This window comes from Dinoroseobacter sp. PD6 (assembly GCF_028807315.1).
Taxonomy (GTDB): domain Bacteria; phylum Pseudomonadota; class Alphaproteobacteria; order Rhodobacterales; family Rhodobacteraceae; genus Dinoroseobacter; species Dinoroseobacter shibae.
On the sequence record NZ_JARAMN010000015.1, the window covers coordinates 50,756 to 95,131 of the forward strand.

The 44,376-nt window shown below is 67.5% G+C and carries 50 protein-coding genes and 1 tRNA gene (1 of these 51 running past the window's edge); 29 read left to right on the forward strand and 22 right to left on the reverse strand.

Translation table 11 applies throughout. The features are described 5' to 3' along the window. Both rplS and trmD read right to left on the reverse strand, forming a co-directional pair. Positions 1-235, reverse strand: partial view of a 50S ribosomal protein L19 gene (gene rplS / locus PVW48_RS19165; RefSeq protein ID WP_012177020.1) — the 5' portion only. Its footprint begins 140 nt before the window's first position; 235 of the gene's 375 nt are visible here — the first part of the coding sequence; it begins with the start codon at positions 233-235; its stop codon lies off the left edge, out of view. Positions 236-495: 260 nt separating this feature from the next. Further along, positions 496-1,293: a tRNA (guanosine(37)-N1)-methyltransferase TrmD gene (gene trmD, locus PVW48_RS19170; protein ID WP_274582548.1), complete on the reverse strand. Its 798-nt coding sequence runs from the start codon at positions 1,291-1,293 to the stop codon at positions 496-498. Between the two features lie 90 nt (positions 1,294-1,383). Between trmD and PVW48_RS19175 the strand changes: the two genes are divergently transcribed. Further along, positions 1,384-2,373: a phosphotransferase gene (locus PVW48_RS19175; RefSeq protein WP_274582549.1), complete on the forward strand. Its 990-nt coding sequence runs from the start codon at positions 1,384-1,386 to the stop codon at positions 2,371-2,373. Positions 2,374-2,392: 19 nt separating this feature from the next. Here PVW48_RS19175 and rimM read toward each other — a convergent pair whose 3' ends face one another. From rimM to PVW48_RS19230, 11 genes are all read right to left on the reverse strand, one after another. Further along, on the reverse strand, positions 2,393-2,893 hold the full coding sequence (gene rimM / locus PVW48_RS19180) for a ribosome maturation factor RimM (protein ID WP_274582551.1): 501 nt from the start codon (positions 2,891-2,893) through the stop codon (positions 2,393-2,395). Next, positions 2,890-3,036: a hypothetical protein gene (locus PVW48_RS19185; RefSeq protein ID WP_012177024.1), complete on the reverse strand. Its 147-nt coding sequence runs from the start codon at positions 3,034-3,036 to the stop codon at positions 2,890-2,892. The genes rimM and PVW48_RS19185 overlap by 4 nt, the downstream gene beginning before the upstream one ends. Before the next feature lie 6 nt (positions 3,037-3,042). Further along, the gene (locus PVW48_RS19190) at positions 3,043-3,507 is read right to left on the reverse strand and encodes an EVE domain-containing protein (RefSeq protein ID WP_012177025.1); all 465 of its coding nucleotides are present in this window, start codon (positions 3,505-3,507) and stop codon (positions 3,043-3,045) included. Between the two features lies 1 nt (position 3,508). Further along, positions 3,509-4,138, reverse strand: a complete 630-nt coding sequence (bluB, locus tag PVW48_RS19195) for a 5,6-dimethylbenzimidazole synthase (protein ID WP_274582553.1) — start codon at positions 4,136-4,138, stop codon at positions 3,509-3,511. 28 nt (positions 4,139-4,166) lie between these two features. Then, positions 4,167-4,559 carry a 30S ribosomal protein S16 gene (gene rpsP / locus PVW48_RS19200; protein WP_274582554.1) on the reverse strand — a complete coding sequence of 131 codons (393 nt, stop codon included), beginning with the start codon at positions 4,557-4,559 and terminating at the stop codon, positions 4,167-4,169. 41 nt (positions 4,560-4,600) lie between these two features. Further along, on the reverse strand, positions 4,601-4,897 hold the full coding sequence (locus PVW48_RS19205) for a chorismate mutase (RefSeq protein ID WP_012177028.1): 297 nt from the start codon (positions 4,895-4,897) through the stop codon (positions 4,601-4,603). 120 nt (positions 4,898-5,017) lie between these two features. Beyond that, positions 5,018-5,623, reverse strand: coding sequence for a GNAT family N-acetyltransferase (locus PVW48_RS19210; protein WP_012177029.1), 606 nt, complete (start codon positions 5,621-5,623; stop codon positions 5,018-5,020). Next, positions 5,623-6,138 (reverse strand): GNAT family N-acetyltransferase, encoded by a 516-nt coding sequence (locus PVW48_RS19215; protein ID WP_274582556.1) that lies wholly within the window; start codon positions 6,136-6,138, stop codon positions 5,623-5,625. Before PVW48_RS19215 ends, PVW48_RS19210 begins: the two co-directional genes overlap by 1 nt. Then, a complete protein-coding gene (locus tag PVW48_RS19220) occupies positions 6,135-6,668 on the reverse strand; it encodes a GNAT family N-acetyltransferase (RefSeq protein ID WP_274582557.1) in 534 nt (177 codons plus the stop codon). Before PVW48_RS19220 ends, PVW48_RS19215 begins: the two co-directional genes overlap by 4 nt. Next, a complete protein-coding gene (ffh, locus tag PVW48_RS19225; RefSeq protein ID WP_012177032.1) occupies positions 6,668-8,182 on the reverse strand; it encodes a signal recognition particle protein in 1,515 nt (504 codons plus the stop codon). The genes PVW48_RS19220 and ffh overlap by 1 nt, the downstream gene beginning before the upstream one ends. Positions 8,183-8,553: 371 nt before the next feature. After that, positions 8,554-9,132: an FMN-dependent NADH-azoreductase gene (locus tag PVW48_RS19230; RefSeq protein WP_274582558.1), complete on the reverse strand. Its 579-nt coding sequence runs from the start codon at positions 9,130-9,132 to the stop codon at positions 8,554-8,556. Between the two features lie 141 nt (positions 9,133-9,273). On the opposite strand from PVW48_RS19230, the gene PVW48_RS19235 reads away from it, so the two are divergent. Next, positions 9,274-10,149, forward strand: coding sequence for a LysR family transcriptional regulator (locus PVW48_RS19235; RefSeq protein WP_274582600.1), 876 nt, complete (start codon positions 9,274-9,276; stop codon positions 10,147-10,149). An 80-nt stretch (positions 10,150-10,229) separates the two neighbouring features. Continuing rightward, positions 10,230-11,090 (forward strand): DMT family transporter, encoded by an 861-nt coding sequence (locus tag PVW48_RS19240; RefSeq protein ID WP_274582601.1) that lies wholly within the window; start codon positions 10,230-10,232, stop codon positions 11,088-11,090. A gap of 2 nt (positions 11,091-11,092) precedes the next feature. Here the strand turns inward: PVW48_RS19240 and PVW48_RS19245 are convergent, their stop codons facing one another. Then, positions 11,093-11,431: an ArsR/SmtB family transcription factor gene (locus tag PVW48_RS19245; RefSeq protein WP_012177036.1), complete on the reverse strand. Its 339-nt coding sequence runs from the start codon at positions 11,429-11,431 to the stop codon at positions 11,093-11,095. A gap of 154 nt (positions 11,432-11,585) precedes the next feature. Here PVW48_RS19245 and purH point away from each other — a divergent pair, with 154 nt between their 5' ends. From purH to PVW48_RS19280, 7 genes are all read left to right on the forward strand, one after another. After that, entirely contained in the window at positions 11,586-13,175 is a 1,590-nt protein-coding gene (gene purH / locus PVW48_RS19250; RefSeq protein ID WP_274582559.1) for a bifunctional phosphoribosylaminoimidazolecarboxamide formyltransferase/IMP cyclohydrolase, read from the forward strand. A 4-nt stretch (positions 13,176-13,179) separates the two neighbouring features. Next, positions 13,180-13,656, forward strand: coding sequence for a signal peptidase II (lspA, locus tag PVW48_RS19255; RefSeq protein ID WP_274582560.1), 477 nt, complete (start codon positions 13,180-13,182; stop codon positions 13,654-13,656). Positions 13,657-13,709: 53 nt separating this feature from the next. Then, positions 13,710-14,255, forward strand: a complete 546-nt coding sequence (locus PVW48_RS19260) for a DUF3035 domain-containing protein (RefSeq protein WP_012177039.1) — start codon at positions 13,710-13,712, stop codon at positions 14,253-14,255. A gap of 83 nt (positions 14,256-14,338) precedes the next feature. Next, the gene (locus tag PVW48_RS19265; RefSeq protein WP_274582561.1) at positions 14,339-15,700 is read left to right on the forward strand and encodes a M16 family metallopeptidase; all 1,362 of its coding nucleotides are present in this window, start codon (positions 14,339-14,341) and stop codon (positions 15,698-15,700) included. After that, positions 15,697-17,010, forward strand: a complete 1,314-nt coding sequence (locus PVW48_RS19270; protein WP_274582562.1) for a M16 family metallopeptidase — start codon at positions 15,697-15,699, stop codon at positions 17,008-17,010. The genes PVW48_RS19265 and PVW48_RS19270 overlap by 4 nt, the downstream gene beginning before the upstream one ends. A 39-nt stretch (positions 17,011-17,049) precedes the next feature. Then, on the forward strand, positions 17,050-18,915 hold the full coding sequence (gene mutL, locus PVW48_RS19275) for a DNA mismatch repair endonuclease MutL (RefSeq protein WP_274582563.1): 1,866 nt from the start codon (positions 17,050-17,052) through the stop codon (positions 18,913-18,915). Further along, positions 18,912-20,144 carry a DNA recombination protein RmuC gene (locus PVW48_RS19280; RefSeq protein WP_012177043.1) on the forward strand — a complete coding sequence of 411 codons (1,233 nt, stop codon included), beginning with the start codon at positions 18,912-18,914 and terminating at the stop codon, positions 20,142-20,144. The genes mutL and PVW48_RS19280 overlap by 4 nt, the downstream gene beginning before the upstream one ends. A gap of 25 nt (positions 20,145-20,169) precedes the next feature. Here the strand turns inward: PVW48_RS19280 and PVW48_RS19285 are convergent, their stop codons facing one another. Together PVW48_RS19285 and PVW48_RS19290 are read right to left on the reverse strand one after the other, a co-directional pair. Then, positions 20,170-20,841, reverse strand: coding sequence for a ChrR family anti-sigma-E factor (locus PVW48_RS19285; protein ID WP_274582564.1), 672 nt, complete (start codon positions 20,839-20,841; stop codon positions 20,170-20,172). 6 nt (positions 20,842-20,847) lie between these two features. Next, positions 20,848-21,393 carry a sigma-70 family RNA polymerase sigma factor gene (locus PVW48_RS19290; RefSeq protein WP_044028236.1) on the reverse strand — a complete coding sequence of 182 codons (546 nt, stop codon included), beginning with the start codon at positions 21,391-21,393 and terminating at the stop codon, positions 20,848-20,850. Positions 21,394-21,624: 231 nt separating this feature from the next. On the opposite strand from PVW48_RS19290, the gene PVW48_RS19295 reads away from it, so the two are divergent. From PVW48_RS19295 to PVW48_RS19340, 10 genes are all read left to right on the forward strand, one after another. Next, positions 21,625-22,929, forward strand: a complete 1,305-nt coding sequence (locus PVW48_RS19295) for an NAD(P)/FAD-dependent oxidoreductase (protein ID WP_274582565.1) — start codon at positions 21,625-21,627, stop codon at positions 22,927-22,929. Continuing rightward, positions 22,926-23,684, forward strand: coding sequence for a DUF1365 domain-containing protein (locus PVW48_RS19300; RefSeq protein ID WP_012177047.1), 759 nt, complete (start codon positions 22,926-22,928; stop codon positions 23,682-23,684). The genes PVW48_RS19295 and PVW48_RS19300 overlap by 4 nt, the downstream gene beginning before the upstream one ends. Then, complete coding sequence (locus PVW48_RS19305) at positions 23,681-24,940, forward strand: MFS transporter (protein ID WP_274582566.1); 1,260 nt, start codon at positions 23,681-23,683, stop codon at positions 24,938-24,940. The genes PVW48_RS19300 and PVW48_RS19305 overlap by 4 nt, the downstream gene beginning before the upstream one ends. Next, on the forward strand, positions 24,940-25,530 hold the full coding sequence (locus PVW48_RS19310) for a DUF3833 domain-containing protein (protein WP_274582567.1): 591 nt from the start codon (positions 24,940-24,942) through the stop codon (positions 25,528-25,530). The genes PVW48_RS19305 and PVW48_RS19310 overlap by 1 nt, the downstream gene beginning before the upstream one ends. A gap of 18 nt (positions 25,531-25,548) precedes the next feature. Continuing rightward, entirely contained in the window at positions 25,549-26,280 is a 732-nt protein-coding gene (locus tag PVW48_RS19315; RefSeq protein ID WP_274582568.1) for an SDR family NAD(P)-dependent oxidoreductase, read from the forward strand. Positions 26,281-26,380: 100 nt separating this feature from the next. Continuing rightward, positions 26,381-26,704, forward strand: coding sequence for a DUF3775 domain-containing protein (locus tag PVW48_RS19320; RefSeq protein WP_012177051.1), 324 nt, complete (start codon positions 26,381-26,383; stop codon positions 26,702-26,704). A gap of 144 nt (positions 26,705-26,848) precedes the next feature. Then, positions 26,849-28,819, forward strand: coding sequence for an AMP-binding protein (locus PVW48_RS19325; RefSeq protein WP_274582569.1), 1,971 nt, complete (start codon positions 26,849-26,851; stop codon positions 28,817-28,819). 58 nt (positions 28,820-28,877) lie between these two features. Beyond that, positions 28,878-29,132, forward strand: a complete 255-nt coding sequence (locus PVW48_RS19330; RefSeq protein ID WP_012177053.1) for a hypothetical protein — start codon at positions 28,878-28,880, stop codon at positions 29,130-29,132. Beyond that, positions 29,129-29,950 (forward strand): ABC transporter ATP-binding protein, encoded by an 822-nt coding sequence (locus PVW48_RS19335; protein WP_012177054.1) that lies wholly within the window; start codon positions 29,129-29,131, stop codon positions 29,948-29,950. The genes PVW48_RS19330 and PVW48_RS19335 overlap by 4 nt, the downstream gene beginning before the upstream one ends. A 143-nt stretch (positions 29,951-30,093) precedes the next feature. After that, a complete protein-coding gene (locus PVW48_RS19340) occupies positions 30,094-31,083 on the forward strand; it encodes a branched-chain amino acid ABC transporter permease (RefSeq protein WP_012177055.1) in 990 nt (329 codons plus the stop codon). Between the two features lie 16 nt (positions 31,084-31,099). Here PVW48_RS19340 and PVW48_RS19345 read toward each other — a convergent pair whose 3' ends face one another. Further along, on the reverse strand, positions 31,100-31,423 hold the full coding sequence (locus tag PVW48_RS19345) for a hypothetical protein (RefSeq protein ID WP_274582572.1): 324 nt from the start codon (positions 31,421-31,423) through the stop codon (positions 31,100-31,102). 242 nt (positions 31,424-31,665) lie between these two features. On the opposite strand from PVW48_RS19345, the gene PVW48_RS19350 reads away from it, so the two are divergent. The 6 genes from PVW48_RS19350 to PVW48_RS19375 all read left to right on the forward strand — a co-directional run bounded on the left by PVW48_RS19350 (position 31,666) and on the right by PVW48_RS19375 (position 37,312). Further along, entirely contained in the window at positions 31,666-31,920 is a 255-nt protein-coding gene (locus PVW48_RS19350) for a hypothetical protein (protein WP_012177057.1), read from the forward strand. Between the two features lie 132 nt (positions 31,921-32,052). Then, entirely contained in the window at positions 32,053-33,129 is a 1,077-nt protein-coding gene (locus PVW48_RS19355) for a branched-chain amino acid ABC transporter permease (protein ID WP_012177058.1), read from the forward strand. Between the two features lie 49 nt (positions 33,130-33,178). Further along, on the forward strand, positions 33,179-34,459 hold the full coding sequence (locus PVW48_RS19360; protein ID WP_012177059.1) for an ABC transporter substrate-binding protein: 1,281 nt from the start codon (positions 33,179-33,181) through the stop codon (positions 34,457-34,459). A gap of 62 nt (positions 34,460-34,521) precedes the next feature. After that, on the forward strand, positions 34,522-35,346 hold the full coding sequence (locus tag PVW48_RS19365; protein WP_274582573.1) for an ABC transporter ATP-binding protein: 825 nt from the start codon (positions 34,522-34,524) through the stop codon (positions 35,344-35,346). Between the two features lie 156 nt (positions 35,347-35,502). Then, positions 35,503-36,723, forward strand: a complete 1,221-nt coding sequence (locus PVW48_RS19370; protein ID WP_274582574.1) for a phenylacetate--CoA ligase family protein — start codon at positions 35,503-35,505, stop codon at positions 36,721-36,723. Between the two features lie 124 nt (positions 36,724-36,847). Continuing rightward, positions 36,848-37,312 carry a hypothetical protein gene (locus PVW48_RS19375; RefSeq protein WP_274582575.1) on the forward strand — a complete coding sequence of 155 codons (465 nt, stop codon included), beginning with the start codon at positions 36,848-36,850 and terminating at the stop codon, positions 37,310-37,312. Between the two features lie 121 nt (positions 37,313-37,433). On the opposite strand, the gene PVW48_RS19380 is transcribed toward PVW48_RS19375, so the two are convergent. After that, positions 37,434-37,856 carry a hypothetical protein gene (locus PVW48_RS19380; protein WP_274582576.1) on the reverse strand — a complete coding sequence of 141 codons (423 nt, stop codon included), beginning with the start codon at positions 37,854-37,856 and terminating at the stop codon, positions 37,434-37,436. 93 nt (positions 37,857-37,949) lie between these two features. Here PVW48_RS19380 and PVW48_RS19385 point away from each other — a divergent pair, with 93 nt between their 5' ends. Then, positions 37,950-39,203: a DNA polymerase IV gene (locus tag PVW48_RS19385; protein ID WP_274582577.1), complete on the forward strand. Its 1,254-nt coding sequence runs from the start codon at positions 37,950-37,952 to the stop codon at positions 39,201-39,203. Positions 39,204-39,389: 186 nt separating this feature from the next. On the opposite strand, the gene PVW48_RS19390 is transcribed toward PVW48_RS19385, so the two are convergent. Continuing rightward, complete coding sequence (locus PVW48_RS19390; RefSeq protein ID WP_012177065.1) at positions 39,390-40,253, reverse strand: N-formylglutamate amidohydrolase; 864 nt, start codon at positions 40,251-40,253, stop codon at positions 39,390-39,392. Between the two features lie 135 nt (positions 40,254-40,388). Here PVW48_RS19390 and PVW48_RS19395 point away from each other — a divergent pair. Together PVW48_RS19395 and ykgO are read left to right on the forward strand one after the other, a co-directional pair. Beyond that, positions 40,389-40,463, forward strand: a tRNA-Val gene (locus PVW48_RS19395). Positions 40,464-40,529: 66 nt separating this feature from the next. Beyond that, a complete protein-coding gene (ykgO, locus tag PVW48_RS19400; protein WP_012177066.1) occupies positions 40,530-40,655 on the forward strand; it encodes a type B 50S ribosomal protein L36 in 126 nt (41 codons plus the stop codon). A gap of 206 nt (positions 40,656-40,861) precedes the next feature. On the opposite strand, the gene PVW48_RS19405 is transcribed toward ykgO, so the two are convergent. From PVW48_RS19405 to PVW48_RS19415, 3 genes are all read right to left on the reverse strand, one after another. Further along, positions 40,862-41,647, reverse strand: coding sequence for an ATP-binding cassette domain-containing protein (locus tag PVW48_RS19405; RefSeq protein ID WP_012177067.1), 786 nt, complete (start codon positions 41,645-41,647; stop codon positions 40,862-40,864). After that, positions 41,644-42,717 (reverse strand): ABC transporter permease, encoded by a 1,074-nt coding sequence (locus tag PVW48_RS19410; protein ID WP_012177068.1) that lies wholly within the window; start codon positions 42,715-42,717, stop codon positions 41,644-41,646. The genes PVW48_RS19405 and PVW48_RS19410 overlap by 4 nt, the downstream gene beginning before the upstream one ends. Before the next feature lie 96 nt (positions 42,718-42,813). Further along, positions 42,814-43,827: a sugar ABC transporter substrate-binding protein gene (locus tag PVW48_RS19415; RefSeq protein ID WP_274582597.1), complete on the reverse strand. Its 1,014-nt coding sequence runs from the start codon at positions 43,825-43,827 to the stop codon at positions 42,814-42,816. Positions 43,828-44,376 lie beyond the last annotated feature (549 nt).

Here is a 44,376-nt window from a genome sequence, read left to right on the forward strand (position 1 = left end):
GGGGGAAGACCCGCTCCACGCCTTCGCCGAAGCTGATCTTGCGGACCGTGAAGGAGGCCGCGATTCCATCGCCGCCCTTGCGCGCGATGCAGACGCCTTCGTAATTCTGGACCCGGCTGCGGGTCCCTTCGGTCACCTTGTAGCCGACGCGGATGGTGTCGCCGGCCTTGAAGTCCGGAATGTCCTTGCCGAGTTCGGCAATCTGCTCGGCTTCGAGCTGTGCGATCAGGTTCATCTGATCTCTCCTGAGTTGCGCGTGGTTTGCCCACGGTGATGTCGCGATCCAAGAGCTCTGTGTCTTCACCGGGTCCGGATACACCGCCCGCCAGAGGATAGGGTCGTCTTTGTATGTTGCATCCGTCCCGCCGAGGGTCCGGCACCGAAGAAAGTGCCACGGCGATCAGGGTCCGGGGGGCGTGCCCTACCGAACTCGCGCCGTATAGGAGGGAATGGTCCCCGGATCAAGAGCCTTTCATGCGCCGTGCCACCCGCGGCTCAGGGCTTGCGCGCGGCCCAGAGGTCGGGGCGCCGCGCGCGGGTCAGGGCCTCCGCCTGCTCCCGGCGCCAGGCCTCGATCTGGCCGTGATGCCCGGACATCAGCACCTCGGGGATCGCGCGGCCCTTCCAGACCGCGGGCCGGGTGTATTGCGGATGCTCCAGCAGGCCCCGGGAGAAGCTCTCCTCCTCCGTCGAGGCCGCGTTGCCGAGAACCCCGGGCAGCAGCCGCACCGTGGCGTCGATCATGGCCTGTGCGGCCAGCTCGCCGCCGGTGAGCACGAAATCCCCCAGGCTGACCTCCTCGATCGGGTAGTGGTCGAGCACCCGCTGATCCACCCCCTCGAACCGCCCGCACAGCAGCGTCACTCCCTGTGTCCGCGACCAGGCCCGCGCTCGGGCTTGGGTAAAGGGCGCGCCCCGGGGGCTGAGATAGACGATGGGCCAGTCCTCCGGCGCCTCCGGCGTACCTGCGCGCGCGGCGTCGATCGCCCGGCCCAGCACATCCGGGCGCAGCACCATGCCCGCCCCGCCGCCTGCGGGCGTGTCGTCCACATTGCGGTGCTTGCCCACCCCGAAGCTGCGCAGATCCATCGCCTCCAGCGCCCAGAGCCCTTCGTCCAGCGCCTTGCCCGTCAGGCTCTCGCCCAGAACGCCCGGGAAGGCCTTGGGAAACAGCGTGAGCACCTTGGCGGTCCACGCCCCCTTCAGCCGGGGACGCGCCGCCATCAGATCCTGAGGCGTCAGCGTGGCCGAGATGGATTTCCGGCCGTGGGAGCGGTTGGGAGGCGTTGTCATGCGCTCGCGGTTTAATCATTGTTTAGCAACCTGCAAGGCAAATTGACCACGACACGGACCGCGAAGCCACAGGCAAGCACGGAGATTGCGATGACACCCGGCGATCGGATGATGGCCTCGGCCCTGGGCAGCTGGACCCGGCTGGCGCCCTTCGCCGGTCTCGATCCGGCGGCGTTCGAGGCCGAAGAGCTCTGGCGCCGGGAGGATCCGGGCCAGGTCCGGATCGTGCTGCGAATGCGCGGGGGGGCGGGGCAGGACCTGGTGTTCAAACGGGTATTTCAGCCGCAGGACAGGGGTCGCTGGGCCGAGGCCCTCGACGGGCAGCGGCGCGCGGTCCGGGCGCTGATGCGCGATCCGGTGCATGTGCCGCCCGCGATCCTGGCCGAGGATGCCGAGACCCTCTCGACCGTGCAGGACTTCGTGCCGGGCCGCACCCTGCAGGACCACATGCTGCTGCGGTTCGACAAACCGGGCGCGCGCGCACAGGTGTTGCAGCGGGCGGGCCGCTTTCTCGCCGCCTTTCACGGCGCGACGGCGGAGGGCGACAAACCCTTCAACCCCGCCACCATGCTGGACTATATCCGTGCCTTGGGCCGCCGGGCGCTGAGCGGGGATCTCACCCTCGCGGATCCGGATCTCTTTGCGGTGCTGGCCGAGGGGCTGGAGGCGGCGGCGCAGACCGCGGCCGGGCAGCCGGTCCGCGTCGCGGCCCAACACGGCGACCTGCATGCGCGCAACCTGATCGTGTCGGGCAACCGCGCGACCCTGATCGACTTCGCCCAGGACAAGAGCGCGCCGGTGCAATACGACATGGCGCGGCTGATCGTCGATCTGGGCGCGCGGTTTTCCGGCGATGCGGCGGTGGAGGCGACCTGCTGCCTGCCCGCGGCCGATCTGGTCGCGCTGTCGGACGGCTATGGCCGGGATCTGTCGCAGGATGCCTGTCTTGCGTTTTTGTGCCGCTGCCGGGTGCTGCAGGACTGGGCGGCCCTGCCGGCGGTGGCCTCCCGACGCTCCGCGTTTCAGCAGGAAAGGCTTCTGCAGTTGCAGAAAACCGCAACCTGCCTTGCGGTGGCCTGAGTGCCCGTAGGCTTTGGGCTCAGAACAGGCCTTCGGGCGGGTCGGCCACGATCCGGCCCGCGTCCAGGTCCACGGTGGGAACCACCGCCTGGGTAAAGGGCAGCAAGACGCTCCCCTTCAGGCCGGGTCCGCGCAGTTCCAGCAGGTCGCCCGCCCCGTGATTGTGTACCGCCGCCACCTTGCCCAGAAGGGTGCCGCCCGTGTCATGCACGGCCAGCCCGATCAGGTCGGCATGGTAGAACTCGTCATCGGGCAGACGCGGCAGCCGGTCCCGCGGCGCATAGAGCCGCGCGCCGCGCAGGGCGTCGGCGGCCTCCTTGTTGCTCACGCCGGTCAGCCGCCCCGACAGGCCGTTCTTGATCTGCCCGGTCAGGCGCAGGGTCGTCTCGCGCCCATCCTCGAAACTCAGGGGGTTGTAGCTGGCGATATCCTCGGGCACCGCGCAGAAGCTCTTGATCCGCAGCTCCCCGCGCACCCCGAAGGCCCCGGCCACCGCGCCGACACAGACCCGGTCGCTCATGGCGCGGCCACCCCGGTGCAGACGCCGCGCGCATCGGGCGCGCCCCCGGCGGAAAGGCAGCGTTCCTCGGCCAGCCGCCGTTCCAGCTGCATGCCGATATAGACGCTTGCGCCGAACACCAGGAGGATCACGGTCTTGCCCATCCCCGTTCAGGCCACCGCACGCAAACGGTCCGCGATGGCGAAGAAATCCGCCGCCCCGATCTCCATCTGCCCGCGCCGGAATGTCCGGCCCCAGTGGCGCGGCCGGGCCACGAAGTCGAGCGCGCCGAGCAGGGGCCGCACCGACACCTCGCCCACCGCGTCATAGGCGCATTTGCGCACCCAGGTCTGGCCCGACCCCCGGCCCGTGCCGAAGGTCCAGGACGGCCCGCCCGCGCAAAGCTGCGTCCAGTTCTGGGTCCAGGGCGTGTCGTCGATCACCTCGCCCACGGCGGTGAAGCATTCCAGTGCCGCGCCATCGGCGGTCTCGTGAGGTGAGTAATAGAGCACCCAATCCCCCGGCGCGAGCTTGCGCACGGCTGCGGCCTTGCCGCCCGAGAACAGGCAAACCCCGTTTGCAACAGCCGCTTGCACGCTGTCGCGCTCGGCCAATCCGATCCAGTACCGCGCCATGTCAGCGGACCTCCAGTTCCAATGCCTCCGCCCGGGCTTCCCAACCCAGACGCTCCAATTCCGGGGTGTCGGCCTCGTCCTCGGGCCAGCCGAGGCAGAAGTAACCGATCAGGTCCCATGTGGCCGGGACCGCGAGGTCCCGTGCCAGCCGGTCCGGGTCCAGAATGGAGACCCAGCCGAGCCCCAGCCCCTCGGCCCGCGCGGTCAGCCACATCATGGTGACCCCCGACACGACCGAGTACTGGCGCATTTGCGGCATGCTCGCCGCGCCCAGACCCGACCCCTTGGTCGGATCCGTGTCGCAATAGATCGCCAGCTGTACCGGGGCGGCGTCCATGCCCGACAGTTTCAGCCGCGCGTAATCCGCGGCCTTGTCGCCCGGCTGCCCCGCAAGGGCATCCGCGTTGGTCTCGGCGAAATTCGCCGCCGCCGCGGCGCGGGCCGCGGGGCTGTCGATCCGCAGCACGCGCCACGGCTCGGACAGGCCCACCGAGGGGGCCAGGCGCAGGCTGTCGAGGCAGCGCGCGAGCACCGCGTCGGGCACCGGATCGGTGCGGAAGCGGCGCACATCGCGCCGCCACCGCATCAATTCCGTCAGTTCCGCGCGAAACGCGGGCGTGAAGCTGCGCATGGGCTAACCCCTTGCCAAACCGTCCGAATTACTCGGCAGTGGCCTCTTCGGCGGGGGCCTCATCGGCGGGCGCTTCGGAGGCTTCCGCGGCCTTGGCGGCCTTTTCCTCGGCGCGGTCCTGGGCCTTCTTGCCCGGCACGGCCTTCTTGGGGTTGTTGCGCTCGGTCTTGGGCAGCACCTCGGCGGCCTCCAGCATCCGCGCCACGCGGTCGGTCGGCTTGGCGCCTTCGCCCAGCCAGTACTGCACGCGCTCCAGGTCCATCTTCACGCGGTCTTCGCTGTCCTTGGGCAGGAGCGGGTTGTAGGTGCCGAGCTTCTCGATGAAGCGCCCATCGCGGGGCATGCGGCTGTCGGCGGCCACGATACGGTAGAAGGGGCGTTTCTTGGAGCCGCCGCGGGCGAGCCGGATTTTCATTGCCATTGTCTTGTTCTCCTTGGCTTTTTTCTGATCTGAGCCGGGGCTCAGGATTGGTGTTGCTTATGGTGTTGGATGACTTCCTGAATGATGAAGTTCAGGAATTTCTTGGCGAAGTCGGGGTCGAGATCGGCCATTTCGGCCAGCTCCGACAGGCGTTTGATCTGGCTTTCTTCGCGGGTCGGGTCCGAGGGCGGCAGGGCGTGCTCGGCCTTCAGTCGGCCCACGGCCTGGGTGTGCTTGAACCGCTCGGCCAGCGTGAAGACGAGGATCGCGTCCAGCCGGTCGATGCTGTCGCGGTGCTCGGCCAGCACCTGGGCGGCGCGGGAAACGGCGTCGGTCATGGGCGTCCTCCGCAGCCCGAAAAACCGCCCAGAACCGGCGTCGGGCAAGTGTCGGGCAAGTGTCGGGCAAGTGTATGGCACCTGTCGGGCAAAACCGCCCGACCGCGGGTCCGGGTCCGGTCAGTCAAGGGCGTATCCTTTCGGTTTAAACAGCGGGTCGGCGTAATGGCCGATCTCCATCTCGATGCCGTGGGCGAGCTGGCTGCCGCGCAGGGCGGCGGGGGCCGGGTGGCGATAGACCACGTCGTCGCCGGTCACCGTTGCCGCCGCCTTGTCCTTGGCCGCGCCGAGCCGCTCGGCCAGCCGGATGCTGTCGAGATCCATCGGGTCGAGATAGCTGACCGCCCCGTCCCAGCCGCGCTGGTCGTAATAGTAGCGGCGGCAGGCATGGACCGCCTCCAGGGCGAAGCCGTGGCCGGATTTCTCGGGCCAGATGATCCAGGCGATCTCGCGCTCGGGCCATTTCGCGGGCTGCCAGCCGCCGGCCATGCCGTAGGTCTCGTCGGTCGCCTTGTCGTGGATCATCCACATGCCGAAGCCGCGGATCTCCCAATGGCCGATCTCGGCGGCGTAGAGCATCCAGGTCTCGTAGGCGTTCAGCGGCCCGCCCATGAAGCGCGACCGGTAGGAGGCGAAGGTTGCCTTGAAGTTCGGGTAATCCTCCGGCACGGGGCCACGCAGGGCCAGGCGCCGGGTTTCCAGCACGGGGATGTCGCGATGTCCCATCAGGCGGCCTCGTGCCAGAGGGCCGGGTCGTGGCGCCAGACATCGAGGCCCGGCTTGGGGGCCTTGGCGTCAGGGTCCGGATGCGCGCCGAGTTTCTCCGCCAGTTTGGCGGACGGGGCGTTTTCGGGTGCGATATAGCTGACGGCCGTGTCCCAGCCCAGGTGCCCGAAGGCATGGGTCAGGCAGGCGCGGGCGGCCTCGTCGGCATAGCCGCGGCCCTCGGCGCCGGGCCAGAGCAGCCAGCCGATCTCGGGCTCCGGCCAGTCGGCGGGGAACCACGGGCCCACGAGGCCGATGGGCGTCTCGGGCTCGGCCTGGGTCAGCAGGGTGAACATGCCGAAGCCGCGCATGGGCCAATGGGCCATCTCGACGCAGAAGGCGTACCAGGCCTGATCTTCGCTCAGCGGGCCATGGGCGTGGCGCGACCGGTCGGACATGTAGAAATCGCGGTAGCCGGGGAAGTCTCGCGCCGCGGGAGGGCGCAGGATCAGCCGGTCGGTGGTCAGGAGCGTCATGTGGCGAGCTCCTGTGCGGAGGGGTGACGCCAGATGGCCATCGGGCCGAACCGCTCATGGGTGTACATGCCGTCATGCCGGGCGCCCAGCCGTTCGGCCAGGGCGATGGAGCGCGCATTGGCCGGGTCGATCAGGCTGATCGCGGTGTCCCAGTCGAGCACGTCATAGGCGTAGTGGCGGGCGGTGCGGGCCGCCTCGGTCGCGATGCCCTGGCCTTGGGCTGCGGGAAGCAGGGTCCAGCCGATCTCCGGTTCCGGCCAGCCTTCAGGGCACCACAGACCCACGGTGCCGCAAAAGACGCCGGTGTCGCGCCGCGCCACCGCCCAGCGGCCATAGCCGCGCAGTTGCCAATGCCCCAGCTCCATCGCGACCATGCGCCAGACCTGTTCCCGCGTCATCGGGCCCCCGACGAAGCGCACGCCCTCGGTGGCGTAGAACGGCACGAGCGCGTCCACGTCCTCCAGCCCCAGGGGGCGCAGGATCAGCCGCTCGGTCGTGAGCGTGGGGATATGCAGGTCGGTGTCGCGCATCACTTCTTCTTGCCGAAGCCCGACAGGCCGGGGGGCAGGGCGCCGCCACCGAGGCCGGGCAGGCCGCCGCCGGGCATCTTGCCCATGGCCTTGGCGGCCTTTTCCAGGTCGGCGGGGTTCATGCCCGCGAGATCGCCGGGCATCCCCGGAGGCATGCCGCCCTTGCCGCCGCCGAGCATCCCGCCAAGGGATTTCATCATCCCCTTCTTGCCCATCTTGCCCATCTTCTTCATGGCATCGGACATCTGGCGGTGCATTTTCAGCAGCTTGTTGAGGTCGGAGACCTCCATCCCCGCGCCCTTGGCGATCCGCTTCTTGCGCGATGCCTGCAGGATCTGCGGGTTGGCGCGCTCCTTCTTGGTCATGGACTGGATCAGGGCGATCTGGCGGCGGATGACCTTGTCGTCGAACCCGGCCTCGTCGAGCTTGCCCTTCATCTTGGACATGCCGGGCATCATGCCCATCAGGCCTTCGACCCCGCCCATCTTTTCCATCTGTTCGAGCTGGCCGCGCAGGTCGTTCATGTTGAACTGACCCTTCTGGAAGCGCTTCATCATGCGCTCGGCCTGCTCGGCCTCGATGGTTTCCTGGGCCTTTTCCACGAGCGCCACGATGTCGCCCATCCCGAGGATGCGGCCGGCGACGCGGTCGGGCTCGAAGGTCTCCAGCGCATCCATCTTCTCGCCCAGGCCCACGAAGCGGATCGGGCGGCCGGTGACCGCGCGCATCGAGAGCGCCGCGCCGCCGCGCCCGTCGCCGTCCATCCGGGTCAGCACGACGCCGGTGATGCCGATGCGGTCGTCGAAGTTCTCGGCGGTGGTGACCGCGTCTTGGCCGGTGAGCCCGTCAACCACCAGCAGCGTCTCGCGCGGGTTTGCGACATCGCGGACGGCCTCGACCTGGGCCATGAGCTCTTCGTCGATGGACAGGCGCCCGGCGGTGTCGAGCATGTAGACGTCGTAGCCGCCCAGGGAGGCCTGGGTTTTCGCGCGCCTGGCGATGGCGACCGGGTCCTCGCCCTTGACGATGGGCAGGGTGTCGACGCCGATCTGGGCGCCGAGGATGGCGAGTTGTTCCATGGCCGCGGGGCGGTTGACGTCGAGCGAGGCCATCAGGATCTTCTTGCCGTCACGCTCCTTGAGGCGCTTGGCGATCTTGGCGGTGGTGGTGGTCTTGCCGCCGCCCTGCAGGCCGACCATCAGGATGGGCGCGGGCGGGTTGTCGATCTTCAGCGCACCGGGGTCTTCGTCGCCCTGCAGGACATGGACCAGCTCGTCATGGACGATCTTGACGACCTGCTGGCCGGGGGTGACGGATTTGGTGACGGCCTGGCCGGTGGCCTTTTCCTGGACCGCCTTGATGAAGTCGCGCGCCACAGGCAGGGAGACGTCGGCTTCCAGAAGGGCGACGCGGACCTCCCGCAGGGCGGTGGCGACATCGGCCTCGGAGAGCGCGCCCTGCTTGGTCAGCCGGTCGAAGACACCGGAGAGGCGGTCGGAGAGATTTTCGAACATCGCGGTCTTCCTTGTCGGTCTTGTCGGTCTCTCGGGTCTGGGCGGCCCAGGGCGGGGATCCCGATGCTCAAAGCGGAAAGGCACCCGTGGGCGCAACGCGCTGACGGGTGGCGATCCCTGCACAGGGGCAAAGGGACCGGAGGGCGCAGGCTCTCCGGGGGTTTGGCGGGCGTATGGCCTGTTGCGGGGCGGGAGTCAAGGCTGCCGGGCGCGGGCAAGCGGTTTCGAAACCGCTTGGGCCCCGGCCCGCAGCGTCGCGCCAGTGGCGGGCGCGGCGCGACGCCGGACCCAGGGGCCCGGTGTCCTTCGGTGGCCGCCCGGGTGCGACCAAGCGGTTTCGAAACCGCTTGGCCCGGTGGCGGGCGGGACGCTCAGGCGGCCAGGGCGTCGATGGCGGCGTCGGCCTTGGCGTGGCTGGCCTCCGCATCGACCATCAGCCGGTCGGCGGCGACGATTTCCACCTCGTGAATGCCGATGAAGCCCAGCACGTGGCGCAGGTAGTCCGTGGCGAAGTCGATCGCGCTGCCGACCTCGGTGCCGCCGGAGGCCACGGCCAGGATGGCGCGCTTGCCCTCCAGCAGCCCCACGGGGCCTTCGGGGGTATAGCGGAAGGTCACGCCCGCCCGCGCCACCTGGTCGATCCAGGCCTTCAGCGTCGAGGGGATGCCGAAGTTCCAGATCGGCAGGGTGATCAGGACCGTGTCGGCGGCCTGCAGTTCGGCCACGAGGCTATCGGACAACGCCAGCACAGCGCGCTGGTCTGCCGTGCGCTCGGCCTCGGGGGTGAAGTTCGCGCCGATCCAGTCGGCATCCACCGCCGCAAGCCCGGCGGTGATGTCCCGGGAGACGACCTGGGCCGCGCCGAGCCGGGCGAGGATGCGGTCGCCGAGCTGGCGGGAGACCGAGCTGGTGCTGCGGGGGGAGCTGTCGATGCGGAGAACGGAGGTCATGGGAGCGATCCTGTCTGTGTGTTGGGGGGGAGGGCGAAAACCGCGCCCGATATTCGGTGTGTGCACCAAGAATTGAGCATTGCGAAAACGAACACAATTCCGCATATTGAACAGGAACTGTGAGTAGGTGCACAAATGCCGATCGAAAATTGGGACGAGGTCCGCACGGCTTTCCAGGTGGCCCGTCTGGGCACGGTGAGTGGCGCGGCCGAGGTGCTGGGCGTTCATCATGCCACCGTGATCCGCCATATCGACAGCCTGGAAGGGCGGCTCGGGGTCAAGCTGTTTCAGCGCCACGCGCGGGGCTACACCGCGACCGATGCGGGCAAGGACCTGCTTCAGGTGGCGCAGGTCACCGCCGACCAGCTGGAACAGCTCTCGGGCCGCCTGCATGGGCACGGGGCGCAGGTGACGGGCGAGCTGGTCATCACTTCGCTGGAAATCCTGTCGCCCCTGATCGCGCCGGTGCTGGCCGAATTCCAGTGCGAGCACCGCGACGTGATGGTGAAACTGATCACCGACGCGCGGGTCTTCCGGCTGGAATACGGCGAGGCGCATGTGGCGATCCGGGCCGGGCGCAAGCCGGAGGATCCCGACAACATCGTCCAGCCGCTCTATATCCAGAAGATGGCCTTTTTCGGCACGCCGGAGTACCTCGATACCCACGGGCCGATCGAGATCGGCGGCGATTATGCCGGGCACCGGATCGTGGGCAGTACGCTCGACGAGCCGCGCGCGCCCTTCAACATCTGGATGCAGGAAAACATGCCCGCGGAGCGGGTCGTCTATCGCGCCTCGGACATCCGCGGGGCGGGGGACGCGGTGGTCGCGGGGGTGGGGGCCGGGTTGCTGCCGGTCTGGTGGGCGGACAAGTACCCCGGGGTCGTGCGTCTTTGCGATCCGATCGACGCCTGGTCGAGCCGGATCTGGCTGATCACCCATGTGGACCTGCACCGCACCGCCAAGGTGCAGAGCTTCACCACTGTCCTGAAGGCTGCCGCCAAGACATGGCCCTGAAGCCGCTCGCGGGGGAGCGGGCGACGGGGCTGAGGGCGCGTCTGCGCGCGCTGTCCGGTCCTGCCCAGGGGCACCTGGCGATGCTGCTGTTCTCGGCCCTGGTGGCGGGGTCTTTCGCCCTGGGCGGGCAGATCGCCAACGAGATCGCCCCCGCCGCCCTGAACGCGGTCCGGTTCGGGATCGCCGGCGGGGTCGTGGGGCTGGTCGCCTGGGCCACCGGCGGGCTGAGCCGCGACCTGCTGCGCGCGCCCTGGCGGTTCGCGCTGCTGGGCGGGGTCTTCGCGGTCTATTTCGTGCTCATGTTCGAGGGGCTGAAGACCGCCGATCCGGTCTCGACCGCCGCCGTTTTCACCCTGACACCGGTCATGGCGGCGGGGTTCGGCTGGATACTCATGCGGCAGGTGACGACCCCGCGCATGGCGTTCGCGCTGTCGGTGGGGGCGGCCGGGGCGCTCTGGGTGATCTTCGACGCCTCGCTGGCGGCCTTTCTGGCCTTCGATATCGGCCGGGGGGAGGCGATCTTCTTCGTGGGCTGCGTGGCCCATGCGCTTTATGCGCCCATGGCGCGGCTCCTGAACCGCGGCGAGAGCGCGGCGGGCTTCACCTTCGGCATGCTGGTGGGGGGCTGTGTGCTGCTGTTCGCCTATGGCTGGCGCGATGTGCAGGCGACGGACTGGGCCAGCCTGCGGCCGCTGGTCTGGATCACGCTGGGGTATCTGTCGGTGGGCGCGAGCGCGGCGACTTTCGTGCTGCTCCAGACGGCGACGTTGCGGCTGCCCTCGGCGAAGGTCATGGCCTATACCTATCTGGTGCCGAGCTGGGTCATCCTGTGGCAGATCGCGCTGGGCGCGGCGGTGCCGGACCCCTGGGTGCTGGTGGGGGTCGGGCTGACCTGTCTCGCGCTCGTGCTGCTTTTGAAGCCGGAGACGCCCGGGGGCTGATCCTAGTCCGGCTCCGGGCCTGCGGGCAGCTCGGCCTCGAGAAACCTCTCGAACGCGTCGAGATGGACCGCCTCGAACTGCCCGAAGCTCTGCATCCAGATCGAGGCATCGCGCAGGGCGTCCGGCTCCAGCTTGCACCATTTCACGCGGCCGCGCTTTTCCTGGCTGATCAGGCCCGCGCGGGTCAGGATGCCGAGATGTTTCGAGATCGCGGCCAGCGACATCGCAAAGGGCTCGGCCACGTCCGTCACCGCCATGTCGTCCTCCAGCAGCATGGTGAGGATCGCGCGGCGCGTGGGGTCCGCGAGGGCCGCGAACACGGTGTCGAGCTGGGATGTCATGGCCCGGTCCTAGCACGGCCCCGCGCGCTGGGACAGCGGGCCCGTGCGCCGGTGCGGCCCCGGTGTGGTCCCCGTCGCGTCCCAGTGTGGCCATTGCCCGGCACACGGGGTATAGGGCGCGCAAAATCGCTGCCTCCCTGTCGAAGGACCGACCATGACCGATCTCGTGCCCCTGCGCCGCGCGCTGCTTTCCGTATCCGACAAGACCGGGCTTGTGCCCCTGGGGCAGGCGCTGGCCGCGCGGGGGGTGGAGTTGCTGTCCACCGGGGGGACGGCGAAGGCCTTGCGCGAGGCCGGGCTGGACGTGGTGGACGTGGCGGAGGTCACGGGCTTTCCCGAGATGATGGACGGGCGGGTCAAGACCCTGCATCCCAAGGTCCATGGCGGGCTTCTGGCGCTGCGCGACAATGCGGCCCATGTCTCGGCGATGGAGCGGCACGGCATCGGGGCGATCGACCTTTTGGTGGTGAACCTCTACCCGTTCGAGGCGACCGTGGCGGCGGGCGCGGATTACGCGGCCTGCATCGAGAATATCGACATCGGCGGGCCGGCGATGATCCGGGCGGCGGCGAAGAATCACAGCTTCGTCACGGTGCTGACGGATGTGGAGGATTACGAGGCCCTGCTGGCGGAGCTGGAGGCGCGGGAGGGGGCCACCGGCTATCCGTTCCGGCAGAAGATGGCGCTCAATGCCTATGCGCGCACGGCGGCCTATGACGCGGCGGTGTCGGGCTGGATGACCGATGCGCTGGCCGAGGTGGCGCCGCGGCGGCGGGCGGTGGCGGGCACGCTGGCGCAGACCCTGCGTTATGGCGAGAACCCGCACCAGGGGGCGGCGTTCTACGTGGACGGCTCGGACCGGCCCGGGGTGGCGACGGCGGTGCAGCACCAGGGCAAGGAGCTGAGCTACAACAACATCAACGACACCGACGCGGCCTTCGAGCTGGTGGCGGAGTTCGCGCCCGAGGACGGGCCGGCCTGCGCGATCATCAAGCACGCCAATCCCTGCGGCGTGGCGCGGGGTGCCACCCTGGCGGAGGCCTATACCAAGGCGTTCCAATGCGACCAGACCTCGGCCTTCGGTGGAATCATCGCGTTGAACCGGCCACTGGACGGCCCGACGGCGGAGGCGATCGCGGGCATCTTCACCGAGGTGGTGATCGCCCCGGGGGCCGATGAGACGGCGCGCGCGGTCTTCGCCGCCAAGAAGAACCTGCGCCTGCTGACGACCGAGGGCCTGCCGGACCCCAAGGCCCCGGCGCTGACCGTGCGGCAGGTGTCGGGCGGCTACCTGGTGCAGGACAAGGACAACGGCAATATCGGCTGGGACGACCTGAAGGTGGTCACGAAGCGCGCGCCGAGCGAGGCGGAGATCGCGGACCTTCTGTTCGCGTGGAAGGTCGCCAAGCATGTGAAATCCAACGCCATCGTCTATGTCAACGACGGCGCCACCGTGGGTGTGGGCGCGGGCCAGATGAGCCGGGTGGACAGCGCCCGGATCGCCGCGCGCAAGTCCGCCGACATGGCCGAGGCGCTGGGCCTCGAGACGCCGCTGATCCAGGGCTCGGTCGTGGCGTCGGATGCGTTCTTTCCCTTCCCTGACGGGCTCTTGACGGCGGCCGAGGCCGGGGCCACGGCGGTGATCCAGCCGGGCGGGTCGATGCGCGATGTCGAGGTGATCGCGGCGGCCGACGCGGCCGGGCTGGCCATGGTCTTCACCGGCATGCGCCATTTCCGGCACTGAGCCCATGCGCGCGCTGGCCCTCTCGGCGGTTGTCGCCTTCGCCATCGACCAGCTCAGCAAGCTGGTCGTCGTGCATTGGCTGAACCTCAAGGAGATCCGGGCGATCGACGTGCTTCCGCCTGTCCTGAACTTCCGGATGGGGTGGAACCACGGGGTGAATTTCGGCCTGTTCGGCTCGGACAGCGAGGCGATGCGCTGGGCCCTGATCGTGCTGGCGCTGGCGATCTGCGCGGGCGTGGTGATCTGGGTGCGGCGCGAGGGCGGCGGGACGCGGGTGATGGTCAGCGCGGGCCTGCTGGTCGGTGGCGCGCTGGCCAATGTGCTCGACCGGGTGATCTACGGCGCGGTGGCGGATTTCCTCAACATGAGCTGCTGCGGCATCCGCAACCCGTTCACCTTCAACCTGGCGGATGTGGCGATTTTCGCCGGGGCGCTGGGGCTGGTGCTGTTCACCGGCAAGACGGAAAAAAACCCCTCGTGACCCCGGGGGCGAGATACGCTAAGTCGGGTACGCGACCGGGTAGGGAGATCGAGATGGACGCGACAGCCAAACGCCTGGGCACCGTGCTGCTGGCCTGCATCGTGCTCAGCGCCTGTGGCTCGGGCGATGAGGCGCCGGTGCTGATGAATGTGCGCTCGACCACCACCGGGCCGGACGAGTTCGCGATCCTGCCCAACAAGCCGCTGGAGATCCCGCAGAACCTGTCGTCGTTGCCCGCGCCCACGCCGGGGGCGGCCAACCGCACCGACCCCTCGCCCCGGGCCGATGCGATCGCGGCCCTGGGCGGGCGCCCGGACCGGGCCGCGCCCGGTGGCGACGTGCCGAGCAGCGACCGGGGCCTGCTGGCCTATGCCAACCGCTACGGCTTCGGCGGGGATATTCGCGCCACGCTGGCCGCCGAAGACCTGGAATTCCGGCAGCGCAACAACGGGCGGCTGCTGGAGCGGTGGTTCAGCGCGAATGTCTATTTCGATGCCTACGAGCCGCAATCGCTCGACCAGGATGCGGAGCTCGAACGCCTGCGCCGGGGCGGGGTGCGCAACGTCTCGGCCCCGCCCGCGCCCACCCCGGGGGGCTGACCGGGCGCTCACGTCCGCGCCACCATGCCTTGAACCTGGGCGTTCCGCACGTACCTTTAGGCCAACCAAGGATGGAGACGCGAATGACGCGATGGTTTTTTCCGCGCCTGGCCGCGGCCGGGCTGGCAGTATCCCTGTCGGTCGCTGCCCCGGCCCAAGCCGCCGAGGACGTGACGACCTACACGCTGGACAACGGGCTGGAGATCGTGGTGATCGAGGATCACCGGGCCGCCGCGGTGACCAACATGGTATGGTACCGCACCGGTGCCGCCGATGAGCCGCCGGGCAAGTCGGGCATCGCCCATTACCTCGAACACCTGCTGTTCAAGGGCACCGATGAGCTGGCGCCGGGGGAATTCTCGGCCACGGTGCAGGCCAATGGCGGGTCCGACAATGCGTTCACCTCCTGGGATTACACCGGATATTTCCAGCGCGTGGCCGCCGACCGGTTGGAGCTGATGATCAAGATGGAGGCCGACCGCATGGTCGACCTGGAGCTGAGCGAGGAGATCGTTCTGCCCGAGCGCGACGTGATCCTCGAAGAACGCAGCCAGCGCGTCGACAGCTCGCCGGGCTCGATCTTCGGCGAGCAGCGGCGCGCGGCGCAGTATCTCAACCATCCCTACGGCGTCCCGATCATCGGTTGGCGGCATGAGATGGAGCAGTTGAGCCGACAGGACGCGCTGGATTTCTACGAGACCTATTACGCGCCCAACAACGCCATCCTGATCGTGGCGGGCGACGTGCAGCCCGAGGAGGTCAAGCGGCTCGCGGAGCAGTATTTCGGCCCGATCCCGGCCAACCCGGACCTGCCCGCGCGCGTGCGTCCATTGGAGCCGCCGCAGGTGGCCGAACGGCGCATCGCCTATGCGGACCCGCGGGTGGCGCAGCCTTACGTGATCCGGACCTACCTGGCCCCGGAGCGGGACAGCGGCGCGCAGGAGACCGCCGCGGCGCTGACCCTGCTGGCAGAGCTTCTGGGTGGGTCGAGCGCCACGTCGTTTCTGGGCGAGAAGCTGGAATTCGAGGAAAGCCGCGCGGTCTATACCTCGGCCTTCTATTCCGGCGTGTCGCTGGATGACACGACCTTCGGGCTGATCGTGGTGCCCGCCGAGGATGTGAGCCTTGCGGAAGCCGAGGCCGATCTCGACCGGGTATTGGCGGAGTTCATGGCGTCCGAGATCGACGCCGAAGCGCTGGACCGGATCAAGATGCAGATCCGCGCGGCGGAGATCTATGGCCGCGACAGCGTGGGCGCACGGGCGCGGGAATACGGCACGGCGCTGACCTCGGGGCTGACCGTGGCGGACGTGCAGGCCTGGCCCGAGGTGCTGGCCGCGGTGACGGCCGAGGATATCAAGGCGGCCGCCGAGATGGTGTTCGACAAACGCAAGGCGGTGACCGGTTGGCTCATGCGCGACGGGGAAGAGGAGCTGATGCAATGAGCCGTATTCTGGGCGGGTTCGCCGCGCTGATCCTCTGGGCCGTTCCGGCCTGGGCGATCGTCGACATCCAGGAGGTGACCTCCCCCGGCGGGATCGAGGCCTGGCTGGTGGAGGATCATTCGATCCCCTTCACCGCGCTGGAGATCCGGTTCGAGGGAGGTGCCGCCCTGGACCCCGAGGGCAAGCGGGGAGCGGCCTATTTCATGAGCGGGCTGCTCGAAGAGGGCGCGGGGGCGTATGACGCGCGCGGCTACGCGGCCCGGACCGAGGCGCTGGCGGCGAGTTTCGAGTTCGACATCTCCGACGACAGCCTGTCGATCTCGGCGCGGTTTCTGACCGAGAACCGGGACGAGGCGCTGGAGCATCTGCGCCTGGCCATCCAGGAGCCGCGTTTCGACGACGACGCGATCGAGCGGGTGCGGGCGCAGATCCTGTCGGTCATCGCCTCGGACGCGCAGGACCCCAACGCCATCGTCGGCGTGCGGTTCGATGCGCTGGCCTTTCCCGACCACCCCTATGGCACACCCTACGAGGGCAGCGCCGAGAGTGTCGCGGGGCTGACCCGCGACGACCTGGTGGCGTCGCACCGCGCGATTCTCGCCCGCGACCGGATCCATGTCGGCGCGGCGGGCGATATCACCGCCGAGGAGTTGGGCGGTGTGCTCGACGCGCTTCTGGGCGCGTTGCCGGAGTCCGGCGCGCCCCTGCCCGAAGACACCGAGGTCGCGCTGACCGGTGGGGTGACGGTGGTTCCTTTCGCCTCGCCGCAATCGGTGGCGCGGTTCGGCCATGAGGGACTGGCGCGGGATGACCCGGACTTCTTCCCGGCCTTCATTCTCAACCAGATCGTCGGCGGGGGCGGGTTCAGCTCCCGCCTGATGCAGGAGGTGCGGGTGGAGCGGGGCCTGACCTATGGCATCGGCTCCTACCTGCTGCCGCTGGACGACGCGGCGCTCTATATCGGGCAGTTCAGCTCCGACAACACCCGCATCGCCGAGGCCATTGCGGTGATCCGCGAGCAGTGGGCCGATATCGCCGCGAACGGGGTGACCGCGGAGGAGCTGGACGAGGCGAAGGTCTACCTGACCGGGGCCTATCCGCTGCGTTTCGACGGGAACGGGCGGATCGCCAGCATCCTTGTCGGCATGCAGCAGGACGATCTGGGCATCGACTACATCCCCACGCGCAACGACAAGGTGCGCGCGGTGACCCTGGACGACATCACCCGCGTGGCGGCGCGGCTGCTGCGGCCGGAGGATCTGCGCTTCGTGGTGGTGGGGATGCCCGAGGGGCTCGAGGCCTCCAACTAGCCCTAGGCGACTCGGCGCGGTCATGCTACATCCGGTGGCATGTCCGCGCCCAACCCCAATATCATGCCCTCGCACCCGGATCTTGCGGCGCGCCCGGTGATCCGGCAGCTCGACGAGGCCGCGATCAACCGTATCGCCGCGGGCGAGGTGATCGAACGCCCCGCCTCCGCCGTCAAGGAGTTGGTGGAGAACGCGCTCGACGCCCAGGCCCGGCAGATCGAGATCGCCTATGCGGACGGGGGCAAGACCCTGCTGCGGGTGACCGATGACGGCATCGGGATCGCCGCCGGGGATCTGCCGCTGGCGCTGGCGCGGCATGCCACGTCCAAGATCGACGGCGCGGATCTTGTGAACATCCATACCTTCGGTTTCCGGGGCGAGGCGCTGCCGTCGCTCGGCGCGGTCGGGCGGCTGACCATCGCCTCGCGCGCGGCGGGTGCCGAGGCGGCAGAGGTGACGGTGGAGGGCGGGCGCATGGGCCCGGTCCGGCCCGCGGCCCTGAACCGCGGCACGGTCGTCACCTTGCGCGATCTGTTTTCCGCCACGCCCGCGCGGCTGAAATTCCTGCGCTCGGACCGGGCGGAGGTGCAGGCGATCGGCGAGGTCGTGCGCCGCCTCGCCATGGCCGAGCCTTCCGTGGGCTTCACCCTGCGCGATGTCTCCGGGGGCGGCGAGGGGCGGGTGACCTTCCGCGTGGCGCCGGAGCAGGGCGACCTGTTCGACGCGCTGCACCGGCGGCTGGGCCGGGTGCTGGGTTCGGAGTTCGCCGAGAATGCGCTGAGGATCGAGGGGGAGCGGGAGGGGCTGCGCCTGACCGGCTATGCGGCCCTGCCGACCTATTCGCGCGGCGCGGCGGTGGCGCAGTTTCTCTTCGTCAACGGGCGGCCCGTGCGCGACAAGCTGCTGGTGGGCGCGCTGCGCGGGGCTTATGCGGATTTTTTGAGCCGGGACCGGCATCCGGCGGCGGTGCTCTTTGTCGACTGCCCGCCGGAGCGGGTGGATGTGAACGTCCATCCCGCCAAATCCGAGGTGCGCTTCCGCGAGCCCGGGGTGGCGCGCGGGCTGATCGTCACCGCCCTGCGCCATGCGTTGGCCGAGGCCGGGCACCGGGCGTCGAGCACCGTGGCCGATGCCACCCTGGGCGCGTTCCGGGCGCCGGACGCGGCCGGGAGCGGCGCGCGGATCTACCAGATGGACCGACCGTCTTCGGCGGCCCTGGGGCGCAGCACCGCCTGGCAGGCCCCGGAGACCGCGGCGCAGGGCTTCGGATTTGCCGAGGCGCCGTCGGCCCGGGTGGAACCTGCCGAGACCGTCGAGGCCGTCGCGCGGCCCCTCGGGGCGGCGCGGGCGCAGCTGCATGAGAATTACATCGTGGCCCAGACCGAGACCGGCATGGTGCTGGTCGATCAGCACGCGGCCCATGAGCGGCTGGTCTATGAGCGGCTCAAGGCGCTGATGGCGGAGAACGGCGTGCCGTCCCAGGCCCTGCTGATCCCCGAGATCGTCGAGATGTCGGAGGCCGATGCGCGGACCCTGCTGGACCGGTCCGAAGAGCTGGCCGCGCTGGGCTTGCGGATCGAGCCCTTCGGGCCCGGTGCGGTGGCCGTGCGTGAGACACCGGCGCTGCTGGGGCCGGTGAAGGCCGAGGCGTTGTTGCGCGATATCCTGGACGAGCTTTCGGACCTGGGCCAGACCGATGCGCTGCAGGCGCGGATCGAGGCGATCCTGTCGCGCATGGCGTGCCACGGTTCGGTCCGGTCCGGGCGGCGCATGAGCGGGGAGGAGATGAACGCGCTTCTGCGCCAGATGGAGGCGACGCCCCATTCGGGCCAGTGCAACCACGGGCGGCCCACCTATGTGGAGCTGAAACTGGCTGACATAGAGCGGCTCTTCGGGCGCACATGATCGAGATCGCGGGCAGGGTCTGGAGCGAACAGGAACTGGTGCTGGCCGGGGCGGCGGCGCTGGGCATCGTGCTGCTGTCGATGCTGATCCTGCTGGTGGTGGCGGTGCGGGCCGCCGGACGCTCGGCCCGGGCGACCGAGCCGCTGGTGGTGCAGGTCGACACGTTGGGCCGCGCGGTCGAGGCGCTGGGCCAAGGGCAGCACGCGCTGTCGGGGGGGCTGAAATCGGTGTCGGACGCCCAGGCCACGGCGCAGATGCACATGGTCCAGACCATGGAGGCCCGCCTGGCCCATGTGCAGCAGCAAATGACCGAAACGCTCCATGCCAATGCGTTGAAATCCGCGAATGCCCTGTCGGAGATGCAGACGCGGATGAACGAGACCCTGTCGGGCAGTTCGGAGAAAACCACGAAATCCCTGACCCAGTTGCAGGAGCGGCTGGCCACGATCGACAAGGCCCAGACCAATATCGAGAAGCTGTCGGGCGATGTGCTGAGCCTGCAGGATATCCTGTCGAACAAGCAGACCCGCGGCGCGTTCGGGGAAATCCAGCTCCATGACATCGTGTCCAAGGCGTTGCCGGCGGATGCCTACGCGATGCAGGCGACGCTGAGCAACGGCAAGCGCGCGGATTGCCTGATCGGGCTGCCGAACCCGCCGGGCCCCATCGTCATCGACAGCAAGTTCCCGCTGGAGGCCTACGAGAAGCTGCGCGCTGCCGGCACCCCGGCGGAGCAGACGCTCGCCCTGCGGGAGATGAAGGCCGCGGTCCGGACCCATATCAAGGCGATTGCCGAGCGCTACATCATCGAAGGCGAGACCGCGGACGGGGCGCTGATGTTCCTGCCGTCCGAGGCGGTCTATGCGGAACTGCACGCCTCCCTGCCGGAGGTGGTGCGCGAGGGCTTCGCGGCAAGGGTCTGGATCGTGTCGCCCACCACCTGCATGGCGACGCTGAACACCATGCGCGCGGTGCTGAAGGATGCGCGGATGCGCGAGCAGGCGGGGGCGATCCGCAAGACCCTGGGAATGCTGCACCGGGATGTGGAGATCGTGCTGGAGCGGGTGGCGAAGCTCGACACCCATTTCAACCAGGCGCGTCAGGACCTCGACGGGATCACCACGGCGGCGGAACGCGCAGGCAAGCGCGCGGGGCGGCTGGAGAGCTTCGATTTCGACGAACAGAATGACGGACCGCAGCTGATTTCGGTGGCGGATCCGTCGCGCTGACCGCCCCGGTCGCGGGCCGGGCGTGTCAGATGCGCAGGAAGGGCTGCGCGATTTTCGGCAGGATGCTGCGGAATTTCAGCGGCGCGTCGGTCGCTGCGAGGCATATGCAGGCCTCCCCCGCCTCGGCCACCGGGGTATGTTCCACGTTCGGGTCGGCCACCTCGATGTCGCCCGGGCCGAACCGGTCGAACTCGTCCCGGAAGGCCCCTTGCAGCACCAGGGTCAGCTCGGTCCCGTGATGCCCGTGATCGGGCACTTCGGCCCCGGCCGGAATATAGAGCAGCCGCACGGACGCCTCCTTGGAGGTCGGCAGGATCGCCTGCCGCACCCCGAGACCCACGGAGCGCCAATTCACATCCTCCACATCGCCCTGCACGTATTCCGCAAGCGGGCTGGGAAAGACGGAGCTGCGCGGCGCGGCACCGTTGGTCATGGATTTGGGCAGCTTGATCGGCCCTTTGGGCGGCAGCGCCTGGATCGCGGCCAGACATTTGTCCAGCGCCTCGGGCGCCAGCTCGACCTCGGCGGTATCCTCGAGCAGCGCCCCGCCGACCGCGTCATGGGCGGCCAGGGCGGCGCGGCAGTCATCGCACATGGAGATATGGGTTGCGACCACGAGGCTGAACGCCTCGGGCAAGGTGCCCGCGGAATACGCCATCAGGAGTGCGTCGTTCAGGTGGTGCTTGATACCGGTCATGGCGTTCTACTGCTTCAATTCATGCCTCAGCTTGTCCAACGCTAACCTAAGTCGCGACTTGATCGTGCCAAGGGGTAAACCCGTTTGGGTTGCAATCTCGCTATGGGACATATCCCCGAAATAGCAACGTTCAACAAGTATACGTTGCTTCTCGGGCAACTGGATCAGTGCGGCCTGAAGTTTTTCGCTTTCTTGTTGAAGCATGAGGACATCGGCCTGGTCGGGCTCGGGTTCCGGACCCCAGGGAAGCTCCTCCGGTTCCGGGCGGCGTTCCTTGCGGAGCATGTCGATCCGGCGGTTCCGGGCGATGGTGAAGATCCAGGTGGCCACGCTCGCGCGGCTGGGATCGAACATATGCGCCTTCTGCCAGACCGTGGTCATGACGTCCTGCGCGCAATCCTCGGCCAGGGTGTCGGAGGCGCCGGACTTGATCAGGAAGGCCTTGATGCGCGGCGCGAAGTGCCGGAACAGGCGCGCGAATGCAGCCGTATCCTGCCGGTCGCGAATGGCCAGCATGACCGAGACCCATTCCATGTCGAGGGGCCGCTCCATCGTCGTCTTGTGCGCCAGTGCCACCCGGGTCCTTTCCTGACCGCTTCCGTCCCACCGACACACTTTAGAGAGCGATCCCCGGCTATGCACCAAAAATATCCGTGTGGACCGCAAGTTAAATCCCGCCGAAGGCTGGTCCTGACGGTTTTTTTGGCATCTTTGGGAGAAAGACAAATCCAACGCGCTTGTCAGTGCGTATGTCAACCAGACAGGACACGAGGGAACCAGTTCATGCCATTCGAGACGACAAGAGGGGCATCGCGGCGAGTCGCGGTGATCGGAGGGGGTATATCCGGGTTGGGCGCGGCCCATCTTTTGGCAAAGGATCACAGCGTCGTGGTGTTCGAGGCCGAGAGCCGGTTCGGAGGCCACGCGCGCACGGTCACGGCTGGGCGCTTCGGGGACCAGCCGGTGGATACGGGCTTCATCGTGTTCAACTATGCCAACTATCCCAACCTGACCAAACTCTTCGACGAACTCGACGTGCCGGTGAAGAAGTCGGACATGAGCTTTGCGGCCTCCATCGATGGCGGGCGGCTGGAATACGGGCTGCGCACGGTCGGAACACTGTTCGCACAGAAGCGTAACCTGTTCAGACCGGCCTATCTGCGGATGATCAAGGATATCGCCACCTTCAACCGCCGCGCGGTCGAGGTGGCCGACGACCCGGAGATCACCATCGGACAGTTCCTGGACAAGCTCGGCACCGGGCCGTGGTTCCGGGATTACTACATCACGCCGCTCTCGGGGGCGATCTGGTCGACGCCGGTGTCGAAGATCCTCGATTTCCCGGCCCGCGCCATGGTGCAGTTCTTCGAAAACCACGCCCTGCTGGGCGCCACCGGGCAGCACCAGTGGTACACGGTCGACGGCGGCTCCATCGAATATGTCTCGCGCCTGTCGCGTTCGCTGAACGAGGCCGGGGTGGAGATGCGCGCCCCGGCGAAGGTCACCGCGGTGCAGCGGATCGAGGACGGGGTGCTGGTCAAGGTCGAAGGCGGCGACTGGGAGCCGTTCGACGACGTGGTCTTCGCCGCCCATTCGGATCAGACCCTCGCCATGCTCGCCGACAGCTCCGAGGCAGAGCGCGCGGCGCTCGGCGCGGTGAAGTACCAGGCGAACGAGGCGATCCTGCACGGCGATGCCAGCACCATGCCGCAGCACCGCAACATCTGGGCCGCCTGGAACTATGTCGAAGAACGCGGCAAGACCGCCGACCGGATCGACCTGACCTACTGGATGAACAAGCTGCAATCGATCCCCAACGACGATCCGCTCTTCGTGACGCTCAACACCACCAGGCCGATCCGCGGCGCGCTGATCTATGACACGGTGACCTTCCACCACCCGGTCTACGACATGCCGGCGCAGCATGCGCGCGAGGCGCTGCGGTCCATGCAGGGGATGCGCAACACCTATTTCTGCGGCGCCTGGATGCGCAACGGCTTCCATGAGGACGGGTTCGCCAGTGCCGTGGACGCGGTCGCGGTCCTGAACGCGCGCAACCGGGCCCCGAACAAGGTGGCCGCGGCATGAGCGTGCTCGACCATATCGAGGCGCAGACCTTTCACGGGCGCCGGGGCGGTGTGGAGAACGATTTCCGCTATTCCATCGACTACCTGCTGATCGACCCGGAGGCGGAGCCGAAGACGCCGTTTTTCTTCTCGCGCAACCGGGCCAATCTCGCCTCCCTGCGGGACCGGGACCATGGCGGGGCACCGGGGCAGGGGACCGGGGCGAACTGGGTGCGCGACCTGCTGCATATTCAGGACCTGGAGGTCGCGGACGGCCAGATCCTGCTGCTGGCGCAGCCGCGTATCCTCGGCCATGTGTTCAACCCGGTCTCCTTCTGGCTGTGCCATGACATGGACGGGGCGCTGCGGGTGGTGATTGCCGAGGTCTCCAACACCTTCGGGGACCGGCATTGCTATCTCTGTCACCGCGACGACCTGGCGCCGATCACCCGCTCGGACATCCTGAGCGCGCAGAAGATCTTCCATGTCTCGCCGTTCCAGCCCGTCGAGGGCAGCTATACCTTCCGCTTCGACATGCGGCCCGACCGGGTCGGGGTCTGGATCGACTACACCACCGGCAACGAGGGGCTGATCGCCACGCTGACCGGAATGCGCAAGCCGATGACGAGCCTGGGCATCCTCAAGGCCTGCCTGCGGCGCCCGCTGGGCTCGCGCCGGGTGCTGGGGCTCATCCATTGGCAGGCGCTCAAGCTGTGGTGGAAAGGCGCGATCTATCGCAGTCGCCCGGAACCGCCGGTGGAGGACATCTCCAGGTGACTGATGCAGCCGCCACGGTGATCGCAGCGGACAAACCGCGCCTTCCGGGCTTTGCGGTCTTCGCGGCGATGATCGCGGCGGCGGGGTTGCCGATCTACATCCACGCACCGAAATTCTACGTGGACACCTACGGGGTGAGCCTTGCGGCGCTTGGCGGTGTTCTGTTCGTGCTGCGGATGCTGGATTTCGCGCAGGACCCCTTGCTGGGCTGGCTGTCGGAGCGCACGCGCAAGGCCCGCGCGGCGATGGTGACGGGGGCGGTGGCGCTGCTGGCCCTGTCGATGCTGGGGCTGTTCGCGGTCGCGCCGCCGATCGCGCCCCTGTGGTGGTTCGCCCTGACCCTGACCGGGCTCTTTTCGGCCTTCAGCTTCCTGACCATCAGCTTTTACGCCCAGGGCGTGCAGGCCGCCGACAGTCTCGGGCCCAAGGGGCACACGCGGCTCGCCAGTTGGCGGGAGACCGGCGCGCTGCTGGGCGTGTGCGTGGCGGCCGTGGCGCCGACGCTCCTGATGGGCACCCAGGCGCCCTTCACGGCCTTCGCGCTGGGCTTTGCCATCCTGTGCGGCGGGGCGCTTTGGGCCATGCGCGGACAGTGGAGTGCGGCCGCCCTGCCCAAGTCCCCCGAGAGCGGCTTTCGCATCGTGCTGCGCGACCCCACGGCGCGCTGGCTTCTGGTGCTGGCGCTGGTCAACGCGACCCCGGTGGCGGTCAGCTCCACCCTGTTTCTGTTCTTCGTCGAAAGCCGCCTGGACGCGCCGGGCATGGAAGGCCCGCTGCTGCTGCTGTTCTTTCTGGCCGCGGCGGCCTCCGCCCCGCTCTGGGGCAGGGCCGCGGCGCGGTTCGGGGCCAAGCGCAGCCTCTTGTCGGGCATGGTGCTGTCCATCGTGGCCTTCGCGGGCGCGGCCCTGCTGGGGGCGGGGGACACCGCGCTCTTTGCGCTGGTCTGCCTCGGTTCGGGGGCGGCACTGGGTGCGGATCTGACGCTGTTGCCCGCGATTTTCGCCCGCCGCATGGCCAGGATCGCGCCCACGGCGGCCGAAGGCTTCGGCCTGTGGTCGCTGGTGTCCAAGTTTACGCTGGCTTTTGCGGCGGTCGCTCTACTTCCGCTCCTAGAGACGACCGGATTTACGACAGGTCCCGATAACGACCCGCAAGCGCTGCGCATGCTGACCATTCTGTATGCGGTGGTGCCTTGTGTTCTGAAACTGGTGGCGATCACCCTTCTGACCGCCATCCGATTGGAGGAAGACGACTGATGGAACCCATCCTCTACACCCTCCTGGGCGTGCTCCTGACCCTCGCCCTGTTTGGCCTGTGGCGGGCCAAGTTCAGCTTTGCCGCCCAGCAGCCCGAGGATTATGCCGACCGCGGCCCGGATTTCGACATTCGCGAACAACTCAACGGCCCGATCCTGTGCGAGGGCGTGATCTACGGCCCCACGGGCCGCGTGACCTCGCGCTTCGTGGCGGATTTCGAGGCCAGCTGGGACGGTGACACGGGCGTTATGCGCGAGGAATTCCGCTATGACAGCGGCACGACGCAAACCCGCGAATGGCGCCTGACCCTAGACGGCGCCGGCCGGATCCGGGCCGAGGCCGATGACCTGGTGGGGGCCGGCAGCGGACGGCAGACCGGGGCGAGCGTCCTGCTCAACTACCGGATCAGGCTGACCGAGGACGCGGGCGGCCATGTGCTGGATGTGACCGACTGGATGTACCTGATGGAGAACGGCGCGATCATCAATCGCAGCCAGTTCCGCAAGTTCGGCCTGCCGGTCGCGGAACTGGTGGCGACCATGCGCAGGAAACCGGATGCCAAGCTCGCGCGTTTGGAAGCTGCGGAATAATCACGGAAAGGCAAGATCGTGCGGGAACTGACGGGAAAACGCTATTGGCTGGTCGGGGCAAGCGAGGGGCTCGGCCGGGCCCTGGCGGAGCATCTGAGCCGGATGGGCGTCGAACTGGTGCTTTCTGCACGGTCCGAGGACCGGCTGAAGGAACTGGCCGAGAGCCTGCCGGGCAAGGCCCATGCGGTGCCGGTGGATATCTCGGACACCGCCAGCGTGACCGCCGCCGCCGAGGCCGCGGGTCAGATCGACGGCATGGTCTTTCTCGCCGGGGTCTACTGGCCGCTGAAGGCGACCGAATGGGACGCCGAGAAGGTCGAGGCGATGTGCGACATCAACTTCACCGGGGCGGCGCGCTGCGTCGGTGCGGTGCTGCCGGGCATGGTGGCGCGGGATGCGGGCCATATCGTGCTGACCGGGTCGCTGTCGGGGTTTCGCGGCCTGCCGGGGGCGTCGGGATACGGTCCGTCCAAGGCGGGGGTGATGGCCATGGCCGAGGCCATGCATTGCGACCTGCGCAAGACCGGCGTCGATGTGCAGGTGGCCAACCCGGGCTTCATCCGGACCCGCCTGACCGAGAAGAACGATTTCAACATGCCCTTCCTGATGGAACCCGAGGACGCCGCCCGGGAGATGGTGGAACTGATGCTGACCGACAGCTTCAAGCGCAGCTTCCCTGCGGTCTTCGCCAGCTTCTTCCGGCTCAGCCAGTTCCTGCCCGACTGGGCCTATTACCGGATCTTCGCCTGAGACCGCCGCAGGGTGCGGCACGACCGTCCTGAACGCATCGCACCCTTGCCAGCGGGCGCAACCTAGGAAACACTCTCGTCAAGGTTGAAGGGAGGCCGCCATGCTCGACATCAGCAATGCGAAAATCGCCCAGGTCATCATGCTGTCTCGCGAGGGCAAGATGGCCGAGGGGCAACTGCACGGGTTCATCGCCAATCTCAATGAAGACGAACAGGCCTCCCTCGTGGCGGTGATGTGGATCGGGCGGGAGGATTTCGATCCCGAGGATCTGGCCGAGGCCAAGCGGACCGCGCTCGCCGAAGCCTCTGCGCCCACGGAGGAATACCTTTCCAATCAACCGCTTCTGGCGGACTACCTGGAAAGCGGTCTCGATGCCCTGGGGGTCGATGTGACCGAGGCAGAGGCCGACGTCATGCGCCGATGACCCCGGCCCGGCAGCGTCCTGTCACATTATATGAACGGTCGTTCAAAAAAAAGAATTGACCTGCTGCGCCAAGCCATCACACTATTGTCGAGACTCGCCGGATAGAGCGGGCAAACCGGGGGTCCGGTCAGGGAGGACAATCGTATGGTGGATGCGGCGTCGGTGCGCCGGCTCGAGACGTTTCCGCAATTGCTCGCACGCAATGCGCAGAAATTCGGCGACAAGCCTGCCTATCGCGAAAAAGAGTTCGGCATCTGGCAAAGCTGGACCTGGGCAGAAACCCAGTCCGAGATCGAGGCGCTGGCCTACGGGTTGCTCGAAATGGGCCTGGCCGAGGGCGACCACGTCGCGCTGCTGGGGCCGAACCGGCCGCATCTCTACTGGACGATGGTGGCGGTGCAGATGTGCGGCGCCGTGCCCGTGCCGCTCTATCACGACAGTGTCGGCGAAGAGATCGCCTATGTGCTGGACCATTGCGGCGCGCGCTTCGTGGTCGCCCAGGACCAGGAGCAGGTCGACAAGGTGATCGAGGTCAAGGACCGCCTGCCCACGCTGGAGGAAGTGATCTATCTCGACCCGCGGGGGATGCGGAAATACGACCACACCCACCTGCGCCTCTTCTCCGACGTGCAAACCATCGGGCGCGGCGCCCATGCGGCGCTGGAGAAGGAAATGGCGGCCCGGCTGGCGCGCCAGGACGGTCAGACCACTTGCGTGATGCTCTATACCTCGGGGACGACCGGGCGGCCCAAGGGCGTGGTGCTGTCCAATGACAACATCATCCTGACCTCGAAGAACTCCGGCGAGTTCGATCACCTGCGCCAGGATGACGACATCCTCGCCTACCTGCCGCTGGCCTGGGTTGGGGATTTCATCTTTTCCGTGGGCCAGGCCTACTGGACCGGGTTCTGCGTGAACTGCCCCGAGAGCGCCGAGACCATGATGACGGACCTGCGCGAGATCGGGCCGACCTATTACTTCGCGCCGCCGCGGATCTTCGAGACCCCGCTGACCACGGTGATGATCCGGATGGAGGATGCGGGCCGGATCAAGAAATGGCTCTTCGACACCTTCATGGCCCATGCCCGCAAGGTGGGCCCCAAGATCCTCGATGGCGAGCCCGTGGGGGCGATGGACAAGCTGACATATGCCCTGGGCAATATCCTGGTCTACGGGCCGCTGAAGAACACGCTGGGGCTGAGCCGGGTGCGCGTGGGGTATACCGCGGGCGAGGCGATCGGGCCGGAAATCTTCGATTTCTATCGCTCGCTGGGGATCAACCTCAAACAGCTCTACGGCCAGACCGAGGCGTCGGTCTTCATCACCCAGCAGAAGGATCACGAGGTGCGCGCCGACACGGTGGGCACGCCGACGCCGGGGGTGGAGTTGAAGATCGCCGAGAATGGCGAGGTCTTCTATCGCTCCCCGGGGGTGTTCGTGCGGTATTACAAGAACGACGAGAGCACCGCCTCGACCAAGGATGCCGAGGGCTGGGTGGCCACGGGGGATGCGGGCTTCATCGAGCCGGAGACCGGGCATCTGCGGATCATCGACCGGGCCAAGGATGTGGGCAAGCTGGCCGATGGGCGGCTCTTCGCGCCGAAATACGTTGAAAACAAGCTGAAATTCTTTCCCAACATCCTGGAGGCCGTGGTCTTCGGCGCGGATCGGGAGATGTGCTGCGCCTTCATCAATATCGACCTGACGGCGGTGGGCAACTGGGCGGAGCGCAACAACATCGCCTATGCCTCCTACCAGGAACTGGCGGGGCATCCGCAGGTTCTGGACACCATTCAGAAACACATCGCCGAGGTGAACGAGAGCGTGGCGCAGGACGAGATGCTGTCGGGCTGCCAGGTGCACCGGTTCCTGGTGCTGCACAAGGAGCTGGACGCGGATGATGGCGAGCTGACCCGGACCCGCAAGGTGCGCCGCCGGATCATCGAGGAGAAATATGCCGACTTGGTCACCGCGCTCTATGACGGCTCGCCCCGGGTCTCGACGGAGACGGAAGTGACCTACGAGGATGGGCGCAAGGGGTCGATCAAGGCGACGCTGGAGATCCGCGACGTGCGCGTGGTCGCGGCCGCGCCCCAGGCGGTGGCGGCGGAATGATCGCGCGGCGCTCAGCTGACGCTGTCGCCCCGCCCGCCATCCCGCGGGGGCTGCGCCCATGACCTTGATCGGCGTGCTTTTTTTCGGGCTGGGCTTCGCGGCGTCCTACGTGATCGGGCGGCGGATCGGGAAGTATGGCGACATCGCCCAGGGGCTGTCGATCGCGCTGTGCGGCGTGGGCGGATTGCTGTTCGGGATGCCGGCGGTTCTGCATGACGGGCTGTTGCTGACGCTGGTGGTTCTGGGCGCGTACGGGATGATCGGGGCGTTGCTGTTTCGCGCCGGGCGCAGGGCACGAAAGGAGCAGACATGAACGACATGTCCCATGAGGGCTACACCACCGAGGACGGCCGCAAGATCGGCGGTGTCCTGATGGAGATGCGCAATATTACCCTGAAATTCGGAGGGGTTACGGCGATCAAGGACATCTCCTTCGACATCCGCGAGGGCGAGATCAGGGCGATCATCGGGCCGAACGGGGCGGGCAAGTCCTCGATGCTGAACGTGATCTCGGGGTTCTACGTGCCGCAGGAGGGGCAGGTGATGTTTCGCGGGGCGCCGCGGCCGAAGATGAAGCCGTATCAGGTGGCGCGGCAGGGGATCGCGCGGACGTTTCAGAACATCGCGCTGTTCGAGGGGATGTCGGTTCTGGACAACATCATGACCGGGCGTCTGACCCATATGAAATCGAACATGCTCGACCAGGCGATCTGGTGGGGGAAAGCCCAGAAAGAAGAGACGGAAAACCGGGAAAAAGTGGAGAAAATCATCGACTTCCTGGAGATCCAGAACATCCGCAAGACGCCCGTGGGACGCCTGCCTTACGGGCTGAAGAAGCGGGTGGAGCTGGCGCGCGCGCTGGCCGCGGAGCCCAAGCTGTTGCTGCTGGACGAGCCGATGGCGGGGATGAATGTCGAGGAAAAAGAGGATATGTCCCGCTATATCCTTGATACCAATGACGAATTCGGCACCACCATCGCCCTGATCGAACACGATATGGGGGTGGTGATGGACCTCAGCGACCGGGTCGTGGTGATGGATTACGGCAAGAAGATCGGGGACGGCACGCCGGACGAGGTGCGCAACAACCAGGACGTGATCGACGCCTATCTGGGGGTGGCCCATGACTGAAAAAAGGGCGTCTTTCGGCGGTCGGATCGGCGTCGGCAAAACGTCGGGCAAGTGTCGGGCAAGTGTATGCCTCGTAAAACTGTCAGGAATTTCGGGCCCGCCGCCGCGCGGCACGGCCCACGGCCTTGGGGAGGGGCGCGACCATGCCTGATCAACTGCTCTTCGCGATGGAGGTCACGCTCAACGGGCTGATGGCGGGGGTGATGTATGCGCTCGTGGCCCTGGGCTTCGTGCTGATCTTCAAGGCCTCCGGCATCTTCAACTATGCCCAGGGGGTCATGGCGCTTTTCGCGGCGATGACGCTGGTGGGGATCCAGAACGGGCAGGTGCCCTTCGCCCATCTGATCAACGCGATCTTCGGCACCAATATCCACTATTTCGGCTGGCAGGTGCCGGCGCTGCTGGCGATCCTGCTGACGGTTTTCGTGATGATCGGCTTCGCCTGGGCGGTGAACCGCTTCGTGCTGCGCCACCTGGTGAACCAGGAGCCGATCATCCTGTTCATGGCGACCATCGGGCTGGCCTATTTCCTGGAAGGGACCGCGGACCTGATGTGGGGCGCGGAGATCAAGAAGCTGGATGTGGGCCTGCCCCAGGGGCTCAACGAGGCCATCGACGAGACCACCTTCAACCTGTTCGGCTACGGGTTCTTCATCGACAACCTGGATATCTCGGCGGCGATCATCGCCACGGTGCTGGTCTCGGGGCTGGTGATCTTCTCGCAATACACAAAACAGGGCCGCGCCCTGCGCGCGGTGGCCGACGATCACCAGGCGGCCCTGTCGGTAGGCATCAGCCTGAATTTCATCTGGGTGCTGGTTTGGTCCATCGCGGGCTTCGTGGCGCTGGTCGCAGGCATCATGTGGGGCGCGAAATCGGGGGTGCAATTCTCGCTGTCGCTGATCGCGCTGAAGGCTTTGCCGGTGCTGATGCTGGGCGGGTTCACCTCGATCCCCGGGGCGATCGTCGGCGGGCTGATCATCGGGATGGGCGAGCAGCTTTTCGAGTTTCTGATCGGGCAGCCCTACCTGGGCGGGGCCACGCAGAACTGGTTCGCCTATGTGCTGGCCCTGGTGTTCCTCGTCTTCCGGCCCCAGGGGCTGTTCGGCGAGAAGATCATCGAGAGGGTCTAGCGGTGCCCGGATTCCCTCAGAACAGGTCGGTAAACCAGTCCCAGAACCAGATCACGGGCAGGCAGAGCGCCAGCACGATCATGATCGGCATGGCCAGGGTGAGCGGCACGAACATGAATACCGCCGCCGCGAGGCCACAGAGGATCACCAACGTGAGCATGAGGTTGGAAAACAGCCCCGCCAGCAGCACCGGGTTGCGCCCGCGGCTCGGTGCGGGGTCGGCCCCGTCCCGTGCGGCCCCGCGCAACAGCGCGTCCTTGGCTAGCGCCGCATCGGCCTCGGTCAGGGTGCCGGCGGCGCGGCGGGCTTCGATGTCTTCGAGTTCTCTGGCAAGTGTCATGGCGCCTCTCTGCGGTGGTGTGCGCGCCACTCTCGCAAGGGGATGTGGCGAAACTGCGACCGGCGCGCGGCCTGCGCGCCGGGCCTTGCCGCGGCGCAGAACCATCTGGGCCGGGCCAAGTATTTGCCGCACCGCGGATATTCAGGCTGCGAGATACATATTGACGCAGCCCGAAAATGCGCTTTGTTATGCAGCAGACATGCGCGCCCGACAGGGCTGCGGCCCCCGTTTGGAGACGACCGATGATGAAAAAGTTCTGGGCAATCGCCTGCGTGATTGCGTTCACCGCCTTCTGGATCTTCGGATTCCTGGCCCTGGCTGCGATGCTCGGGGAGCGGCCCTTCGACTGGACCAGCACCATCATCGCGATGGTCGGGCTGGGTCTCGGGACCTATGCGCGGATGCAGATCAACGCCATGACCCACGATATCAAGAAGGGGCTGCATGTGCGGCCGACGCAGGGCGAGGACCCCTACGCGGAGCAGGTACACTCCTGACCGCGCCCCGCCGGGCGGCACAGGCCCGCGCAGACATGACCATTCGCATCACCGCCCGTGGGGCCCGTCGGGGCCGCGCGGGCGTTCGTTTTTTCGCGGGGGGCTGCCCCGCGCCCATGGGGAGAGCACATCATGTTCTATCGTGAGGCCGGGGACTTCAAGACGTCCTATGTCGCGGACAGCCAGACCTTCCCCATCGCGTTCGACCGGATGCGGTACTACCTGGTTCTGGCCGTGGCGGTCGGGATCATTCCCTTCGTGATCAACGATTACTGGGCCAGTGCCGTGATGGTGCCCTTCCTGATCTGGGCGATCGCGGCGATCGGTCTGAACATCCTGACCGGCTATTGCGGGCAGGTGAGCCTCGGCACGGGCGGGTTCATGGCCGTGGGGGCTTATGCCTGCTACAAGCTGATGACGGCGTTTCCGGACCTCAACATCGCGATCTGCGTGCTGCTGGGCGGGGTGATCACCGCTGCCGTGGGCGTTTTGTTCGGCCTGCCGTCCCTGCGGATCAAGGGGTTCTACCTGGCGGTGGCGACCCTGGCGGCGCAGTTCTTTCTGGTGTGGCTCTTCAACAAGGTGCCGTGGTTCTACAACTACTCGGCCTCGGGGCAGATCAACGCGCCGGAGCGGACGATGTTCGGCTACGCGATCACCGGGCCGAACGCGGATGCGGCCCCCAAATACCTGTTCTGCCTTGCGTTCCTGTTTGTGCTCGCCTGGCTGGCACGGAACCTGACGCGCGGGACCATCGGGCGCAGCTGGATGGCGATCCGGGACATGGATATCGCCGCCGAGATCATCGGGGTGAACCCGCTGAAGGCCAAGCTGACGGCGTTCGCGGTCAGTTCGTTCTTCGTGGGCGTGGCGGGCGCGCTGTTTTTCAGCGTCTACCTGGGTGCGGTCGAGGTCGGCGAGGCCTTCGGGATCAACCAGTCCTTCCTGGTGCTGTTCATGATCATCATCGGGGGGCTCGGTTCGATCTTCGGCAGCCTTGCGGGGGCGGCCTTCATCGTGCTGCTGCCGGTGCTGTTGAAGAACGTGATGGTGGGTTCGCTGGGTTGGGACACGGCGATTGCGGCGCATTTCGAGTTCGTGGTGCTGGGCGGGCTGATCATCTTCTTTCTGATCGTGGAGCCGCATGGATTGGCGCGGCTCTGGCAGTTGGCGAAGGAAAAACTGCGGCTGTGGCCGTTCCCGCATTGAGCGGGCGAGACAAGACAACGAGACGCGAGAACCAATGGGAGGAAATCGCATGAAGAAGACCCTGACGAGCATGGCCGTGGCCGCCACGATGGTGGCCGCACCCGTGATGGCGGACCTGGTGTACCCGTCCCTGTCCTATCGGACCGGGCCCTATGCGGCGGGCGGCATCCCGTTCGCCGATGGCTACGCGGATTACTTCACCCTACTGAACGAGCGCGATGGCGGGATCGGTGGCGTGATGACCCGCGTTCTGGAATGCGAGACCGGCTACAACACCCAGAAGGGGGTGGAGTGCTATGAGAGCACCAAGGGCGAGGGCTCGCTGGTCTATCAGCCGCTGTCCACGGGCATCACCTATCAGCTGATCCCCAAGGCCACCGCCGATGGCATCCCGCTGCACACCATGGGCTACGGGCGGACCTCTGCGGCCAATGGCACGGTGTTCAGCCACGTGTTCAACTACCCGGCGAACTACTGGGATGCGGCCTCGGTGGCGGTGAACCACCTTCTAGGCGAGTACGAGTCGCTGGAGGGCAAGACCATCGCGCTGCTCTACCACAACTCCGCGTATGGCAAGGAGCCGATCCGGACCCTCGAAGAGCTGAGCGCCAAGCACGGGTTCGAGCTGACCACCATCGCGGTGGATCACCCGGGCCAGGAGCAGAAATCCCAGTGGTTGCAGATCCGCCGGGAGCGGCCCGATTACGTGGTGATGTGGGGCTGGGGCGTGATGAACCAGGTCGCGGTTCAGGAAGCCGCCAATATCCGCTTCCCGATGGAGAACTTCATCGGCAACTGGTGGGCCGGGTCCGAGAACGACGTGATCCCCGCGGGCATGGCCGCCGATGGCTACAAGTCGCTGGCGATGCACAGCGTGGGCGATGATTTCCCGATTTACGAGGACCTCAAGACCCATGTCTTCGACAAGGGCCTCGCGGCCGGCGCCGGGGACCAGCATGGCACGGTGCTCTACAATCGCGGGCTCTATGCGGCGATGCTCGCGGCCGAGGCCACCCGCAAGGCACAGGAGATCCACGGGGTCGCGGACATCACCCCGGCGATGATGCGCGACGGCATGGAGGCCCTGGAAATCACCGAGGCCCGCATGGCCGAACTGGGCATGCCCGATTTCGGCCCGGCCTTCTCGGTCAGCTGCGAGGATCACGGCGGCTCCGGCGCGGCCAAGATCCAGCAATGGGATGCCGACACCCAGACCTGGACCGTGATCTCCGACTGGATCGCCCCCGATGCCGAGGTGATCAACGCGCTCGTGACCGCCGACAGCGAGGCTTTCGCCGCCGAAAACAACATCGAGACGCGGTGTAACTGATACCGAAACCCCGGCCCGGGGCGCGTTGCTCCGGGCCGGGATCGTCGCAAGGGAGAGAGCCCATGCTCGATGCAGGCCGGACCGAGGAAACGCTCCTCGAGGTCAACAATATCGAAGTGATCTACAATCACGTGATCCTGGTGCTCAAGGGCGTCAGCCTGACCGTGCCCAAGGGCGGGATCACCGCGCTGCTGGGCGGCAATGGCGCGGGCAAGACCACGACGCTGAAATCGATCTCGAACCTGCTGCATTCGGAGCGCGGCGAGGTCACCAAGGGCACCATCAGCTACCGCGGCGACCGGGTGCAGGACCTCAGCCCGTCGGACATGGTCAAGCGCGGGGTCATCCAGGTGATGGAAGGCCGCCACTGCTTCGAGCATCTGACGGTGGAGGAAAACCTGCTGACCGGCGCCTATACGCGGCGCGACGGACGCGGGGCGATCGCCGATGACCTGGAACTGGTCTACACCTATTTCCCGCGCCTCAAGGAGCGCCGCAAATCCCAGGCGGGCTACACCTCCGGCGGGGAGCAGCAGATGTGCGCCATCGGCCGGGCGCTGATGTCGCGCCCCGAGACTATCCTGCTGGACGAGCCGTCCATGGGGCTGGCGCCGCAGCTGGTGGAAGAGATCTTCACCATCGTGAAGAACCTCAACGAACGCGAAGGCGTGTCCTTCCTTCTGGCAGAGCAGAACACCAATGTCGCCCTGCGCTTTGCCCATCACGGCTATATCCTCGAATCCGGCCGGGTGGTCATGGAAGGCCCGGCGGCCGAATTGCGCGAGAACCCGGACGTGAAGGAATTCTACCTCGGCATGTCCGACGAGGGGCGCAAGAGCTTCCGCGACGTGCGCTCCTACCGCCGCCGCAAACGCTGGCTGAGCTGACCCGCCGCCCTTTCTTTTGTGCGAAAATACTCCGGGGGAGGCGCTTCGCGCCGGGGGCAGCGCCCCCACCGCCCGAAGGGCGCAGAACCCGACAACGCGCCGGAGGCGCTCCGCTTGAGTGCCCTCCGCGCCCCTGAACGAACAGGCAGGACCGATATGAGCCCCTCCCCCTATGACGCCCTGGAAACCCGCGATGCCGCGCAGCGCGCCGCCGATCTCGCCCGCGACCTGCCGGTGCAGATCGCCCGGGCGCAGGCCCTGCCGGGCTATGCCGACAGCCTGGCCGGGGTCGATCCGGCGGCGATCACCTCGGCCGCGGCGCTGACGGCCCTGCCGGTGCTGCGCAAATCCGCCCTGACCGACGCGCAGACACCCGATACCCCGCTGGGCGGGTTCGCCGGGCCGGTCACCGGGTTCTCCCACGTGTTCCAGTCGCCGGGCCCGATCTACGAGCCCGGCGGGATTGACGGGGACTGGTTCCGGCTGGGCCGGTTCCTCCATGCGGCGGGGATCGGGCGGGGCGACCTGGTGCAGAACTGCTTCGGCTATCACCTGACCCCGGCGGGCATCATGTTCGAGAGCGGCGCGCGCGCGGTCGGCGCCACGGTGCTGCCCGCGGGCACGGGCCAGACCGAGTTGCAGGTGCAGGCGGCGGCCCATCTGGGCGCCACCGCCTATGCGGGCACGCCCGACTACCTGAAGGTCATCATCGACAAGGCCGACGAGATGGGCGTGACCCTGGGCTTTGCCAAGGCGGCGGTGTCCGGTGGGGCGCTCTTTCCCAGCTTGCGGCAGGCCTATGCGGAGCGGGGCATCACCTGCCTGCAGGCCTATGCCACCGCCGATCTGGGCAATATCGCCTACGAATCCCCCGCGATGGAGGGGCTGATCGTCGACGAGGGGGTGATCGTCGAGATCGTGCGCCCGGGCACCGGCGATCCGCTGCCCGAGGGGGAGGTGGGGGAGGTGGTCGTCACCTCGCTCAACCCCGCCTATCCGCTGATCCGTTTCGCCACCGGGGACATGTCGGCGGTGCTGCCGGGGCAGAGCCCGTGCGGGCGCACCAACCAGCGCATCAAGGGCTGGATGGGGCGCGCGGATCAGACCACCAAGATCAAGGGCATGTTCGTCCGCCCCGAGCAGGTCGCGGCGCTCGTCGCCGCCCATGGGGAGGTGACCCGCGCCCGCGTGGTGGCGGGTCGGGACGGAGAGATGGACACGATGCGCGTACTGATCGAGACCCCGGGCGGCGACGTGGCGGCCTATGCCGCCTCGGTCGCGACGCACCTGAAACTCAAGGGCGCGGTCGAGGTGGTCGCCCCCGGCAGCCTGCCCAATGACGGGCTAGTGATCGAGGACACCCGCAGCTACGACTGACGGGAAACTCGGCGGCGGGCCGGGCAGGCTCACGGTGCCTTAACGGAAAGCTGACACCTCGGGTTCTAGACCGGAGGCAAGACGCGCTGGCCATTCTGCCAGTGCCTTGCCGAAGGAAGCATTCATGGCCGAGTCCCGCCCCGTCGTCATTCTCGCGACCCAAGCCGATCTGGCAGCCCTGGAAGAGGATCTGCAGCGCGGGCGCCGCCGCAAGCTGGCGGGTTTCAGCGTTCAGGTGCCGGGGCTTGCCCCGCACGACACCCTCGCGGTTCAGCGCGCGCTGGACGGCGCGTATCTGAGCCGTGCGGGCGCGGAGACGATGGCGGCCGCGGTGCTGGGCGCCGGGGCGGCGTTGGCTTGGGGGCTGGGCCCCGCGGGTCTGGGCGGGTCTGCCGCGGCCGTGGCCTTGTGTCTTGGCGGTGTGCTCGGGGCGGCGGCGGGCCGTCGGCTCGGCCTCTGGGCGGCGCGGCGTCGGATCGCGGGGGCGGTGGCCCGGTTGCGGCGGCACTTCACGACCGCCGGTATCGCCCCGATGCCAGTGGCTGTGCCCGCGCCGGAGGTGGCGGGGCCGCGCTGTGCTCTGTCCTAGGGACGGTTTCGATACGTGTTGCGCCGCCTGAGGAATCTCCCCCCTCGGTACAGGGGCGGCGCAACCCGGCAGCCCGGCTTTTCGTGATGGTGGGGTCGGTGCTGCGTGCGCTCCCGGTGGCTCAGGCCCCGGGGGCGCGTTTTTTCTGGCGCAGGTAGTGGCGCAGGCTGTCCTGCTGGGCGGCGATGGCGGTGGGGGCCTTGAGATAGCTTTCGATGCTGAGCATGAGCGCGTCGCGGGGTCCGCCATCGCGCGACAGCACCTCCCATTCCATCGGGCTGAGCCAGGCGGCGAAGAACCAGTCCGGGCGCGGATCGGGCGCGTCGGTCTCGGCCAGCCGCAGGATCGGCCAGTTCAGCCGGGTCACCGGCAGCGGGAAGCCGAGGGTCTGGCGCACCAGGCGCAGGGCGGTGTCGGCGGGACTTTCGCCGTCGGTCCGGTCGAGCTGGGGCAGGGTCCAGACCGGGCCTCCGGCGTCGGGGCGCGCCTTTGGCGGCAGACAGGTGACCGCCACCTTGTCCGCGTGGAGTGCAGCGAGCGTCACCCCTTGGAAATCCGTGTTTCGGTTCTGTTGTGGCAAGAAGAATCCGTTTAACCTGTACCTGTCACTATCCCCGCTTAGACGGTGTTCGTCCAGATGCCCAGCTTGTGCCGAGATTGCCAGGAACGTGCGTTGCAAGGGGCGCGTTGCGCCCGTTGCGGCAGCCCCCGGATCGTGGCCCATGCGGAACTGGACACGCTCACCATAGCACATATGGATTGCGACGCGTTCTTTGCCAGCGTCGAGAAGCGGGACAATCCCGCGCTTGCGGACCGGCCGGTGATCATCGGCGGCGGGCGGCGCGGGGTGGTGTCGACCGCGTGCTACGTGGCGCGGATCAAGGGGGTGCGCTCGGCGATGCCGATGTTCAAGGCGCTGGCGCTCTGCCCGGATGCGGTGGTGATCAAGCCGCGCTTCGAGGCCTATGTGGAGGCGAGCCGGGCGATCCGGGCGATGATGGACGCGCTGACGCCGGATGTGGAGCCGCTGTCCCTGGACGAGGCGTTCATGGATCTGGGCGGGACCGCGCGGCTGCACGGGGCGCCGCCGGCGGTGATGCTGGCGCGACTGGTCAAGCGGATGGAGGACGAGCTGGGTCTGACCGGGTCGATCGGGTTGTCGCACAACAAGTTCCTCGCGAAGATCGCCTCGGATCTCGACAAGCCGCGGGGGTTCGCGGTGATCGGCAAGGCGGAAACGCTGGACTTCCTGGCGGACAAGCCGGTGCGGATGATCTGGGGTGTGGGGGCGGCGGGGCAGGCCGCGCTGGAGGCGGCGGGCATCCGCACCTTCACGGACCTTGCGCGCTGGGAGCAGACGGATCTCGTGGCGCGGTTCGGGTCCATGGGCCTGCGGCTGTGGCACCTGGCGCGGGGCGAGGATGCGCGGGCGGTCTCCGGGCGCAGCCCGGTCAAGAGCATCTCGAACGAGACCACGTTTTCCGAGGATACCGCCGATCCGGACCTTCTGGAGGGGCATGTCTGGCGCATGGCCGAGAAGGTGGCGGGGCGGGCCAAGGCCCAGGGGCTGGCGGGGCGGGTCGTGGTGCTGAAGCTGAAGAAGTCCGATCACGGGCTGATCACCCGGCGCCATGCCCTGCGCGATGCCACCCAGATCGCGGACCGGGTGTTCCGCGAGGCCATGGCCCTGTTTCGCGCGGTGCCCGACGGGCAGAGCTACCGGCTGCTGGGGGTGGGGCTGAGCGACCTGGTGCCGGAGGATGGCGGGGACCTGTCCGGCGATCTGCTGGACCCGGGCGCGGTGCGGCGCGCGCAGGCGGAGCGGGCGACGGATGCGATCCGGGCCCGGTTCGGCGAGACGGCGATCTTGAAGGGCCGCGCGCTGCGCTGAGCGGGCAAAAATCTTGCGTAAGATTTTTGACAAGGATTTTCGAAAATCCTTGGGCGCTGGCGGCGGAGGGCTGCGCGAGACGGGCGGCCGCTGTCCCAGGCCCCCTGGGGGCTTTTGCGCGTCGGGGGCCATCGGGGCCAAGGATTTTCGAAAATCCTTGGGCGCGCGGGATGCGGGGTCGGTGCGTTATTCCGCGGCGAGCGGCATCTGCGAGGCGCGTCCGAAATCGGCCACTTCGGAGATCACCTGCTCCATCAGCCGCTGGAAGGCGCGGAATTGCGGCCCGCGGGAGATCGTTTCCTCGTCCATGTAGAGGGCGCGGTCGATCTCGATCTGGACGACATGCTGGTTGCGCGAGGGTCGCCCGTAATGCTGGGCGATGAAGGCCCCGGCGAAGGGCGCGTTGCGCGCCACGCGCAGCCCCGCATTCTTGAAGGCCGCTTCCACCTGGTCGACTATATGGGCCGCGGAGGCCGCGCCGAACCGATCCCCCAGCACCACGTCCGGGCGGGCCTCGGAATGCTGGTGCAGCGCGTCGATCGCCTCGTGCGGCATGGAGTGGCAATCCACCAGAATCGCCTGCCCGAAGGCGTTGCGGGTCACGTCCAGCATGCGCCGGAGCTGGTCATGGTAGGGGTGCCAATAGGCATCGAGCCGGGCCTTGGCCTCGTTCAGGTGCATCTTGCCGCGGTAGATCGCGCGCCCGTTGGCCACCACCCGGGGCACCACGCCGAGCCCGGAGCTGATCCGCGGGTTGTGGGTCACCCGGCGCAGCCCGCTGACCACCGCCGGGTCGAGCTCGTCGGCATTGCGGTTCAGGTCGATATAGGCCCGGGGCGCCGTGGCCGCGATGGTCTGCGCGCCGTAGCGCGGGGCGCAGGCGATCAGCTCGTCCACGAAGGCGTCCTCGGAGGAGCGGATCGTCTGGGTATCCAGCACCGTGCTGCGCAGGAAATCCTTCGAGTAGGCCCGCCCGGAATGGGGCGAGGCGAAAATCACCGAGGTGGTGCAGGGCTGGGGCAGCCCGAGGGTATACGCGGTGTGCATCATCGCGCATATGATAGCGCGATTGTCGGGCGGGCCAAAAGCCCTTGAACACCTTTGCGACTCCTTTTATAGCACCCCAACCGAGCGGCGCCCGGCCCACCGGCTTGTGGGGTGCGGGGGTCGTGCGGAACCATCATCGGGCGGTTAGCTCAGCGGTAGAGCACTTCGTTGACATCGAAGGGGTCACTGGTTCGATCCCAGTACCGCCCACCATGCCGGTTCGCCTTCGGGCAGGCCATCCACCTTGGCGCAGTGCGCGCCGCGATCAGGAGAAGACCCATGAAGGTCAAGAATTCGCTCCGCTCGCTCAAGCAGCGCCACCGCGATTGTCGCGTCGTGCGCCGCAAGGGTCGGGTCTATGTCATCAACAAGACCCAGCGCCGGTTCAAGGCACGCCAGGGCTGAGCCCCGCCGCAGAACCAGCCATCGAGTGACGAAGCCGCCGCGGGACACCCGGCGGTTTTTGTCATTTGGCGGGGCGTGGTCGGGGGCGCCGCCCCCACGGCCCTGTCGGGCCGCCCCCCGGAGTATTTCGGCACAGATGAAGGGGGCGCGGGGGCTGGGCCAGTCCCGGGGACTCTGGTCGCGCCGTTCGGGGCGGAACGCGGGGGTCAGGCCGCGGCGCTCTCGGGCTCTTTCGCGCCGGTCATGAAGGCCACCGCGTCGGACATGTCGTGGTCTTTGGGGTCGATCACGCAGAGCCGTTTGCCCAGCCGGTGGATATGGATGCGGTCGGCCACTTCGAACACATGGGGCATGTTGTGGCTGATCAGCACGATCGGGATGCCGCGGGCGCGCACGTCGAGGATCAGCTCCAGCACCCGGCGGCTTTCCTTCACGCCCAGGGCCGCGGTCGGCTCGTCGAGGATGATCACCTTGGACCCGAAGGCCGCCGCCCGGGCCACGGCGACGCCCTGGCGCTGGCCGCCCGAGAGGGTTTCGACCGCCTGGTTGATGTTCTGGATGGTCATCAGGCCCAGCTCGCTCAACTTGTCGCGGGCGAATTTCTCCATCGCGGCGCGGTCGAGCTGGCGCAGCCATTTGCCCCGCCACCCGGGTTTGCGCAGCTCGCGCCCCATGAACATGTTGTCGGCGATGCTGAGTGCAGGGGACATGGCGAGTTGTTGGTAGACGGTTTCGATCCCGGCGGCGCGGGCGTCGAGCGGGCTTTGGAACCTGACCCGTTTGCCTTCGAGGAAGACCTCGCCCTCGTCGGGGATGACCGCGCCGGAGACCGCCTTGATCAGCGACGACTTGCCCGCCCCGTTATCGCCGATCACCGCGAGGATCTCGCCCGGGTAGAGCTCGAAGTCGCAATGATCGAGTGCGGTGACGCGGCCGTAGCGTTTGACCAGGTTGCGGCCGGCGAGGATCGGTTGTTGCGATGTGTCCGTCATACCGACACCTTTCGGATCCATTGGTCCACGGCCACGGCGGCGATGATGAGAAGCCCGATCAGCAGGAAGGTCCATTGGGCGTCCGCGCCCAGCAGGCGCAGCCCCAGGGTGAACACGCCGACGATCAGCGCCCCGAAGAACGCCCCCAGGATCGAGCCGCGCCCGCCGAAGAGCGAGATGCCCCCGATCACCACGGCGGTGATGCTTTCGATATTGGCCAGCTGGCCCGAGGTGGGCGAGACCGACCCGATCCGTCCGATCAGGGCCCAGCCCGCGAAGGCGCAGATCAGCCCCGACAGCATGTAGACCGAGATCAGGGTCCTGCTGACCTGGACGCCGGACAGCTCGGCCGCCTCCGGGTCGTCGCCGACGGCGTAGACATGGCGCCCCCAGGCGGTGTGCCTGAGCGCATAGGCCAGCACGATCACCAGCAGCACCATGAAGATCACGCCGTAGGTCAGGCGCGCGCCGCCGATCTCCAGCGTGGTGCCGAAGAATTGCAGCAGGGGCGCCTGGTCGCGGATGTCCTGGGAGCGGATGGTTTCGTTGCGGGAATAAAGGAAGTTGGCCGCCAGCACGATCTGCCACATGCCCAAGGTGACGATGAAGGGCGGCAGTTTGACCTTGGCCACGAGCCAGCCGTTGATGAAGCCAAGCAGGGTGCCGCAGAGCAGCCCGCAGGCGACCGCGACCTCGACCGGCAGCCCGTAGCGGAAGGTGAACTGGCCCATCACCACCGAGCTCATCACCATGATCGCCCCCACGCTCAGGTCGATCCCGGCGGTCAGGATCACCAGGCTCTGGGCGGCGGCGACGATGCCGACGATCTGCACCTGTTGCAGGATCAGGGTCAGCGCGAAGGGGGAGAAGAATTTCGAGCCCAGGAGCAGCCCGAACACCGCGATGGCCGCCACCAGCACGATCAGCGGCACCAGCGCCGGCGTCTGGTGCAGGGCGTGCTGGAACTTCCGCGTGAAGCCCTGGGGGCCATGGTCGAACTCGGCCACCGCGGCGGCGCTGTCCTTGAGGGCGGATTCGTAGTCCTGGCCTTGCGGGCGCGGTTCGGTCATGGGGTGTCTCCGGTTGGGTCGTCAGGGGACGGGCCGCGGCAGGTGCCGGGGCGACGGAGGGGGGTCGGACGGGTGCCCGGCCCCGGGAGTGTCAGGTCAGCCCCAGCATAGGTTCCGGCCCTCTTCGACCGAGATGCTCTCGACCCCGTCAGCGGGGGTGTCGGTCACCAGGGCCACGCCGGTGTCGAAGAAGTCCTTGCCCGGGGTGGGTGCGGGCTTCTCGCCGGTTTCGGCCCAGGTCTTGATCGCCTCGATCCCGAGCGAGGCCATCAGCAGCGGGTATTGCTGCGAGGTGGCGCCGATCACGCCGTCTGCCACGTTCTGCACGCCCGGGCAGCCGCCATCGACGGATACGATGAGCACGTCGTTCTCGCGCCCGATCGCCTTGAGCGCCTCGTAGGCCCCGGCGGCGGCAGGCTCGTTGATGGTATAGACCACGTTGACCATCGGATCGGCGGCGAGGATGTTCTCCATCGCGGCGCGGCCGCCCTCTTCGGAGCCTTGGGTGACGTCCTGGCCCACGATCCGCGGATCGGTCTCGTCGCCCCAGCGGTTGGGATCGCCGATGTCGATGCCGAAGCCCTCGAGGAAGCCCTGGTTGCGCAGAACGCCCACGGTGGGCTGCGACACCTGGATGTTGAGCATGGCGATCTTGGCATCGGCGGCGGCATCGCCCATCTGGGCGCGCGCCCATTGGCCGATCAGCAACCCGGCGACATAGTTGTCGGTGGCAAAGGTGGCATCCGCCGCATCCGCGGGGGTCAGCGGGGTGTCGAGTGCGATCACCACCAGCCCGGCATCGCGGGCCTGCTGCACGGCACCGGTGATAGACGAGGTATCGGACGCGGTGATCAGGATGCCCTTCGCGCCGTCGAGGATGCAGGTCTCGATCGCCTGTACCTGGGTTTCGTGGTCGCCATCGAACTTGCCCGCGAAGGTCTTCAACTCGACCCCGAGTTCCTCGGCCTTCGCGACCGCGCCCTCGCGCATCTTGACGAAGAACGGGTTGGTGTCGGTCTTGGTGATCAGGCAAGCCGAGGTGGTGTCGGCGAGCGCTGCCCCGGACATGGTGGCACAGGCCACGGCTGTGCCCAGCATCAGGTTTTTCATGTGGTGTCCCTCCCAGAACATGCGTGTGTGTCGCAATCGCGGCCCGCATCGCAGCGGGTCAGGAGCGAGGGAAACACAGCGGTGCCCGCGTTGTCAAACGGCGCTCATGGGCCAGAGGATTGAGTCCAAAGGATTTGTGCGATGCCGAGCACGCGCGCCGGACCCTGTGCCCCGGCGCCTCGGCGCGCGACGGGGCGGCAGGGGGTGACATGGCGCGTCTGGCCCCCAGGTTGGGTGAGGGTGGGTACCCTTTCCCCCGCAAAACAAGGTCGCTGAGGGTTTTCGGGGGTGCAGCATGTTTTTTGATCTTTTTGTGAAAAAACCCCTTGCGACTCGTGAACACTGGGCGTAGATACCCCTTCACCGGCGGCGCTGAGGCGCGGCTGGGACACACGGACTGCGGACTTCGGGATACGAAGCCAAGGGTCGGGTGGCTATCATGAGGCTGAAATGAGCGGGTGCGCCAAGGAAGTTTGGCGGTCTAGCTTTTTTTGTCGCCTGATAGGGCTCTTTGACATTGTAGTATATCTGAAGAGATATGCGGGCGGT

Excerpts from the sequence above, each read along its gene's own strand:
- PVW48_RS19210 (WP_012177029.1), bottom strand. The coding sequence starts at position 5,623 with ATGGGACATCGCGACATCCCCGTGCTGGAAACCCGGCGCCTGGCCCTG.
- ffh (WP_012177032.1), bottom strand. The coding sequence starts at position 8,182 with ATGTTCGAAAATCTCTCCGACCGCCTCTCCGGTGTCTTCGACCGGCTG.
- PVW48_RS19300 (WP_012177047.1), top strand. The coding sequence starts at position 22,926 with ATGAGCGTGCTCGACCATATCGAGGCGCAGACCTTTCACGGGCGCCGG.
- ykgO (WP_012177066.1), top strand. The coding sequence starts at position 40,530 with ATGAAGGTCAAGAATTCGCTCCGCTCGCTCAAGCAGCGCCACCGCGAT.
- PVW48_RS19245 (WP_012177036.1), bottom strand. The coding sequence starts at position 11,431 with ATGACATCCCAGCTCGACACCGTGTTCGCGGCCCTCGCGGACCCCACG.
- PVW48_RS19340 (WP_012177055.1), top strand. The coding sequence starts at position 30,094 with ATGCCTGATCAACTGCTCTTCGCGATGGAGGTCACGCTCAACGGGCTG.
- PVW48_RS19310 (WP_274582567.1), top strand. The coding sequence starts at position 24,940 with ATGGAACCCATCCTCTACACCCTCCTGGGCGTGCTCCTGACCCTCGCC.
- lspA (WP_274582560.1), top strand. The coding sequence starts at position 13,180 with ATGCGCGCGCTGGCCCTCTCGGCGGTTGTCGCCTTCGCCATCGACCAG.
- PVW48_RS19355 (WP_012177058.1), top strand. The coding sequence starts at position 32,053 with ATGTTCTATCGTGAGGCCGGGGACTTCAAGACGTCCTATGTCGCGGAC.
- PVW48_RS19240 (WP_274582601.1), top strand. The coding sequence starts at position 10,230 with ATGCTGCTGTTCTCGGCCCTGGTGGCGGGGTCTTTCGCCCTGGGCGGG.
- PVW48_RS19175 (WP_274582549.1), top strand. The coding sequence starts at position 1,384 with ATGACACCCGGCGATCGGATGATGGCCTCGGCCCTGGGCAGCTGGACC.
- PVW48_RS19205 (WP_012177028.1), bottom strand. The coding sequence starts at position 4,897 with ATGACCGACGCCGTTTCCCGCGCCGCCCAGGTGCTGGCCGAGCACCGC.
- PVW48_RS19345 (WP_274582572.1), bottom strand. The coding sequence starts at position 31,423 with ATGACACTTGCCAGAGAACTCGAAGACATCGAAGCCCGCCGCGCCGCC.
- PVW48_RS19405 (WP_012177067.1), bottom strand. The coding sequence starts at position 41,647 with ATGACGGACACATCGCAACAACCGATCCTCGCCGGCCGCAACCTGGTC.
- PVW48_RS19385 (WP_274582577.1), top strand. The coding sequence starts at position 37,950 with ATGCCCAGCTTGTGCCGAGATTGCCAGGAACGTGCGTTGCAAGGGGCG.
- PVW48_RS19415 (WP_274582597.1), bottom strand. The coding sequence starts at position 43,827 with ATGAAAAACCTGATGCTGGGCACAGCCGTGGCCTGTGCCACCATGTCC.
- PVW48_RS19365 (WP_274582573.1), top strand. The coding sequence starts at position 34,522 with ATGCTCGATGCAGGCCGGACCGAGGAAACGCTCCTCGAGGTCAACAAT.
- purH (WP_274582559.1), top strand. The coding sequence starts at position 11,586 with ATGACCGATCTCGTGCCCCTGCGCCGCGCGCTGCTTTCCGTATCCGAC.
- PVW48_RS19350 (WP_012177057.1), top strand. The coding sequence starts at position 31,666 with ATGATGAAAAAGTTCTGGGCAATCGCCTGCGTGATTGCGTTCACCGCC.
- rimM (WP_274582551.1), bottom strand. The coding sequence starts at position 2,893 with ATGAGCGACCGGGTCTGTGTCGGCGCGGTGGCCGGGGCCTTCGGGGTG.
- PVW48_RS19290 (WP_044028236.1), bottom strand. The coding sequence starts at position 21,393 with ATGGAGCGGCCCCTCGACATGGAATGGGTCTCGGTCATGCTGGCCATT.
- mutL (WP_274582563.1), top strand. The coding sequence starts at position 17,050 with ATGTCCGCGCCCAACCCCAATATCATGCCCTCGCACCCGGATCTTGCG.
- PVW48_RS19190 (WP_012177025.1), bottom strand. The coding sequence starts at position 3,507 with ATGGCGCGGTACTGGATCGGATTGGCCGAGCGCGACAGCGTGCAAGCG.
- PVW48_RS19295 (WP_274582565.1), top strand. The coding sequence starts at position 21,625 with ATGCCATTCGAGACGACAAGAGGGGCATCGCGGCGAGTCGCGGTGATC.
- PVW48_RS19185 (WP_012177024.1), bottom strand. The coding sequence starts at position 3,036 with ATGGGCAAGACCGTGATCCTCCTGGTGTTCGGCGCAAGCGTCTATATC.
- trmD (WP_274582548.1), bottom strand. The coding sequence starts at position 1,293 with ATGACAACGCCTCCCAACCGCTCCCACGGCCGGAAATCCATCTCGGCC.
- bluB (WP_274582553.1), bottom strand. The coding sequence starts at position 4,138 with ATGCGCAGCTTCACGCCCGCGTTTCGCGCGGAACTGACGGAATTGATG.
- PVW48_RS19335 (WP_012177054.1), top strand. The coding sequence starts at position 29,129 with ATGAACGACATGTCCCATGAGGGCTACACCACCGAGGACGGCCGCAAG.
- PVW48_RS19390 (WP_012177065.1), bottom strand. The coding sequence starts at position 40,253 with ATGATGCACACCGCGTATACCCTCGGGCTGCCCCAGCCCTGCACCACC.
- PVW48_RS19220 (WP_274582557.1), bottom strand. The coding sequence starts at position 6,668 with ATGCGCGACACCGACCTGCATATCCCCACGCTCACGACCGAGCGGCTG.
- PVW48_RS19325 (WP_274582569.1), top strand. The coding sequence starts at position 26,849 with ATGGTGGATGCGGCGTCGGTGCGCCGGCTCGAGACGTTTCCGCAATTG.
- PVW48_RS19285 (WP_274582564.1), bottom strand. The coding sequence starts at position 20,841 with ATGACCGGTATCAAGCACCACCTGAACGACGCACTCCTGATGGCGTAT.
- PVW48_RS19260 (WP_012177039.1), top strand. The coding sequence starts at position 13,710 with ATGGACGCGACAGCCAAACGCCTGGGCACCGTGCTGCTGGCCTGCATC.
- PVW48_RS19265 (WP_274582561.1), top strand. The coding sequence starts at position 14,339 with ATGACGCGATGGTTTTTTCCGCGCCTGGCCGCGGCCGGGCTGGCAGTA.
- PVW48_RS19320 (WP_012177051.1), top strand. The coding sequence starts at position 26,381 with ATGCTCGACATCAGCAATGCGAAAATCGCCCAGGTCATCATGCTGTCT.
- rpsP (WP_274582554.1), bottom strand. The coding sequence starts at position 4,559 with ATGGCAATGAAAATCCGGCTCGCCCGCGGCGGCTCCAAGAAACGCCCC.
- PVW48_RS19375 (WP_274582575.1), top strand. The coding sequence starts at position 36,848 with ATGGCCGAGTCCCGCCCCGTCGTCATTCTCGCGACCCAAGCCGATCTG.
- PVW48_RS19360 (WP_012177059.1), top strand. The coding sequence starts at position 33,179 with ATGAAGAAGACCCTGACGAGCATGGCCGTGGCCGCCACGATGGTGGCC.
- PVW48_RS19270 (WP_274582562.1), top strand. The coding sequence starts at position 15,697 with ATGAGCCGTATTCTGGGCGGGTTCGCCGCGCTGATCCTCTGGGCCGTT.
- PVW48_RS19280 (WP_012177043.1), top strand. The coding sequence starts at position 18,912 with ATGATCGAGATCGCGGGCAGGGTCTGGAGCGAACAGGAACTGGTGCTG.
- PVW48_RS19410 (WP_012177068.1), bottom strand. The coding sequence starts at position 42,717 with ATGACCGAACCGCGCCCGCAAGGCCAGGACTACGAATCCGCCCTCAAG.
- PVW48_RS19370 (WP_274582574.1), top strand. The coding sequence starts at position 35,503 with ATGAGCCCCTCCCCCTATGACGCCCTGGAAACCCGCGATGCCGCGCAG.
- PVW48_RS19330 (WP_012177053.1), top strand. The coding sequence starts at position 28,878 with ATGACCTTGATCGGCGTGCTTTTTTTCGGGCTGGGCTTCGCGGCGTCC.
- PVW48_RS19215 (WP_274582556.1), bottom strand. The coding sequence starts at position 6,138 with ATGACGCTCCTGACCACCGACCGGCTGATCCTGCGCCCTCCCGCGGCG.
- PVW48_RS19230 (WP_274582558.1), bottom strand. The coding sequence starts at position 9,132 with ATGACCTCCGTTCTCCGCATCGACAGCTCCCCCCGCAGCACCAGCTCG.